Origin of the sequence: Mesorhizobium sp. M0909 (assembly GCF_040319515.1) — a bacterium.
In the GTDB taxonomy this organism is placed as follows: Bacteria; Pseudomonadota; Alphaproteobacteria; order Rhizobiales; family Rhizobiaceae; genus Mesorhizobium.
This window is the reverse complement of the sequence record NZ_JAMYOA010000018.1, coordinates 57,672-106,725: the sequence shown is the minus strand read 5'-3', so window position 1 is coordinate 106,725 and position 49,054 is coordinate 57,672. Positions and strand designations below refer to the sequence as shown.

The 49,054-nt window shown below is 60.3% G+C and carries 50 protein-coding genes and 11 pseudogenes; 30 read left to right on the top strand and 31 right to left on the bottom strand.

What is annotated here, in order from left to right:
* The 3 genes and pseudogenes from NKH83_RS24645 to NKH83_RS24635 all read right to left on the bottom strand — a co-directional run.
* A pseudogene (locus NKH83_RS24645) lies at nt 1-425 on the bottom strand (recombinase family protein); the annotation flags it as partial.
* 3 nt (nt 426-428) lie between these two features.
* Complete coding sequence (locus NKH83_RS24640) at nt 429-1,052, bottom strand: recombinase family protein (RefSeq protein ID WP_352807929.1); 624 nt, start codon at nt 1,050-1,052, stop codon at nt 429-431.
* 8 nt (nt 1,053-1,060) lie between these two features.
* The gene (locus NKH83_RS24635; protein WP_352807928.1) at nt 1,061-1,492 is read right to left on the bottom strand and encodes a hypothetical protein; all 432 of its coding nucleotides are present in this window, start codon (nt 1,490-1,492) and stop codon (nt 1,061-1,063) included.
* Between the two features lie 53 nt (nt 1,493-1,545).
* Here NKH83_RS24635 and NKH83_RS24630 point away from each other — a divergent pair, with 53 nt between their 5' ends.
* A complete protein-coding gene (locus tag NKH83_RS24630; protein WP_352807927.1) occupies nt 1,546-3,603 on the top strand; it encodes a recombinase family protein in 2,058 nt (685 codons plus the stop codon).
* A 20-nt stretch (nt 3,604-3,623) separates the two neighbouring features.
* Here the strand turns inward: NKH83_RS24630 and NKH83_RS24625 are convergent.
* Nucleotides 3,624-4,043: pseudogene (locus NKH83_RS24625) on the bottom strand (recombinase family protein); the annotation flags it as partial.
* The gene (locus NKH83_RS24620; RefSeq protein ID WP_031203903.1) at nt 4,021-4,203 is read right to left on the bottom strand and encodes a hypothetical protein; all 183 of its coding nucleotides are present in this window, start codon (nt 4,201-4,203) and stop codon (nt 4,021-4,023) included. The gene NKH83_RS24620 and the pseudogene NKH83_RS24625, both read right to left, overlap by 23 nt.
* 228 nt (nt 4,204-4,431) lie before the next feature.
* On the opposite strand from NKH83_RS24620, the gene tnpB reads away from it, so the two are divergent.
* Nucleotides 4,432-4,650 (top strand): IS66 family insertion sequence element accessory protein TnpB, encoded by a 219-nt coding sequence (tnpB, locus tag NKH83_RS24615; protein WP_084641913.1) that lies wholly within the window; start codon nt 4,432-4,434, stop codon nt 4,648-4,650.
* Between the two features lie 244 nt (nt 4,651-4,894).
* Nucleotides 4,895-5,104, top strand: a complete 210-nt coding sequence (locus NKH83_RS24610; protein ID WP_023680898.1) for a hypothetical protein — start codon at nt 4,895-4,897, stop codon at nt 5,102-5,104.
* Nucleotides 5,105-5,856: 752 nt separating this feature from the next.
* Here NKH83_RS24610 and NKH83_RS24605 read toward each other — a convergent pair.
* Together NKH83_RS24605 and NKH83_RS24600 are read right to left on the bottom strand one after the other, a co-directional pair.
* Nucleotides 5,857-6,731, bottom strand: a pseudogene (locus NKH83_RS24605) (MBL fold metallo-hydrolase).
* Nucleotides 6,718-8,225, bottom strand: a pseudogene (locus NKH83_RS24600) (aminotransferase class V-fold PLP-dependent enzyme). The pseudogenes NKH83_RS24605 and NKH83_RS24600 overlap by 14 nt, the downstream one beginning before the upstream one ends.
* Between NKH83_RS24600 and NKH83_RS24595 the strand changes: the two are divergent.
* Nucleotides 8,161-8,410 (top strand): annotated as a pseudogene (locus tag NKH83_RS24595) (Lrp/AsnC ligand binding domain-containing protein); the annotation flags it as partial. The pseudogenes NKH83_RS24600 and NKH83_RS24595 overlap by 65 nt on opposite strands.
* A 189-nt stretch (nt 8,411-8,599) precedes the next feature.
* Here NKH83_RS24595 and NKH83_RS24590 read toward each other — a convergent pair.
* From NKH83_RS24590 to NKH83_RS24555, 8 genes are all read right to left on the bottom strand, one after another.
* The gene (locus NKH83_RS24590; protein WP_352807926.1) at nt 8,600-9,292 is read right to left on the bottom strand and encodes an amino acid ABC transporter permease; all 693 of its coding nucleotides are present in this window, start codon (nt 9,290-9,292) and stop codon (nt 8,600-8,602) included.
* A gap of 18 nt (nt 9,293-9,310) precedes the next feature.
* Nucleotides 9,311-10,027 (bottom strand): amino acid ABC transporter permease, encoded by a 717-nt coding sequence (locus NKH83_RS24585; protein WP_352807925.1) that lies wholly within the window; start codon nt 10,025-10,027, stop codon nt 9,311-9,313.
* 68 nt (nt 10,028-10,095) lie between these two features.
* Nucleotides 10,096-10,923: a transporter substrate-binding domain-containing protein gene (locus NKH83_RS24580; protein WP_352807924.1), complete on the bottom strand. Its 828-nt coding sequence runs from the start codon at nt 10,921-10,923 to the stop codon at nt 10,096-10,098.
* Nucleotides 10,924-10,949: 26 nt separating this feature from the next.
* Entirely contained in the window at nt 10,950-11,690 is a 741-nt protein-coding gene (locus NKH83_RS24575) for an amino acid ABC transporter ATP-binding protein (protein ID WP_352807923.1), read from the bottom strand.
* A gap of 57 nt (nt 11,691-11,747) precedes the next feature.
* Nucleotides 11,748-12,311 carry a peroxidase-related enzyme gene (locus tag NKH83_RS24570; RefSeq protein WP_352807922.1) on the bottom strand — a complete coding sequence of 188 codons (564 nt, stop codon included), beginning with the start codon at nt 12,309-12,311 and terminating at the stop codon, nt 11,748-11,750.
* The gene (locus NKH83_RS24565) at nt 12,308-12,793 is read right to left on the bottom strand and encodes a CMD domain-containing protein (protein ID WP_352807921.1); all 486 of its coding nucleotides are present in this window, start codon (nt 12,791-12,793) and stop codon (nt 12,308-12,310) included. Before NKH83_RS24565 ends, NKH83_RS24570 begins: the two co-directional genes overlap by 4 nt.
* Nucleotides 12,787-14,256, bottom strand: a complete 1,470-nt coding sequence (locus tag NKH83_RS24560) for an NAD(P)-binding domain-containing protein (protein WP_352807920.1) — start codon at nt 14,254-14,256, stop codon at nt 12,787-12,789. The genes NKH83_RS24565 and NKH83_RS24560 overlap by 7 nt, the downstream gene beginning before the upstream one ends.
* Complete coding sequence (locus NKH83_RS24555; RefSeq protein ID WP_352718488.1) at nt 14,253-15,224, bottom strand: LysR family transcriptional regulator; 972 nt, start codon at nt 15,222-15,224, stop codon at nt 14,253-14,255. The genes NKH83_RS24560 and NKH83_RS24555 overlap by 4 nt, the downstream gene beginning before the upstream one ends.
* Before the next feature lie 317 nt (nt 15,225-15,541).
* On the opposite strand from NKH83_RS24555, the gene NKH83_RS24550 reads away from it, so the two are divergent.
* Entirely contained in the window at nt 15,542-16,612 is a 1,071-nt protein-coding gene (locus NKH83_RS24550; RefSeq protein ID WP_352807919.1) for an NAD/NADP octopine/nopaline dehydrogenase family protein, read from the top strand.
* Between the two features lie 352 nt (nt 16,613-16,964).
* Entirely contained in the window at nt 16,965-17,507 is a 543-nt protein-coding gene (locus tag NKH83_RS24545) for a hypothetical protein (protein ID WP_156937472.1), read from the top strand.
* On the opposite strand, the gene NKH83_RS24540 is transcribed toward NKH83_RS24545, so the two are convergent.
* The 3 genes from NKH83_RS24540 to NKH83_RS24530 form a co-directional block, all read right to left on the bottom strand.
* Nucleotides 17,454-18,755: an MFS transporter gene (locus tag NKH83_RS24540; RefSeq protein ID WP_502895616.1), complete on the bottom strand. Its 1,302-nt coding sequence runs from the start codon at nt 18,753-18,755 to the stop codon at nt 17,454-17,456. The genes NKH83_RS24545 and NKH83_RS24540 overlap by 54 nt on opposite strands.
* A gap of 81 nt (nt 18,756-18,836) precedes the next feature.
* Nucleotides 18,837-20,246, bottom strand: coding sequence for a chromate efflux transporter (gene chrA / locus NKH83_RS24535; RefSeq protein ID WP_352718481.1), 1,410 nt, complete (start codon nt 20,244-20,246; stop codon nt 18,837-18,839).
* A gap of 9 nt (nt 20,247-20,255) precedes the next feature.
* Entirely contained in the window at nt 20,256-21,233 is a 978-nt protein-coding gene (locus NKH83_RS24530) for a chromate resistance protein ChrB domain-containing protein (protein WP_023680166.1), read from the bottom strand.
* 125 nt (nt 21,234-21,358) lie between these two features.
* Here NKH83_RS24530 and NKH83_RS24525 point away from each other — a divergent pair, with 125 nt between their 5' ends.
* The 7 genes and pseudogenes from NKH83_RS24525 to NKH83_RS24495 all read left to right on the top strand — a co-directional run bounded on the left by NKH83_RS24525 (nt 21,359) and on the right by NKH83_RS24495 (nt 26,565).
* The gene (locus tag NKH83_RS24525) at nt 21,359-21,829 is read left to right on the top strand and encodes a chromate resistance protein ChrB domain-containing protein (RefSeq protein ID WP_023680167.1); all 471 of its coding nucleotides are present in this window, start codon (nt 21,359-21,361) and stop codon (nt 21,827-21,829) included.
* 64 nt (nt 21,830-21,893) lie between these two features.
* Nucleotides 21,894-22,769: a DUF1259 domain-containing protein gene (locus tag NKH83_RS24520; RefSeq protein ID WP_352807918.1), complete on the top strand. Its 876-nt coding sequence runs from the start codon at nt 21,894-21,896 to the stop codon at nt 22,767-22,769.
* 44 nt (nt 22,770-22,813) lie between these two features.
* Nucleotides 22,814-22,981 (top strand): annotated as a pseudogene (locus tag NKH83_RS24515) (hypothetical protein); the annotation flags it as partial.
* Nucleotides 22,982-23,012: 31 nt separating this feature from the next.
* Nucleotides 23,013-23,582, top strand: coding sequence for an ATP-binding cassette domain-containing protein (locus NKH83_RS24510; protein WP_352807917.1), 570 nt, complete (start codon nt 23,013-23,015; stop codon nt 23,580-23,582).
* Nucleotides 23,569-24,414: an ABC transporter permease gene (locus NKH83_RS24505; protein ID WP_352807916.1), complete on the top strand. Its 846-nt coding sequence runs from the start codon at nt 23,569-23,571 to the stop codon at nt 24,412-24,414. Before NKH83_RS24510 ends, NKH83_RS24505 begins: the two co-directional genes overlap by 14 nt.
* Nucleotides 24,360-25,634, top strand: a complete 1,275-nt coding sequence (locus tag NKH83_RS24500) for a hypothetical protein (RefSeq protein WP_352807915.1) — start codon at nt 24,360-24,362, stop codon at nt 25,632-25,634. Before NKH83_RS24505 ends, NKH83_RS24500 begins: the two co-directional genes overlap by 55 nt.
* Nucleotides 25,635-25,893: 259 nt before the next feature.
* Nucleotides 25,894-26,565: a sulfite exporter TauE/SafE family protein gene (locus NKH83_RS24495; protein WP_352807914.1), complete on the top strand. Its 672-nt coding sequence runs from the start codon at nt 25,894-25,896 to the stop codon at nt 26,563-26,565.
* A gap of 216 nt (nt 26,566-26,781) precedes the next feature.
* Here NKH83_RS24495 and NKH83_RS24490 read toward each other — a convergent pair whose 3' ends face one another.
* The 3 genes from NKH83_RS24490 to NKH83_RS24480 are packed head-to-tail and all read right to left on the bottom strand — an operon-like array spanning nt 26,782 to nt 28,868.
* Nucleotides 26,782-27,216, bottom strand: a complete 435-nt coding sequence (locus tag NKH83_RS24490; protein WP_023680173.1) for a YqaA family protein — start codon at nt 27,214-27,216, stop codon at nt 26,782-26,784.
* Between the two features lie 24 nt (nt 27,217-27,240).
* Nucleotides 27,241-28,578, bottom strand: a complete 1,338-nt coding sequence (locus NKH83_RS24485) for a cation diffusion facilitator family transporter (RefSeq protein WP_352718472.1) — start codon at nt 28,576-28,578, stop codon at nt 27,241-27,243.
* A gap of 8 nt (nt 28,579-28,586) precedes the next feature.
* Nucleotides 28,587-28,868, bottom strand: coding sequence for a metal-sensing transcriptional repressor (locus NKH83_RS24480; protein WP_023680176.1), 282 nt, complete (start codon nt 28,866-28,868; stop codon nt 28,587-28,589).
* 155 nt (nt 28,869-29,023) lie between these two features.
* Here NKH83_RS24480 and NKH83_RS24475 point away from each other — a divergent pair, with 155 nt between their 5' ends.
* From NKH83_RS24475 to NKH83_RS24465, 3 genes and pseudogenes are all read left to right on the top strand, one after another.
* Nucleotides 29,024-29,359: a hypothetical protein gene (locus tag NKH83_RS24475; protein WP_156937473.1), complete on the top strand. Its 336-nt coding sequence runs from the start codon at nt 29,024-29,026 to the stop codon at nt 29,357-29,359.
* Nucleotides 29,360-29,407: 48 nt separating this feature from the next.
* A pseudogene (locus NKH83_RS24470) lies at nt 29,408-30,144 on the top strand (HupE/UreJ family protein).
* A gap of 11 nt (nt 30,145-30,155) precedes the next feature.
* Nucleotides 30,156-30,944, top strand: a complete 789-nt coding sequence (locus tag NKH83_RS24465; RefSeq protein ID WP_023680179.1) for a hypothetical protein — start codon at nt 30,156-30,158, stop codon at nt 30,942-30,944.
* Nucleotides 30,945-31,107: 163 nt separating this feature from the next.
* On the opposite strand, the gene NKH83_RS24460 is transcribed toward NKH83_RS24465, so the two are convergent.
* Both NKH83_RS24460 and NKH83_RS24455 read right to left on the bottom strand, forming a co-directional pair.
* Nucleotides 31,108-31,821 (bottom strand): HoxN/HupN/NixA family nickel/cobalt transporter, encoded by a 714-nt coding sequence (locus NKH83_RS24460; RefSeq protein ID WP_352807936.1) that lies wholly within the window; start codon nt 31,819-31,821, stop codon nt 31,108-31,110.
* A gap of 21 nt (nt 31,822-31,842) precedes the next feature.
* Nucleotides 31,843-32,472, bottom strand: coding sequence for a DUF1007 family protein (locus NKH83_RS24455; RefSeq protein WP_352807935.1), 630 nt, complete (start codon nt 32,470-32,472; stop codon nt 31,843-31,845).
* A gap of 374 nt (nt 32,473-32,846) precedes the next feature.
* Between NKH83_RS24455 and NKH83_RS24450 the strand changes: the two genes are divergently transcribed.
* Nucleotides 32,847-33,026, top strand: a complete 180-nt coding sequence (locus NKH83_RS24450; RefSeq protein WP_352508362.1) for a hypothetical protein — start codon at nt 32,847-32,849, stop codon at nt 33,024-33,026.
* A gap of 631 nt (nt 33,027-33,657) precedes the next feature.
* Here the strand turns inward: NKH83_RS24450 and NKH83_RS24445 are convergent.
* The 3 genes and pseudogenes from NKH83_RS24445 to NKH83_RS24435 all read right to left on the bottom strand — a co-directional run bounded on the left by NKH83_RS24445 (nt 33,658) and on the right by NKH83_RS24435 (nt 35,664).
* Nucleotides 33,658-34,665: an AI-2E family transporter gene (locus tag NKH83_RS24445; protein ID WP_352807913.1), complete on the bottom strand. Its 1,008-nt coding sequence runs from the start codon at nt 34,663-34,665 to the stop codon at nt 33,658-33,660.
* A 100-nt stretch (nt 34,666-34,765) separates the two neighbouring features.
* Nucleotides 34,766-34,872 (bottom strand): annotated as a pseudogene (locus tag NKH83_RS24440) (transposase); the annotation flags it as partial.
* A 126-nt stretch (nt 34,873-34,998) separates the two neighbouring features.
* Nucleotides 34,999-35,664 (bottom strand): ABC transporter ATP-binding protein, encoded by a 666-nt coding sequence (locus NKH83_RS24435; RefSeq protein ID WP_352807934.1) that lies wholly within the window; start codon nt 35,662-35,664, stop codon nt 34,999-35,001.
* A gap of 312 nt (nt 35,665-35,976) precedes the next feature.
* Between NKH83_RS24435 and NKH83_RS24430 the strand changes: the two genes are divergently transcribed.
* The 5 genes and pseudogenes from NKH83_RS24430 to NKH83_RS24410 all read left to right on the top strand — a co-directional run bounded on the left by NKH83_RS24430 (nt 35,977) and on the right by NKH83_RS24410 (nt 40,272).
* The gene (locus NKH83_RS24430) at nt 35,977-37,341 is read left to right on the top strand and encodes a hemolysin family protein (protein ID WP_352807912.1); all 1,365 of its coding nucleotides are present in this window, start codon (nt 35,977-35,979) and stop codon (nt 37,339-37,341) included.
* A 551-nt stretch (nt 37,342-37,892) separates the two neighbouring features.
* Nucleotides 37,893-38,177: pseudogene (locus tag NKH83_RS24425) on the top strand (transposase); the annotation flags it as partial.
* 48 nt (nt 38,178-38,225) lie between these two features.
* Nucleotides 38,226-38,720, top strand: a complete 495-nt coding sequence (locus NKH83_RS24420; RefSeq protein ID WP_352807911.1) for a hypothetical protein — start codon at nt 38,226-38,228, stop codon at nt 38,718-38,720.
* 245 nt (nt 38,721-38,965) lie between these two features.
* The gene (locus NKH83_RS24415; RefSeq protein ID WP_352807910.1) at nt 38,966-39,250 is read left to right on the top strand and encodes a PilZ domain-containing protein; all 285 of its coding nucleotides are present in this window, start codon (nt 38,966-38,968) and stop codon (nt 39,248-39,250) included.
* A 794-nt stretch (nt 39,251-40,044) separates the two neighbouring features.
* Entirely contained in the window at nt 40,045-40,272 is a 228-nt protein-coding gene (locus NKH83_RS24410; protein WP_352807909.1) for a hypothetical protein, read from the top strand.
* A gap of 30 nt (nt 40,273-40,302) precedes the next feature.
* Here the strand turns inward: NKH83_RS24410 and NKH83_RS24405 are convergent, their stop codons facing one another.
* The 3 genes and pseudogenes from NKH83_RS24405 to NKH83_RS31700 form a co-directional block, all read right to left on the bottom strand.
* On the bottom strand, nt 40,303-40,479 hold the full coding sequence (locus tag NKH83_RS24405; RefSeq protein WP_352807908.1) for a hypothetical protein: 177 nt from the start codon (nt 40,477-40,479) through the stop codon (nt 40,303-40,305).
* A 99-nt stretch (nt 40,480-40,578) separates the two neighbouring features.
* Complete coding sequence (locus NKH83_RS31705; RefSeq protein WP_352456157.1) at nt 40,579-40,728, bottom strand: hypothetical protein; 150 nt, start codon at nt 40,726-40,728, stop codon at nt 40,579-40,581.
* 47 nt (nt 40,729-40,775) lie between these two features.
* Nucleotides 40,776-41,737, bottom strand: a pseudogene (locus tag NKH83_RS31700) (glycogen debranching N-terminal domain-containing protein); the annotation flags it as partial.
* A gap of 471 nt (nt 41,738-42,208) precedes the next feature.
* Between NKH83_RS31700 and NKH83_RS24385 the strand changes: the two are divergent.
* From NKH83_RS24385 to NKH83_RS24375, 3 genes are all read left to right on the top strand, one after another.
* The gene (locus NKH83_RS24385) at nt 42,209-42,439 is read left to right on the top strand and encodes a hypothetical protein (RefSeq protein ID WP_352807904.1); all 231 of its coding nucleotides are present in this window, start codon (nt 42,209-42,211) and stop codon (nt 42,437-42,439) included.
* A 246-nt stretch (nt 42,440-42,685) separates the two neighbouring features.
* A complete protein-coding gene (locus tag NKH83_RS24380) occupies nt 42,686-42,904 on the top strand; it encodes a hypothetical protein (RefSeq protein WP_352807903.1) in 219 nt (72 codons plus the stop codon).
* Between the two features lie 390 nt (nt 42,905-43,294).
* A complete protein-coding gene (locus NKH83_RS24375; RefSeq protein ID WP_352807933.1) occupies nt 43,295-43,525 on the top strand; it encodes a DUF982 domain-containing protein in 231 nt (76 codons plus the stop codon).
* 476 nt (nt 43,526-44,001) lie between these two features.
* Here NKH83_RS24375 and NKH83_RS24370 read toward each other — a convergent pair whose 3' ends face one another.
* On the bottom strand, nt 44,002-44,349 hold the full coding sequence (locus NKH83_RS24370; protein WP_352807902.1) for a hypothetical protein: 348 nt from the start codon (nt 44,347-44,349) through the stop codon (nt 44,002-44,004).
* A gap of 204 nt (nt 44,350-44,553) precedes the next feature.
* On the opposite strand from NKH83_RS24370, the gene NKH83_RS24365 reads away from it, so the two are divergent.
* The 5 genes from NKH83_RS24365 (at nt 44,554) to NKH83_RS24345 (ending at nt 46,127) form a co-directional block, all read left to right on the top strand.
* Nucleotides 44,554-44,730 carry a hypothetical protein gene (locus NKH83_RS24365; RefSeq protein ID WP_352779146.1) on the top strand — a complete coding sequence of 59 codons (177 nt, stop codon included), beginning with the start codon at nt 44,554-44,556 and terminating at the stop codon, nt 44,728-44,730.
* Nucleotides 44,731-44,827: 97 nt separating this feature from the next.
* Complete coding sequence (locus NKH83_RS24360; protein ID WP_352807901.1) at nt 44,828-45,103, top strand: hypothetical protein; 276 nt, start codon at nt 44,828-44,830, stop codon at nt 45,101-45,103.
* 28 nt (nt 45,104-45,131) lie between these two features.
* Nucleotides 45,132-45,356: a hypothetical protein gene (locus tag NKH83_RS24355; protein ID WP_352807900.1), complete on the top strand. Its 225-nt coding sequence runs from the start codon at nt 45,132-45,134 to the stop codon at nt 45,354-45,356.
* A 233-nt stretch (nt 45,357-45,589) separates the two neighbouring features.
* Entirely contained in the window at nt 45,590-45,850 is a 261-nt protein-coding gene (locus NKH83_RS24350) for a hypothetical protein (protein ID WP_352807899.1), read from the top strand.
* Between the two features lie 70 nt (nt 45,851-45,920).
* Nucleotides 45,921-46,127 (top strand): hypothetical protein, encoded by a 207-nt coding sequence (locus tag NKH83_RS24345; RefSeq protein WP_084641867.1) that lies wholly within the window; start codon nt 45,921-45,923, stop codon nt 46,125-46,127.
* A 576-nt stretch (nt 46,128-46,703) separates the two neighbouring features.
* On the opposite strand, the pseudogene NKH83_RS24340 reads toward NKH83_RS24345, so the two are convergent.
* Nucleotides 46,704-47,660, bottom strand: a pseudogene (locus NKH83_RS24340) (IS110 family RNA-guided transposase); the annotation flags it as partial.
* Nucleotides 47,661-49,054: the final 1,394 nt, after the last annotated feature.

The window sequence follows — 49,054 nt, the reverse complement described above, 5'->3', positions numbered from 1 at the left end:
TGGGCAAGCTGAAGCAAACGGGCGCGATCGACCTTTGGGCGTGTCGCCGACAGAGCCGACAGCTCCGCGATCCGGCGCTCCAGTGTGGCCACGCGGTCCAACGCATCGTTCCAGCGAGCCTCGAGTTCGCGTGCGACATGGCGCTTGGCGGGGTCGACCAGTTCGTAACGACGCCCGGCCAGCGAGGCATCGTATCGGGCTGCTTCCAGCTCCCGCTCGACGGCGGCAACGATGTCCTTTCGCGAACGCTCGGCCTGCTCCGAAGCAAAGATCGCGGCTTCCACGGCACGATCGGAGACGGCTTCTAGGATCTGCAGGGCGACGGCGCGATCAATCCGCAGACCGCCAATGCCGATGCACAGGCCAGCGCCGACATGGGCATCATCGCCGCGGCACTGGTAGCGATGGGCGTTGCCTTTCGCCATGCCCTAGAAGACGCGCATCATTCGTCCGCATCGCCCACAACGCATCAATCCCGTGAGCAGGGCGCGGCCTCCACGTGCAGATTTGCGCGCACAGTTCTTCTTCATATGCGCGTTCTCGAGCAGGAGCTTCTGATTCTCCTCGTATTCCTGCCAGCTGATGTAACCAGGATGATTGTCACGCAACAACACATGCCATTCGTCGCGAGACTTCCTGAAGCCGCTGGCCTTACGGGCGCGCCCCTCGACAATCCGTGTCCGCTGCGCCGTTCTGCCGAATGCGTAGGCGCCGCCATAAAGCGGATTGTGAAGAATCTGCATGACACTGTGGTAGGCGGGAGGCTTCCAGACGAGTTTGCAAACCTCGACATTGCGCCGGACCACGGGCATTTTAATGTCTGCCGATCGCAGCCATAAGAAGACCTGCCGCGCGCTGCCCAACTCGCGGAACTTCGCGAAGACCAGCCGGATGGTGTCGGCCACGTGCTCGTCAGGATCGATCTCGACCTTATCGGCCTCGCTCCAGCAGAAGCCTGGCGGAAGCATGAAGCGGAACTCCCCACGCTTGGCCTTGGAGTCACGGGCGGCGATGCCGCGCTGTCGCATCAGGCTCAGTTCGTATTCCGACATCGTTCCCTTCAGACCCGCAACACACTGCCCAGCAACAGCCGCTTGAAGTCGTTGTCCGGTATCCGCATCACGCGCATGCCGGCGAACGCCTCACGGTCTTGCGGCGTCTCCTTTACGCCGGTGACGCCCACTTCGTCGTCGAGCTGCCAGGCGGCGGCCGGCTCCTGCTGCCTGCATGGATGACCGAGACCAACGCGGCGACGCCGCCCATGATGGCCACGCCGCGGCTTTCCTTCGCCTGCCTGCGAGAGCTGCGCCAGCTCGTCGACGCGCAGGGCGTATCCTTGTCGCCATCGCTTGAAGCGATTCGCAACGATGGAGACGACGATGCAACAGCATGCCCAAAAGCGGCAACTCGATCTTCTCATGTTGGCGGCCGACGATGTCGTGCCCCGGTTGTTCGATCCAGTGAGGCGCGCGGAGATCGTGAGCCTGCTCAAAGCTCTCCTGAGCGATCGCCTCGCCCCGGTCAGAATACCGGAGGACACGGACGATGACTAAAATCACTGCCGATCACCTGGCGCGCAGCGCCTATGTCTATATTCGTCAGTCCACCCCGGACCAGCTTGCCAACAACCCCGAGAGCCGACGACGCCAGTACGCCCTGAAGACGCGCGCCCGCGCCCTCGGCTGGGAGAATGTGGTCGTCATTGACGATGATCTCGGCCGCTCGGGCGGCGGGACGGCGCGACCGGGTTTCGAACGCCTGCTGGCGGCGATCGGCAGCGGCGGCGCGGGCGCGGTCTTTGCCCTCGAGGCCTCGCGCCTGGCCCGCAACGGGCGCGACTGGCACACCCTCTTGGAGTTCTGTGCCCTGGTGGGCAGCCTGATCATCGATGAGGACGGGATCTACGATCCCCGGCTCGTCAACGATCGCTTGCTGCTCGGCATGAAAGGCACTTTCAGCGAACTTGAGCTGTCGACGCTGCGGCAGCGCTCGCAAGAGGCGTTGCGCCTGAAGGCAGCGCGCGGCGAACTGCACACGACGGTGGCGATCGGCTACCGGCGGGGCGCTGACGATCGCCTGGAACAAGACCCCGACCGGCGCATCCGCGAAGCGCTGTCGCTGGTGTTCCACAAATTTCGTGAGATCGGCAGCGTGCGCCAGCTCGTCCTGTGGCTGGGCCAGGAGGGGATCGACCTGCCGACCGCTGTCCATGGTCCTCAGGGGTGGACGGTGCGGTGGGGGGCGCCGCGCTACCACGCCGTCCATCGGCTGCTGACCAATCCGGTCTATGCTGGTGCCTATGTCTTTGGCCGCACCGCCACGCGCACGCGCGTCGAAGACGGCCGCAAAGTCGTCACCCACGGTGTCGCGCGCCGACGTGAGGACTGGGCGGTTCTGATCCGCGATCACCATGATGGCTATATCTCCTGGACCGAGTATGATCGCAACCAGACGATAATTGCCAACAATGCGAACATGAAGGGCACGATGGTCGCGGGCGCGGTGCGCAATGGCAGTGGACTTCTCGTCGGCTTGCTGCGCTGCGGCTGCTGTGGCCGCAAGCTCAAGGTGCTGCACCATTCACGCCGCGATGCGCGCTATGTCTGCGCTACCCATGTCGACCCGTCGACCGAGAAACGGTGTACCGTCTTCAGCAACATGCGCATCGATGCGGCGGTGTCGGCGGAAGTGCTGCGGGCAATTGCGCCGCTGGCACTCGAGGCGGCGTTGCAATTGATTTCCGATCGCAAGCAGGCCGGCAGCGAACGGCTGCGGCAAAGCGAGCTCGCCCTGGACCAGGCCCGCTATGAGGCGGCGCATGCGCGCCGGCAATACGACGCCGTTGATCCCGACAACCGCCTGGTCGCCGGCGAGCTCGAACGGCGATGGAATGACTGTCTGGCGGCGGTCGCCCGGCTCGAGGATCAGGTCCGGAGCTTGCGCAGCGAGCAGCCGAGCGCCCTAAACGAGGACGAACGCACGATGCTTATGGCGCTCGCAGACGACATGCCTGCGCTGTGGAACCATCCCGCCGCGTCCGTCGAGACGCGCAAGCGGATTTTGCGCACCGTGCTCAACGAGATCGTCGTGACGGCCGAGGCCGGTCGGCTGCACCTGGTGCTGCACTGGCAGGGTGGCGATCACACGCGGCTCGAAGTGGTGAAGAACCGGTCTGGCCAAAACCGCTACAAGACTGACGTGGCGACCGAGCAGCTGGTGCGCGAACTCGCCCGCCTTTTGCCGGATCACAGCATCGCCCCCGTCCTCAACCGGCTCGGCATACGCTCGGCCAGGGGACAGACCTGGACCCAGCTGCGCGTGCGCAATTTCCGCGGCGCGCATCGCATCCCGGTCTACCGCGAGGGCGAACGGGCCGAGCGCCACGAGCTTATCCTGCGCGAAGCCGCAAGCTGGCTCGGTGTCAACAGGATGACCGTCGTTCGCCTGATCCGGGATGGGCTGCTGCCGGCACGGCAGGTTTGCGCCGGCGCCCCCTATGTCATCTGCGAGGATGATCTTGCGCGGCCGGCCATCCGTCAGGCGATCGCGAAAGGTCGTCCAGTATCAGCCGATGCGCGACAACAAACCCTTTCTTTTCAATGAGATCACGAGGTACTGTATCATGTCACCGTCCCCTTCAGCCCAAGCAGCAGGCGGTCGTTGACGAGCCGCGGATCGTATGCGCCATCCGGATCGACGACCAGCGTGCCGGCCAGCGCGCACAAGTCAATCAGATGATGCCAGTCCCGTCCGTTACGCGCCAGTCGTGACGCCTCGATGCAATAGACCGCACCGACATCGCCGGAGCAGACCATGGCGACAAGCCGCTCAAAGCCGGGTCGCTGCATCAGGCCGGACCCCGAGCGGCCAAGATCGTCGTCGATCACCGTCACCGATGCAAAGCCGACCGCTTCTGCGGCTCCCGCCAGGTCATACTGCCGGCGCTGACTTTCCAGATTGCCCGTCACTTGCGACATGGTCGATTGACGAACGTAAACTACCGCCGAGCGGGCGAGGTGATCAGGCGTGATCTTCGGGTTCATCACCGCCTCCCTGATCCGCTTCGGCCGCCAGCGCTTCCAGCAGAAGGTCGGCCAATGTCTCGACCAGTCCCTTTGTGTTTTTGCCCACTGGCGGATGAGGAATTTGACGCTCCAGCTGCAGGATGAGCTGCGCGCGATTGTGATATCGGCTTCTTCGCACCGTCCCTCTCCTTCTTCCTTGAAGGGCGGGATTGTGCGCCTTGCTTGCGATTCGCGCCGAGCGCCGTCAGGACGATCGTCAACTCATTGAGACCCTCGATGCCGATTTCGGGTCGCCCGAGCGTCATGCCCGCGCAGTAGCCGGCGTCGAACATCCAATTCGGGAGTTCGCGGCAAAGGTCAGGACGCTCCTCCGTGTAGATGCACGTCAACGCCTTCCCACGACGAAATGGCGAAACCTGCAACGTGCTCCCAAACAACGGATGCCAGCGATAGGCAACCGTCGCAAAGCGGAAACCATATGCAGAATGTCGATAATTGCGGCAATCTGATCAAGATTATCTGGCATGATAGGCTCGGCATGTCGCTGTATGCAAAACGGCTCGAGAAGAGCCGGTTTCTTTGGCCGTCTCCGGCGGACGGCAAGGGCCAGCAATCTTCGAAGTGATGGAGTTTTTCGGCAACCGCGATCTTCTTTGGTGGCGGTGCCGAGGAGAAACAATTGATCGAACGGTTTCGCGAGATGCCGATCCGCGCGGTCGCTCCTGCCATGCCCTGGCTGTAACGCGGCTAACCCTGCCATCCATCCTGACATAAATGCGCCGGCAGCCGTGCTACGGTGAGAGCGCGGCCGGGCCGGTGTTACGGCACCGATCTGGCAGTCTGCCATGAAGTGAAGAGGAGAGTTCACCATGTCCAGGATCAATCGCCGCGCCTTGCTTCTCAACGCCGGCAGCGCCGTTATCGCCTCGACGGTTGCGGCAACAGCTCTCGCCACAGAGCCGCGACGCTGGGACCAGGAACCGTCCAGCGATCTGCGGGCGCTGATCAAAGCGCACAAGGCAATGTACACTGCGTTCGGCAAGGCGATCCACGAAATGGACTGCGGTCAGGGAAGGTGATCGCCGGGCCAAGGCACGATATCTTTTGAAGATCGAGGCGCGCGGTGAACTCGACTTGGCCGAGCATTTGCAGGCTCTTCTCCGCTCGACGATGTGGACTGGCATTCGCGTCGTGTAACTTAGACGTCCGCGCCTTAATGCGGCAAGACCGGTCGCATCTATGTTTGAGGGCATCGCGTTCAAACACCAAGAGCGCTAAGGGAGAACAAGCGGTGATTTTGGTGGGCGATCGCTATGATCGCTGCCCGGGTCGCCCGCAGTCAACTGTGCCGGCCATGGGAACGAGTTAGGAGCGCCAAATCCGGCTATTTAGTTGCGCGCGAGGAACATGAAAGCCGCGATCAGCCTTCGGTAGTTCCGGCCTGTCTGGAGCACCTATCAAATTGCTCTAGTCGACTGGAATCGCGCCAAATCACCAGTACATACATCGGCTACTTGAGGTTCGCCTCAAGCTTTTCGTCCCCAAAAGAATTACCTCCCAGGTGTGGCTCGATATCCGAAGGTTTATGATCCTATCCCACATCCGAGATATCCCCTCCGATCGATAATAGTGTTGCAGACGCGCCACCGCAATTGCTTGCCGCGATCACCTCCGAGAGCGCTCCGAGGATTGCTCATTCCGACGACGTACATCAATAGGGCGTAGCGAGGATCGACTCGCCTCCGCCAATCGGACCGAGCGTACACCCGATCAGTGATCCTGAAACCGATCGCGGGCAGGAACTGCTGGAGAGAGCCATCCAATTCGTCAACTAATCCCAGACCGATGCTGGCAGCGCGTCGAGCGGTATCCTCAGATAACGCCGGCCATTTTCCTCGACCTGAGGCAGTTCCCCTCCGCGGATATTGACCTGCAGGGCATGCAATATGAGTTTTGGCATTGGCAATGTCCTGTCTCGGGCCTCTCGAAGCCTGATGAACGTACTCCGACAATGACCGGCGACATGCGGGTTTTTCTCTTTCTGCTCCGCTACCGAACTCTCCCACAGAGCCTGGCGCCCTCCCGGCCTGTAGTCATGCCCGGTGAAGAGGCGCGTCCGGTCGGGTAGGCTCAAAACGTCCTGGATGGACTGCCACAGATCAGCTGCGCTGCCGCCTGGAAAATCTGCCCGGGCGGAGCCGCTATCGGGCATGAAAAGTGTGTCGTGAATGAACGCTGCATCGCCGATGACATAGCTATCGACGCCAAGGTGTGTCCTGGCGAGTGCATGACGCGCGCTTCCAGCTCGCCGATGTTGAAGGTCTCGCCGTCGCAAAACAGCCGATCCCATTGTGAGCCGTCACACGGGAGATCCGAGAAGTTATAGATCCGTTGCCAGATCCGCTGCACTTGCTTCACGCGCTCGCCGATCGCTGTCGGCACGCCGGTTTTCGCCTTGAGATAACCCGCGGCCGAAAAGTGATCGGCATGCGGATGGGTGTCCAGGATCCACTCGAGCTTCAAATTGCGGCTGTTGATGTAGTCGAGGATCGCGTCCGCATTTGTCGTTGCTGTCGAGCCAGACTTTTCGTCGAAATCGAGTACGGGGTCGATGATGGCGCATCTTCGTGAACTCGGGCATGCAACGACATGTTGGATGCTGCCCGTCCGTGCATCATAGAAGCCGGCGACTTCAGGCTGCTGCATGGGCGATGCCCTCGACTGCGGCTCGCGGGAAGAAGATCGCCCGGCCAGGATCGAGGTCGTAGTCATGCTCAAAGTCCGTTGCGTCGGACGCAATCTGCGCCAAGGCATCGAGTATGAACTGCACCTTCTCGTCCGGCAGCAGAACGCTGAAATTCAGCCGGGTGAATCCCGGCTTTTTCATTTCGTCGCCGGAGAGAATGGCTTGCCTGATTTCCTCGGACTGTTCGTCATCGATCGACAGCAGTCTGTGAACATACGGGCCGGCGCAGGCGCAGCCACCGCGCGCCTGGATCCCGAACCGGTCGCTTAGCATGCGCGTGATCAACTGCTGGTGGACGTAGCCGTCCTTTCCGTTTTTGATCCGGAAGGAAAAGATCGGAAGCCGCTGAGGATCCGATAGACCGAGGAGCTCCAGCCGCGGCAGGGCTTTCCATGCGCGAAAAGCACGACGCGCCAGCTCGCGATTGCGCGCTGTTATCGCGTCGAGTCCGATCGCATCTTTGACGATGAAGGCCAGCGCGGCTCGTATGTCGCCGATCACGTTCGGCGTGCCGGCTTCCTCGCGGGATTCCAGGCTGTCGCTGTAATCGTGTGTCTTCGGGGAGACAAACTTCACCGTCCCGCCACCTGGCCACGACGGCGTCTTCGTCGAAGATCCGTCGCGTCGAACGATCAAGATGCCGGAAGCGCCGGGGCCTCCGAGGAACTTGTGAGGCGAAACAACTATTGCGTCGATCTCGGCATCTGGGGCGGGCGACATGGAAATCGGCAGGTAAGGACCTGCGCTCGCATAGTCCCAGATCATCTTTGCGCCGGCGGCCTTCACGATGACGGTGATGGCCGCCACATCGCTGGTGATGCCCGTGACGTTCGAGGCCGCGGACATCGAGCATATCGTCAGATCTGACGACCCCCCGCCAACCGCGTCCTTGAGCTGAGACAAGTCCGGCCCGCCAGACGTATCCTCAGCGATTTCCACGATTTCTGCTCCGCTCTCGCGCCAGGGCAGAATGTTGGAGGATGCTCATAGGGACCGATAATGATCCGAGCGCGCTTGCCCGCTGCCACGGCTTCAGCGACCCCGAATAGCTTGACGAGGCGGTTGATCCCCGACGTAGCGCCGGAGCCGGTGAAGATCACGGCATGCCGTTCGGTGGCCCCGCAGAATTGACCGATCTGGGCGCGCGCTTCCCGACGCATGCGGGTCATGAAGCCTCCGCAATACGAGGCTTCCGTGTGGCTGTTGGCGTAGTACGGCAGGACCTCCTCAAGCACAAAGCGCTCGATCTGACGGAGTGCGCGGCCTGACGCGACATAGTCGGCGTACACCAAGTCCTTTTGCCCGTAGGGACCCACGATTTTCGCCGTCGATCCCACAAGCCCATCCCGGAGGTCGGCGGTCACGTCAGCCGTTTTCTTCAGCCCCTGGCGGAACCATTCCAAGGAGTGGAGTGAGGCGTTCCGTACCCATGTCGAACGGTTGCCGGAGGTGATCGATTTCTAATCGGATCGGAGGAGATTGGGACTACCTGATCAAGGTCGTGACACAAGGCATGTCCGGCTACGATGCATTCTACCAGAAACTGATCACGAACTTCGACCTGGCTACGGTGTCAGGCTTCTTTTCCATGGAAGCGATCATCAACAATCGTCCAGTGGATCTGACCAATCTGCGATAATGCGGCGCCTGCTGTTAGACACTTCGCCTTCATCGTCGCCAAGCCGTCGACCGTGGCACCACCAGGGTGAGGTGTCGATTACATGAGCCCGCAGGTCTGGCTGCGAGTTCGCCCCATCAGCTGTTTGCAGGCCTCAACTGAGCCTTGAGTTCCTCCGCCCTTGCTGCGCGGGTCCTGACGACGCTTCGGTCAGGTCCGCACCCTCAGCGCCTGCTCCAGCCTGTCGGCAATCTGGGTGACGATATAGGCAATCACCATGTAGATCACGACGGCAATCACGAAGGCTTCGAGGTAGTAGTAGTTCAGCGCGGCGGTCAACTGGGGCTGGGCGAAGATGTCGACAACCTCGATGGCGAATCCGAGAGAAAGCGCCTTCATGATGACCATCATCGAGGTTGTGAGGTCGGGAATTGCCGTGAGGGCCACCTGGGGAAATAGGATACGTCGGAACAGTTGGCCGCCCGTATAGCCCAGCGAATGGGCTGCGTCCGACTGACCGGTGTCGAACGCATTCAGGGCTCCCTTGATAATCTCCGATTGGAACGCGGCGACACAGCCGGTAATCGCAACTACAAGGATGACCCAATTGGGGGTTTCGTGGGCGTTGAAGTTGATCCCCAGCAATGAGACCAGGAACTGGAATGCGGGCGGCAGACCGAAATAGGCGAGGAAAATCACGATAACCATCGGAACGCCCTTGAAGACAATCTTGTAAGTCATGATGAGCTCTCGCAGCACCGGCACCCGTCTGTATTCGATAAGCGCGAATATGCTGCCGACGATCGTCGACAGGACGAAGATCATGAGCGCCATTCCAATTGTCATGGGTACGGCACTCAAAATTTCCTGCGTGTCCTGGAGCAAAATATCGGTATCGAACATGGTTTAATACCCTTTAGGTCAGACGCTGGCGACGGCCGCATTCTTGATCGGAGTTGTTGTCGTCGCCTCAGGCGCTTGCATCGGCGATCGAAGCTCGAAGAAGCGCACGATGAGCCATGCGACCAGGCACATCAGCGAATAGATGACCGCCAGGACGAGGTAGGTTTCGAACTGGAACTGGTTGTAGTCGCGCTCCATGATCAGATGCGCAGTCGCCATCACGTCGGCCGCCCCGATGTACATGACCAGCGCAACGTTATGGATCAGGTAGATGATGGCGTTTCCATAGCCCGGCAATGCGAAGTGCACCGCTTGCGGGCCGACTACGCGGGTGATCTTCTGTCGGAAGGTATATCCCAGACTGTCGGCCGCATCATGCTGGCCGCGATCGACGGCCAGGTATGCAGGTCGCATGACTTCCGACAGATACCCTCCATGATAGAGGCTCAGCCCCACCATCGCAGCGATCGTTGCAGAAATAAAATCCTCGGCGCCGAACAGGATCACCAACAGCGGAAGCCCATAAAACGCGACGAACAACTGCAGTACGACAGGAACACTCCGGGCATAGGACACGTAGAGGTCCACCAGGTGACTGATGACTGGCACCCTGCGGACCCGGAGGGTTGTCGCGATGAGAGCCAGGCAGAACCCGGAAATGAGGGCTGTAAACGTGATGGCGAGCGTCAGCGGCAGTGCCGAGAGCAACTCGGGAATCATAGCAGATACATCCACTTTGAAACGCTCCTTCTTGCAATTCAGCCTTGCCGCTGACTAGCGAATATGGGTCGTCGACGGCCGTGCTATTTCATGTACTGGACGATGCCCTCGCCGAACCACTTCTGCGACAGCTTTTCGATCGTGCCGTCGTCTTTCAATTCCTTGAGAACCTTGTTCACATCGTCGGCCAGAACCTTGTTCTCGTCAGATCGATGGATCAGCATGTAGGTGTTGTTGCTGAACACTGGTTCGGACGCCACGATATCGAGTTTCTTTTGCTCGATGACGGTCTGCTCACCGAGATTCGACGGCAGGACGAGAGCGTCGAACTTGCCGTTCTGAACTTCGTCCAGCCGGTTCGGGTAGGGGATACCGGCACTCGATGCCGTGACTTCGAGCTTGTATTGCGGGTTTTCTTTCTGCCAGTTCATGATGAACTTGTAGGTTCCGCCGCCGGCCGTGGTCGGAACGATCCTCTTGCCGACCAGATCTTTCATTTCCTTGATGCCGCTGCCCTTTTTGCTGTAGATCTTCATCAGGCTGGCGCCCATGGGATTTTCCGGAATGAGGAACTGCTTGGAGCGCTCGGGCGACTTGTAGTAGCCACCGACCGCGATGTCGTACTTGCCCGTGGCCAGGCCGGTTTCCTGGGCAATGTCGGAGACGCCTTCCATTTCGAACTTGTACTGCGGCAGCTTTGCGTTGATCGCCTTCAGAAGATCGGGCTCATAGCCTTGCGGCTCGACGCCGATCGCGCCCCATGCCAGCGGCTTGGATTCGGCAGACGTGGCGATCTTGATCGTCCGAACGGTCTGACCATGGCTGATCCCCGCTGTTGCAAGGGCAATTGCGATGCCGCCAGCGATGGCCAGGGCATAGCGGCGGGACAAGCTGGATGTGATTGCAGACATTTCTTAGGTTCCCTTCTTGTTGAGAGCTATTGAAAAGCGAGTTCCGACTGCAGGAATTGAGCAAGTCGTGGGCTGGACGGTGCATCGAAGATTTCAGCCGGGCTGCCGTCGGCGGCAACCACGCCACGATCCATGAAGACGATCCGGTTGGAGATGTTCTTTGCGAATTGCATCTCGTGGGTCACAAGCAGCGAGGTGATCCCTGACGAGGTGACATCCTTGATCACCTTTAGAACTTCACCGACGAGCTCGGGATCCAGCGATGACGTAGGCTCATCGAAGAGTATCACGTCGGGGCGAACCGCCAAGGCGCGCGCGATGCCGGTGCGCTGGAGCTGGCCGCCCGACAGTTGGGAGGGATAGCTGTCTCGCTTCGGGGTGAGGCCGACCCGCTCGAGCTCCCGCAAGGCGATCTCCCGCGCCTCATCCGCGGACTTGCGCTGCACGACGACCAGGGGATCCATCACGTTCTGCAGGACGGTCATGTTCTTGAAGACGTTGAATTGCTGAAAGACCATCGCCGTTCGCAAGCGGATCGCCTGGACAGCTGTTTTGTCGGCGCGCTGGTAATCCATCCGAATCTGATCGAACGCGATGGTTCCTGAGGACGGCTTGGCCAGGTAGTTGATGCATTTCAGCAACGTGGTCTTGCCAGTGCCGCTGGGGCCGATGATCGACACCACGTCACCCCGCTTTACCGAGAGATTGACGCCGTTCAGAACCTGCGTGCTTCCGTAAGACAGCTTTACATCTTTGAGTTCAAGCATTGCTGGTTGGCCCTTCGGAAAGTGTGAGACGGACTGCTTTGACCGCATGCGACATCATCACCCGCTCTCCGCATGGCCCAGAACGTGCATCAGCCGGTTTGCCCAGCCGAAGATCGATATGGCGTGGATCAGGTCGATGATCTCGCGGTCGTCCATGCCGACCGATCGAAGCGCGGCGATATCGTCTGCCGTCGCTTCCGACGGTGCCGCCGACAGGCGGCGGGCAAAGCTGTAGATTGCCGCATCGCGTGGGCCGAGCGCTTCAGGTTTGTCGAGATACAGCGCGGTGACCACTTTGTCGCTCTTGGTCAGCTCTGCATGCCTGCGGGCGTGAACGACGGCACAGAATTTGCAGCCATTGACTATCGAGGCACCCAATGCACCAAGTTCGCGGTCGGGACGGGCAAGCCCGCCCTCGACATACATGATCGCGTTGAACAAAACGGTACGCGCAAGATAGCTCTCTGGATCATGCGCAAGGGTGCGCACATATTCCGAAACTTTCTTGGCCGATGGCGTGACCTTCATCGCTTCAAGCTGTTCCGGCGTGGCCTCGGATAGCTCGACCGGCGCGATATATGGCTGCCAGTTCAGCGGCTTCAGACGAACCGCGGAGATCATTTCGACCTCATCAGGCGCAAGCCGGTCGCCACCCGTGTCTGGAAGTTGACAAAAGCAATCAGTTCGGAGAGCGCGACGATCTGAGGCTTGTTCAATCCGGCTTGGGCGAGCAGGGCAATGTCGCTCGCCTCCGCCTTTTTCGGTGTCAGCGTTATCAGGTCCACATGACGTGCGATGGTCGCCAATGGTTCCTCCAGATCCGTTTCGCCCCGAGCCATTGCCCGGAGTTTCTCTGTCGGATCGAGCTGAGCCAGTTGCACATCATATTCGGCCACCAGGACGGGATCGGCATTCAGGGCGGCCATGCGACGGGCAAGAGCAACCCTCAAATTGGGCGCCAGCCCTTGGTCGTTTGCTGGGTGCAGCACCGAGAGGCGACATTCTTCTGCCCCTCGCACGAATTCCGGCCGAAATCGCCGTGCGGCGAAAAGGGTATCATCCGGTGAAAGGCCGGCAGCCTTGTCCATCGCGTCGATCACCACGCGGCCTCCTTCTGCAGCAAGGGAGTTGAATCGACCCATTCGTCGCCCAGGAGTTCGGGCGTGTCGTAAGCGATCAGATTGGCGAAGTGGGTTTCGACATCTTCGGCAAACAGCGATGCGGCAATGCCGCGGACGAGACGGTCGGCCCCGGCGCTGACGGCCGGGATGTCGCCGGAGACCTTGCCATGGGTCAGCATCGCGGCGTCGTTGAAGCAGTGGATATGCGCCAGCATCGGGCAGGAGCCGGGGACGCGTTCGCGAAACTCGAAGGCCGGACCGAGATCCGGCGCGTCCGACATGCCTGCACGAGCCGGCCCCATATCCGGCCTATATCGGCCATCCGACCAGGTGCGGATATGTGGGGCGATCGCCGCAAATTCCGGGCGGCCGCTGAAGTCATTTGAGAAGCCGGTTGCCGCGATCAGGAAGTCGTAGCGCATCGGCCCCTGCGTTGTTTCCACCAGCAGGGTCCCTGTCTCCTCCCTCACCGCAACTATGCCGCAGTCGAGAAGGAACCGAGCATTCGAATGGCGAGACACGCGAAGTGTCGATGAACGCGGCGGCGGTGTCTGGGTCGAGGCGGTATAATCGAAGAATTTCCACTTCCAGGCATCGGGCAAGTGATGCATGCCGAGTACAACACCCGGGCTGCCAATGCCGGTCAGCTTGTTGATGCGCGGCATTTCCTTGCGACGGATCAACATGTCGACACAGCCGGCTCCCGCCTCGAGTGCCGTTGCGGCATTATCCATGGAAGAGGCGCCGGCGCCGATCACCGCCACACGCTTGCCTTTCAGCGCATCGAAATCGATTTTGTCGGCAGAATGGGCCCAATAGGCGCGATCGACGCCGCTGAGGAAATCGGGCACGGCAAAACCGCCCAACCCGGACCGACCGGTGGCCAGAACGAGGCGACGGGTGAGAACCCGGCCGGTTTCCGCGCCTTCGATATCGATCGCAATCAGATCTCCAACGGGCGCCAGTCCGGTCATGCGCACGCTGTTGCGCACCGGCAGGCCAAGAACCTTGCGGTACCAGACCAGGTAGTCCATCCACTGGCCCTTGGGGATTTTGTCCAGCGACCGCCAGGCCTCAACGCCCCATTGTGCCGTGAACCAGGCGCGGAACGTCAATTGCGGCAGGCCGAGCGACGGACCGTGCAGGGTTTTCGGCGACCGGAGCGTTTGCATGCGGGCAAACGTTACCCATGGTCCTTCGAGCCCGGCCGGAGCCGCATCATAGGCCACGACATTGGTTATCCCGGTCAGCACCAGCTTTGCCGTGGCAGCAAGTCCGCACATGCCGGCGCCGATCACCACGACATCACGGACAGGAACACCATCGTGCGAACGCGCGGGAACCCATGGCTTGGCGGGCAGTTCGAGAAAGTCGAGATCTTGCGCGAGCTGTGCTTCGAGCGCAGCAAGACCTGTCGGCGTTGGCGCGGCGGGGGTATGCTTCATATTCCCGTTCCGTGATTTGTGCCGGATGCAGGATCGCTCACCAATTGGCCAGCGAGGGTCGGATCTAGCTTCTTGAAGCCGACGATCGACCGTTCAGCCACCGCCTCGACCGCATCCATCAACGCCTGCGCGACTGGACGAAGGGGACGTTTTTCGGCAGCCACAACCCCCCAATAAAAGAGAACGGTCGCGTCAATCGGGCGGATGGCGACCCCAGGCAAGGCCACGCCATAGGCGGTGAGGGGATCAATGACAGCGGCAACGCCGGTCCGGCGCACGAGCTGCAACGCGCCATAGGCAGTATTCGTCCGGATCACTGGCCCGGTGTCGATGCCCCTGGCGGCCAATGCCTTGGAGACGTGCAGTTGGAAACGCAGCGGGTTGAGCAACGTAGCGACGCGACGGCCGGCAAAGGCCGAAAGCGGTATGACACCAAGTTCTGCCAGCGGATCATCCTCCCGCACGGCAGCAACATCGGGCGCCGAATAGAGCCGCAGGACATCCAGACCGGGCGTATCGAGCGGCAGGCTTGAAAAGCCGATCTCGGCACGACCGCTGCGTACTTCCTGGGCGACGGTGGAAGGAAGAAACTGTCCGAGATGTGTCTCGTGCGGAAGCTCGATACCCTTGAGCTCGGCCATGGCCGTCGGAATTAGGCCAGTGCCGATCGCAGAGGTTGTGACGATCTGCAGGATCCGACCCCGGCCGGCGGCGATCATCTTGGCCCGCGCGGCAAGCTCGGTGAAGGACATCAGCAGTCGCCGCGCCTCCTCTTCGAAAGCTACACCCTCTTCAGATAGCTGCACCCGGCGACCGACACGGTGCAGCAATTCGAAGCCGAGCTCCGCCTCGAGGTCCTGAATGGTGCGTGTCACCGAAGGCTGGGAACAGCCGAGCATCTCGGCAGCCTTGGTGATGCTGCCGTTGGCGGCAACGGCAAGAAAGGCCTGGAGATCTCGTGTTTCCATTTACGCCTGCATGCGCATTGTGTATGAGTAAGATCGTCTCATGCAGATTTGATATATGTCAAGGCGGAAATGAAATATGGCCGGAGGCGCGTGATTCGCCGTACGGTCGGAATAATTCGCAAGCCCACAGAGCGTCGTCGGCCGTCTCGGCCATGTGGCTCGAACGCGTTCCAGCTGAACCCCGTGGATGACGATTTCATGGGTAGCCAGGCTCTAGGAAGCGATGGGTTTGGATCGAGCTGTGCCTGCCTGTTGGCTGTGCATGCAATGGCGTTCGCCGCGCTGCGATCCATTAGGACTGGAACAGGAGAAATCCTATGCGCGTGAGTATTCTGGGGGCCGGCGCAATTGCTTACGGCCTTGCTGCCCACCTGGCGGAGGCGGGGCACGATCCAATGCTTTGGTCGCCGTCGGGAGAGCGCACCAAGGCGCTGGCCACCGGCGAATCGCTAACGGCCACGGGTGCTGTCGAGGTAACGGTCTCGGTGCGTATCGCCAAGGATTGTAAAGAGGCTATTGCCACTGCAGACGTTGTGATGATCGCGATGCCGGCTAATGGGCACAAGAAAGTGATGGATGCTGCCGCTCCTTATCTGAGGGAGGGAACGCCGGTAATCATCAGCTCGCACAGTTCCTTCGGAGCGCTGTATCTCTCCAGGCAGTTGGCGCAACGCAAGGTTAGTCTGCCGATCGTCGTCTGGGGCACAACGCTGGTGACAGGGCGTCAGTCCGGGCCGACAGAAGTCCATGTCGCCAGTGTTCGCCAGAAGCTCGATGTTGCGACCCTGCCTTTCGAGGCGATGGACCAAGGGTTCGAGCTTTGCACGACCTTGTTCGGCGATCGTTTCGTCAAGCGCGACGGCATGCTTGCTATCGCGCTCAGCAACCTCAATCCGCAGAACCATCTCGGGATCGCTCTTCTCAATCTCACACGCCGGGAGAAGGGAGAACAATGGAGCCAGGCCGGAAATGTCAGGCCGGCTGTCGGTCGCGTTATCGAGGCTCTGGATGCGGAACGATTGGCGATCGCCGCCCGTTTTGGAATTGCCGTGCGCACAGTTGAAGAGCATTTTTCATTGTCGTTTCACGTCCCCATGGCCACCGTTTCGGAAATGAACCAGGAGATGGATCGCCAAAGCCGCGGCGGCTTCGGCCCGTCAACCATCGAAAGCCGCTATATTCTCGAGGACGTTCCGTTCGGGCTGCTGCCGACCGTTTTGTTGGGGAAGATCAGCGGAAATTCAGCGATTCTCCATGAATCTGGAATTGCCATATTCTCGGCGGCTTACGGTCGCGATCTTAAGGGAGATAATGATATTCTTCCCGCGCTGGGCTTCGAGGGAATGGCAAAAGCGGACCTCGAAAACCTTTGCCGTAAGGGATTTTAACAAGTTTCCACAGTGGACTGGGACATAGGCCAAGTGCCCGAAAAACCACCGGGGCTGGTTGCCGGCGAGCACGACATGCAGGTTCCTCGGCGAGCGCCGGGAGATGTCTCCAGGAACTCAGCACGAGATCAAATGGTCCCGCCCGGCGGTGTGAGTGGGTCTGTAGCAGGGTCCGTCATCGAAACCCAGTGCGGCATGGTTCCGTCAGTTGCCAGATGCCTGAACATTGCATCAACTGCGCAGGCGCTTCGCGCCTCCATCAAGCCATGCAGGCGCCGACAGTCCGGAACAACGAGTGTCGTAGCCCGTTCAGGATAAGTGGTTCGTCCACAATCAGCTACGCGAGATAGACATGTTCCGATTTCTAGCGTTGGCAGGGACCATCTTGGGTCTGACGATCTCGCCGGCGCAGGCCGCCAGTGATGCGGATCAGGCTGTCGAACAATTTCACCGTACCTGTCTGGCCGAGGGTCCCAATTTCGAGCGCATGATAGAGACCGCGCACGAACGCAGGTGGACACTTATTGCCGAAGCAGGCTTCGCCGAACTCGCGCCAATCGCTAATCCAACCTCAGTGGAGGCATGGCTGGTGGCCGAAGCGGAGGAAGGATTGCCAGCAGGAACCATCATCGGCACCACCAAGGCAACGATGAGCGGCAAACCGGTGCAGACGTGTACGCTGGCATTTCCCGATATCGATCATGAGGCATTTCGGAAGAGTTTCTTCACCCGTACGGATGCCGAGAAGATTGCCGAAGATCGCGATACGGAGGAGTTCTCGCGTCTCTACATCCTTATTGCCGGCGGACGTAAGCAATTTGTCCGGCTGGTGGTCCTGCCTTCAACGCCACCAGGAAACCCGCGCGTCGTTGCCAGTTCGATCATCGCCGACTGACATGTCATTCCTCCCGCCCCCGTGCTCCTCTGGAGGGCGAACACTGCGAAATGTCGCGAGCAGCAGAAGGTCGTAGATAATTTTCAGCCCACCGGCGATGATCAGGGGCCAGCCGAAGCTGGAGACGGCAAGGAGAGCCCCTGCGAGGACTGGACTGGCGGCCGCCGCGAGGCTGCGCGGGACGGCGGTGATGCTCGCCGCGGCAGCCCGCTCTTCGGGCGTCACCACGGCCATGACGTACGATGTGCGGGTCGGCACGTCCATCTGCGACAGCGCGCTTCTAATCAGCAGAAGAACGATAGCCGGAGCGACGCTCGGCATGAACGGGATGAGCACCAGACAGAGGCTCGACGGAAGGTGCGTAAACACCATCGTGTTTATGAGTCCGATCTGCTGGGAAATTCGCACAGCGACCAAATAGGACGCAGCCGAAAGGACACCCGTCCAGAAAAAGATTGCGCCGGTCGCGGCGAGCGACAGGCCGAACCGTTGAAAGAGCCAGAGGGCCAACAACGACTGGACGACGAAGCCGCCTGCGAAAGCATCGAGGCTGAAGAGTGCGGCGAGCGTTAGAACGATGGAGCGAGACCTGCGCAATGGCTGTGCCGACACTCTGTTTGCGTCAGGCGCGTCACTCGGCAGCCGCCGATAGAGGAGCACCGCCGCCAACCCAAGCGAGGCATAAAGTAGAAAAGCTGCCTGGAGGGCCTGTTTCATTTCCAGACCGATGGCGTCGCGGAGAAAGTCGGGCGCTCCGGCGGCCAGCGCCCCGACGGCGCCGGCGAGGGAGCCGATGAGGCTGTACCGCGCAAAGAGCGCCGTGCGGCCGCGGTCGGTGACGTTCTGAGCAAGCTGCGCATGTTCGAGCGGTAGAAACACGCTGACGTCCCCTGAAGATGGGTTCAGCGTGCCGACGAATGCGATGAGAAGCAGCGGCCAGAAGTCGTGAACTGCAGCGAAGACGATCCCCGTGGCTATCATCAGGACAGCCGCTGCGGTCAGCAGGGCACGACGGGAGAAGCGATGCGCGACGATCCCAACGGCCAGGGTGAGGACGGCTGAACCGGCGAGCGTCGCCGTCGACAGGGTTCCGATCTCGAAGGCGTCGAAGCCGAGCGTGGCCAAATAGGCGGGAAGCAGGATGCTGACCAGACCGTCACCGAACGCCCGCAGTCCCCTTGATATCAGCAGGTTCGCAGCAGTCGGCTCAGCACCGGCGGGAAGGAGCCTGAAGCGCCGCTTCGGAATAGCTTTGCGCAAGCCGTGCACGAGCCGCTGTAACGTCAACGATGCCTCCTTACCCCTGGTAAGCGGCGCTGGCTGCACGGCTTAGATCGCTCCTGTCGCCATCCCGTAGAGCAGCCCGAGGATCGAACAGCCGGCGAGCACCGGGAGCATGCCGATCTTGAAGCGAAACACCGCTAGCAGCGCACCCAATGTCAGGACGAGCGACGCGATGTTGACGGAGCTGGGCACGGGCACATCGAATGTCATGCCGAACCCTTTGACCTCGCGCAGTGCTCCAAACAGGACGTGAAGCGCGAACCACACCGCCAGGTTCAGGATCACGCCCACCACGGCCGCCGTGATGGTCGCCAGCGCGGCGGACAAGGCCTTGTTGCTGCGCAGAGTTTCCACAAATGGCGCACCAACAAATATCCACAGGAAGCAAGGCGTGAAGGTGACCCAGGTGGTGAGCAGGCCGCCCAGCGTTCCGGCGAGCAGTGGATTAAGCGATCCCGGCGCCCGGAACGCGCCCATGAAGCCGACGAACTGGGTCACCATGATCAAGGGGCCAGGCGTCGTCTCCGCCATGCCGAGGCCGTCCAGCATCTCGCCAGGCTTCAGCCACCCATAGGTATCGACAGCCTGCTGCGCCACGTAAGCAAGGACGGCGTAGGCGCCTCCGAAGGTCACGACCGCCATCTTCGAGAAAAAGACCGCGATATCGGCGAAGACATTGCCGGACCCGAACAGCACGAAAAGGCCGAGGACAGGTGCCAGCCATAGCACCAGAAACACACCTCCGATCTTCAACGACCAGCTGACCGGCGGGCGAGCATGGGCAGGAATGCCTTCGCCGAGCGCCGATTCCGCGTCGGCGACCTGCTTGCCGCCGACCTTGCCATGGCCGTTGCCCGCCATGAACGCTGTCAGCCCGGCCCGCCCGCCGACGTACCCGATCACTCCGGCCGTCAGGACAATGAGCGGGAACGGGAGATGGAACAGGAAGAGCCCGATAAAGGCGGCGGCGGCGAGGCCTATCATGACCTTGTTCTTGAGCGCTCGCTTGCCGACCCGGATAACCGCCTCGAGCACGATGGCGAGGACGGCGGCCTTCAGACCGAAGAAAAGCGCCTGCACCGCGCCGACATTGCCTAAAATCGCATAGATCCAGCTCAGCGCCATGATGGCGAGGACGCCCGGCAGTACGAACAGCGTGCCGGCCACGAGCCCGCCTCGGGTTTTATGCAGGAGCCACCCGATGTAGACGGCGAGCTGCTGGGCCTCCGGTCCTGGCAGGAGCATGCAGTAGTTCAGCGCATGCAGGAACCGCGTCTCGCCGATCCAGCGCTTCTCCTCAACGAGGATGCGATGCATTACCGCGATCTGGCCGGCCGGGCCACCAAAACTCAATGCAGCGACTCGCGCCCAGACCCGCACTGCTTCGCGGAAGGGGATGGCATGCGAAGGTTCATCCCCCAGCGCATTCGGATGGACGGCATGGACGCTGGTCATTGGTTCCCCTCACCCGCGCTTCTGGCGGAAATACTGGTAGAGATTGTCGAAGACCGGGCCGCCCTGCCCGATCCGCTGCTCGTCGCCCTTATTCGTCATGGCGATGCCCGCGATTAGGCTGGCAATGCCCGTCGTCTCGTCGCGCCCGAACTTGCCGTCCTTGAGGTCAATATCATGGACGATCTCGGCGATGGCCTGCAGCGCCGGGTCGTCAAGCCCGGCCCGGGTGAGCAGCACCTCGAAGCTGCAGCGGTCGCCCTCATGGGTGATCTCACCGTCAAACATATCAAAGCGCAGCTCTCCCGGTTTTGCCGCATAGCTCTTGCCCGGGACGAAGCGGATGACGGCGTCTGGATCAATGAAGCGGCGGATTAGCCAGCTGCAGGCCATCCGGTCGACGTGCACGTCGCGGCGTGTCACCCAGATCCGGCCCTTGAGGTCAGTAATCGGCTCAGTCGCCTTTGACTCCTCGGTCATGGGCCGGTCCTCCACGAGATGCGTCTCGAGCTCGCCGAGCAAACCCTCGACCGCGAGGCGACCTGTGGCGCCGAAGAAGTCGATCGTGTCCACCTCGGCGAGCCGCTTGCGTATTCGGCCGAGCTGCGACCGTGTCTCCGCACGCTTTTCCGGCGTGGCGTTCGCGCCGATCTCGGTGGCGAGACCACGCGCTTCCTTGGCGATCTCCGCATAGTCGGCATCACGCGCCGCATCGAAGAGCGCTTGGACCTCGGCATCCGACAATCCGTCGACGAGACGCGCCTCGCATACCATCGCCTCGCCACCACCCGCGACGATCTCCTTCAGGAGCCACTCGAAATCCTCCTGCGTCTCGGCATTGGCCGGCAGTGCATAGACGGTGCTTTTTACCGCGACCGCGCCGATGCCTTGCAGCCGCCGCCAGATCTTCACCCGGAAATAGGCCGGCTTGCTCGGCAGCCGATGGATAAGGAGCAGCCAGCGCTGTTCCGTCGTTTCCCCCTCACTCATAAGTGAACCGTATCACGTGCACAAATAAATGCAACACTTGTATCATTTCATATTCGGGCGTAGCCTTGACCTCCTTATGGCAGTGGGCCGCCTGGGCTTGTTGCCAAAACAAGGGAGACAAGGCCGTGAAATGGGTTACCCGCGAACGTCCGGTCATCGACCGCATTGCCTGCCCCTGGCTGATCGCCCGCTTCATCGACAAGGAGTCCGAATTCCTGTTCGTGCCACCCGATCAGGTGATCCGTGTTGCCCAGGAAACGGGCGCCACACCGTACGACGTGCCGGGCGTCGAATTCACGCATGTCGGCGACGGCTGCAGTTTCGACACCTTCGTCTCGAAATACGGCCTCGAGCGCGATCCAGCCATCGTGACGATCGCTTCGATCGTTCGCGGCGCCGACACGGATCGGCACGATCTTACTCCACAGTCGGCGGGGCTGCTTGCGATCTCCATGGGGCTCAGGGACGTGACGCCCGATGACCAGGAAGTGCTCAAGCACGGCTTCGTCATCTACGACGCGCTCTATGCCTGGGCTTCGCGCCGCAAGGCGGAAACGCATAGTTGGCCACCTGCCATGAAACCGGCCGTGGCTTGAAAAGCTGGGCGATGGGGGCAGATCAAGGAGAACTCCCATGCGTGCAAAACTCGTGAGCGGCGCGATGCTGATCGCGGTCTCGGCGCTGCTGGAACCAGCATCGGCGGCATCCAATTGGCAGACAGTCGCGCAAACACTGGGCAAAGCCGGAACGGAAATGCCTGGCGGCGTCTACCGGGTCGGGTTGCCACGAACGGACCTGAAGGTTTCGCTCGACGGTGTGGCCCTTCAGCCCGGCTTTGCGCTCGGAGGCTGGGTCGCGTTCGAACCCATGGGAAACCAGACTATGGTCATGGGCGACATCGTTCTAACCCAGGACGAGCTGAACCCGGTCATGAAGAAGCTTGAAGAAGGTGGGATCGAGATAACTGCGGTGCACAACCACTTGTTGCGCGCCGAACCGATGACACTCTACATGCACGTCTTCGGCCAGGGTGACCCCGTCACGCTCGCCACAGCGCTTCATTCCGGTTTGGCGCTGACAAAGACGCCGATGGAGAATGCCGCGTCCGGTGCGTCACAATCGCAAGCATCCACGCAGCAGATCGAGTTCGACACAGCGGCCGTCGACCGGGCTATTGGTTACAAAGGAAAGGCCAATGGCGGCGTCTACCAGTTCAGTATCCCGCGCGCCGAACCGGTCAAGGAGAACGGGATGGACGTGCCGGCTGCCTTGGGCACGGCCATAGCGATCAACTTCCAATCGACCGACGGCGACAAAGCAGCGATCACGGGTGATTTTGTGCTGATCGCCAAGGAGGTCAATCCGGTTATCAAGGCCATACAAGACAACGGCATCGAGATCACGGCGTTGCATAGCCACATGCTCGATGAGCAGCCCCGGCTCTTCTTCATGCATTTCTGGGCGAACGACGATGCGCAGAAGCTGGCGAAAGGCCTGCGCGCAGCCCTCGACAAGGTCGCCGTCAAGAAGAGCTAAATATTGGGCCTCCGCGCGATCGCACGCAGGGAGGGAATCAGCCGATGTTGATGCGAAGCCGGATGTCTGACAAGGCGCAAATCGCTACACGGCAAGAGGGAGGATATGCCCTTCAGGTCGGTGCGTTGACCAAGCGCTATGGCGAGCAAACCGCGTTGGCGGATGTTGCCTTCAACGAGGGGGCCGGCGAAGTTCTCGGTCTTATCGGGCCGAACGGCGCCGGCAAGACTACGCTGTTGGCTGTTGGAAGCGATCGCCGGGCTTCTTCCGGCCGACTCGGGAAGGATTCTCCGGCACGGCGCCTCTCTGCCGCCTGCATCGCGCCGCAGGTCGATCTTCTTCCTTCCCGACGGCCTGCAGCCCTGGCGCGACCAGTACGTCGAACATGTTCTTGCGTTCTTCGCTGATGTCTACCGGACATCGCACCTCGACGTCGCGGAGACAGTCGGGGCCGTCGGACTTGCACCGGTGTTAATCAAGCGCGTGTCTGAATTGTCCAAGGGGTATGCCCGTCGACTGATGCTGGCGCTTGCCCTGATCACGCCGCATCCCGTGCTGCTGATGGACGAGCCCTTTGACGGCTTCGACTTACGACAGACCCGCGAGATCATGAGCGTGCTTCGCAAGGTCGCGGCGCAGGGGCGCAGCCTCGTCCTCGCGATACACCAACTGCTCGATGCCGAGCGCATGTGCGACCGTTTCGTCTTGCTCGCGGACGGCCGCGTGCGCGGCATCGGATCCCTGAGCGACCTGCGGGCGCGTGCGGGAATTTCGTCCGGTGGGTTGGAGGAGGTTTTCCTTGCGCTCACCTGAGGCAGCCGTACCGCTCGGCGCTCCCTTCGGCCCCTTGCTGGCCAAGGAGCTGCGGGAAATGGCGAGCGGCCGGCCGCTCTGGACAATGCTGCTGATGCTCTGCCCTCTCATCGGCTTCAGCTTCTTTCAGGCCGTGTCGCTCTACGGCGAAACGAGCGCTACTGCCCTCACCTCGCCTGGGCTCGCGAGCGCACTATCCCCGCTGGACGGCGTACTGGTTCCGACGTTCGGCGGCTTCTACGTCGCCGTTACGCTGCTGTTTCCCTTTGTTGCCATACGCGTGCTCGGCAACGAAAAGGAGTCCGGCGCCTTGCGGCTCCTGATCCAGCTGCCCTATCGACCGCCGACTTTGATTGGCGCCAAGCTGGTCGCCGTCTTCGCAGCTTGGCTCATTGCCAGTATCCCTGCGCCCTCTGCGCTCGCGATTTGGGAGTTCATGGGTGGACATCTGTTCGTCGCCGAGACCCTGAATGTTGTTCTCGGACATCTCCGCTACGGCCTGTTGGTCGGCGCCATCGCGTTATTCGCAGCTGCGCTTACCGAGAGCGCGGCAACCGCGGCGATTGTCACACTCGGCTTCACACTCGGTCGTGGGTCACCGACTTCGCGGCGGCCAGCCAACCCGACCTCCTTGGCTGGTCGTCGCGGCTGTCGCTCACGCAAACGCTGCACACCTTTGAGCTCGGATTGTTGTCGCTCAGTCTGGTCGTCGGGGTGCTTGCGGCGATTCTTGGATTTGCCGCACTCGCTGCCATGTGGCTCCCCATGGGTGCTACCGTGCGCATCAAGCTTGTCCGTTCGCTCATCTGCCTCGTGGCGACCTGTCTTGTGATGGTCGCGGCTACCCAGATCAGATGGTCCGCCGATGCGACCGAGGACCGACGGAACTCTTTCTCGCTTGCCGACCAACAGGCCCTGGCGCAACTCAGCGATCAGTTGACCGTCACCGTTCACCTGGCGCCCGAAGACCCCCGGTACGCCGATTTGCGAACAAGCGTCCTATCGAAGCTCGAGCGGGTCATTCCACGGATTGTCATCCGTTTTGCAGGCGACCAGCAGAGTGTTGTCGGCAGCGCAAGCGATGAGTCGTATGGCGAAGTCGAGTACAGCTATGGCGGCCGGTCGGCCGTCAGTCGATCGACCGGCACCGAGGAGGTACTGCCGCTCCTTTATGGGCTCGCAAATGTACCTCTGCCCGTGCCGGCGACCGGGGCCGGCGATTATCCCGGCTATCCGCTCGTCGCGGCTCCGTGGATCGCGCTTCCCTGGTTCCTCGGCGGCCTGCCGCTGCTCGTCTGGGTTGCTTGGTGGCGGAGCCGCCGCGCACCGGCCATCAAATACACTTCAAGCCAGAAGGAGATCAGCCGTGGACATCTTACATCGCCTCAAGACAATTGCCGCGGCAGGTGTCGGCTTGGTGGCCTTGCTGCTGCCGAGGAAGTTGGCACAGATTCGAAGGCGATGCCCGGCGTGGTAGGCATTTGGCGGATCGAAATGGAAGCCGACAACAACGTGTTGGCCGTCGACGGGCGCCAATGGAAGGAGGGACAAACTTCCGCTGGTCTCGCAGACAAGGCGCGGGCGCTCTATGAGGAGCGGTACGCCGAGTTTCTCGACCGCGTCCAGGCTTATGCATACTTCCCCTACGCAGTCTTTGAACGCACGCCAGATTTCCGCGATGGAGAGATCGCCGTCCGTTTCGAGGGCATCAGCGGCCGCATCGACCAGGGTGCTGGGATATTGTTCAACCTTAAGCCCAATGGCGACTATCTCACGATTCGCGCCAACCCTCTGGAGAACAACCTTGTGTTGTGGAAGTTCGAGAAAGGCAAACGCTCGTCGGTGACCTGGGTCAAGAACACCCCGACCCCAACCCATGAATGGCACGACCTGAAGGTGCGCATCGCCGGCACCAAGGTCGAAGGCTATGTCGACGGCAAGCTCTACCTCCAGGACACGCTGCCTGAGCCGGTGAGCGGGCGTGTTGGCTTGTGGTCGAAGGCCGACAGTCACGTGTATTTTGATGACTTCACCGTAACTCCGGCTGGTTAAGCGGTCCGCTTTCAACCAGTTTTCAAATGTATCGGCGGTACGGTGCGCCGGAGTCCGGTCTTCCGGGCGCCCGCGTTTGGCCCGGTAATGGGTGATTATTTCCTGGCTTTTGCGAATCGATGCGTTCGGAACGATCGAAGGCCCGCTTCGTTCTGATCGGATGGACTGGATTAGACTAGGCCTCCTGGCGTTGGCGGGGTTCTCACCTGGACACTGAACACCCTATCGGCCGGAGGCGGAGGTCTATTGCTGATAGGCCGTGACTTTCATCACAGGCAGCGCCGCGGTTGCGCCGGTCATCACCTTGACCGAACTTATCGGCAATCCCATCCGCGCCCTGGCCTTTTGGCACGACATAGATTGGAGCTTGGTCCGTTGGTACCTGCCGGGCGCCATCGCCGGTGCCGCTGCGGGCTCCTGGCTCTTCGCCAACAGTCGGGCGGAATGGCTCCAGATACTCATAGGAATCTATCTGATCGGTGCAGTCTGGGAATTTCGCGGCGGGGCGCGCGAGCGGAGCTACCGAGCCCGGCGCTGGTGGTTCCTCCCGGCCGGCCTGATCGTCGCGCTGTTGTCGGCGCTGATGGGCACGGTGGGACCCGTCCTGAATTCGCTCTATCTGAACTACGGTTCGGAGAAGGAGACGTTGGTCGCCACGAAATCGGTGAACTCGTTTGTGACCGATGTCGTCAAGATCGCGGTATTCACTGGACTTGGCGCGCTCGGTGGTCAGGCGGCCGTATACGGCGTAGCCGCGGGTTTGGGCGCCGCGCTTGCCAATCTGCTGGCCAAGCGCTGGCTCGAACGCCTGAGTGGACGACAATTCCGCGGCCTTGTGGTCGCGCTCATGGCTGTCAGTGGAGCGCTGATGATATGGAACCAGCACAGCTTCGTTGTGCAGGCCTGGCGCGCGGCCACAAGAATGTCTTGACAATGTCGATGTTGGCTAGAGCGCCGCGGCGTAGCTTGGTTGACCGGTCGCGCGATACGCAGAAGCTGGCGAAAGGCCTGCGCGCGGCCCTCAACAAGGTCGCTGTCAAAAAGAGCTGGGCTTCCCGTCCGCCTAAATTAAATCAGACGGGGCTCTTCGGCTGGTTCCTTTGAACCCGTCGACCTAACCAGCTCAGCTTGGAGAAGATTCGCGACGTCAGATGACGCTCAGTGTCACGGCCGCAAGAACAAGATAACGGCCGGCCTTGGCGGCAGTGACCAACAAAAGGAAAACCCGAAAAGGCTCGCGCAGGACGCCCGCGACGACGGTCAGCGGATCACCGACAACCGGCAGCCAACTCAGCAGGAGCGACCATTTCCCATAGCTGCGATACCAGTCTTGCGCGCGTTCCAGTTGCGCTTGGTTCATCGGAAACCACCGCCGATCCCGAAAGCGCTCGATGCCTCGCCCGAGCAGCCAGTTGATCACCGATCCAAGCACATTGCCGACGCTGGCCACCGCGATGAGCAGCCAGGGCGAATAATCCGCAAGCAAGAGGCCGACCAGCACTGCTTCTGATTGCATCGGCAAGATCGTCGCGGCGATCAAGGCCGCCAGGAACAGACCAGCATAGGCCGCGAGATCGGTCATTGAACCGGATATCCGCCAGTCGATCTAATGATGGTGACCTTCGGGTTCGACCATCTTGAACGGCAGCACCTGTTCGCGATCTTTCGCGGTCAGCACCAGACTTGCCTGGAACTCATGCGGTTCGGCAGGGGCGACGGTGCTCTCAAGCCGATGATGGTTGTCGGCGACGGGTTCGAGGCGAAGCGTCTCCGGCCCATTGGGTCGGTCGATGATCACCGTGGCTGTAAAATCATCGGTGTGCCGTTCTATGGTCAGCCGCATCCGCTCGCCGGCCGCCGTGTCGACGATTTCCAACGTCCCCGCAGCCAGATCGCAGGCGACTTTGAAGGGCTCCGGCGCATGATGGTGAGCATGAGAGGCTTCCGCGCCAGTGACGGCCAGCCCGGCTGGGCTCACCAGGCGGACATTGGCTTCCGCCAACGCCGGCAAGTGGGCGAACAGCTCCTCCTTGAGGGCTTCGGTTACGCCCAGCACGTCCTTGGCCGTCGCCATCTCCGGAACACTGATGGCCACGTCGGCATGCAGACGATGTCCGATCCAGCGTGCCTGCACGCTTTCAACGCGCCCGATGCCCGACACGTGTTCGGCGGCATGATGGATTTCATCGACGATGGCGGGCTCGACTCCGTCGAGCATGCGGGTCAACACGGCTTTCGACGACTGCCAGACGATGGCGAAGATCGCCACGGTGATCAGCAGCCCGACGATCGGATCGGCAAGCGGAAAGCCCAGCCAGACGCCGATAGCGCCCAGGACAACCGCCAGGCTGGTAAAGCCGTCGGTGCGGGCATGGTAGCCGTCCGCGATCAGCGCAGCGCTGTTGATCTCTCGCCCGACGCGGATACGAAATACGGCGACCGCTTCATTGCCGATGAAGCCGATGAGGCCGGCGATGGCGACCCAGCCAAGAAACGTGATGGGACGCGGATTGATCAGCCGGTCGATCGCCTCGTAGCCGGCGACGATGGCACTGAAGAGGATGATGAGAACGATGACGATCCCGGCCAGATCCTCGACCCGGCCCAGGCCGTAGGTGAACGTCTTGCTCGGTTTGCGGCGGGCCAGCACGAACGCGATCCACAGCGGAATGGCAGTGGCCGCGTCGCCGACATTGTGGATCGTGTCGGCCAGCAGCGCCACGCTGCCGGAGAGGAACACAACCACAAGCTGGAGCGCTGCCGTGATGGCCAGAACGACGAATGACCATTTGATCGCCCAGATGCCGCGCGTCGTCGTGGCGATCGTCGGATCTATGACACCGTGTGTGTGGCCATGGCCGCCATCACCGTGATCATGTCCGTTCCCCCCCATGCCATGCGTCATCGGGCCAAACCCAAACCAATCGCGAACTTTGTCCATCATGGCGCTTCTCACAGGTACTTGGTGATGTCCTTGAACTCGTCGATCGAGCGGCGCTGCTCGCGCGCCAACGGCCCGACGACGTCTTCAAGGCAATGGTTGAGATGATCCTGGATCAGGGTCTTCTTGGCCTGCGAAATGGCCTTCTCGACAGCATGAAGCTGCTGGGCGAGGTCGAGGCAGGACCGGCCCGCCTCGATCATTTCGATGACACCCTTGAGATGTCCATCAGCCCGTTTCAGGCGCTTGACGATATCGGGGTGGGTTTCGTGGGTGTGGGATTGGTCGCTCATATGTTAATACTATCCTCCCGGAGGGGATATGCAAGTCTCAAAGAGGCCTCGATTCTGAGGTAGCAAAAACCATTCGTTAGGATTTTAGAGAATAATCGCCGTTCATGCCGAATCGGATCCACCGCACGGTTTTTTGCCTGGTCATCGCTTTAGCGATGATGTTCGGCGTGCTGCGTCCTTTCGGCTATTCGACCTCACACGATCCGATCGCGATTGCAGCCGCCGCGGTTGAACGTCACGGCGGAGCCGCCGCGCAGATCGAAGATCTTGGCCACGCACACGATGATGGCGTTTCCGGCGAGCAGAACTCTGATCATTTTCACGGGCACAATGCGGCAGACCACTCGCACGAGGCGGCGAGTACGCCCGCCGACTTCGCACCGACCGTTCCACAGGTCGAGCGGGGCTGGCTGAATTATCCGCCGACTTTCGTCGATCCGGACACGACATTCCGGCTCGAGCGACCGCCGAGACCATTCCTCGCCGCATGATCGCGGCCGCTCGCGCGGCCACCCTCAACGACGAAGATTGGAAATCTCATGCAAGGACCCTTCCACCGGGGCCGGTCACGCTCGCGCCGCGCACGTTGGCGAACCGCCCTGCCCCTGCTTATCGCTCTGCTGACCCTGCCACTGCTCGCCGGAGCAGCCTTCGCCCATGCCGTCGCCGCCGGCGACAAGGGCTATATCCAGGAAATCTCGGGCATCAACGTGCTGCCCTTCATCTATCTCGGCGCCAAGCACATGGTGACGGGATACGACCACATCCTGTTCCTGTTCGGCGTGATCTTCTTCCTCTACCGGATGAAGCATATCGGCATCTATGTCAGCCTGTTCGCGCTCGGCCACTCCACGACCATGCTGCTCGGCGTCTACTTCAATGTCGGCATCAACAGCTACATCATCGACGCGATCATCGGCCTGTCTGTGGTCTACAAGGCGCTCGATAATATGGGCGCCTTCCAGAGCTGGCTCGGCTTCCAGCCGAACACCAAGGTCGCGACGCTTGTCTTCGGCTTCTTCCATGGTTTCGGCCTGTCGACGAAGATCATCGAATACAACATCTCGTCGGACGGCCTGGTGCCCAACCTTTTGGCCTTCAATGTCGGCGTCGAGATCGGGCAGCTCTTGGCTCTTGGCGCCATCCTGATCGTGATGGGCTACTGGCGCCGGACACGAAGTTTCTGGCGCCACGCCTATACCGCAAACGTCATCATGATGACGGCTGGTTTCTGCTGATCGGATATCAGCTCACCGGCCTGTTCGTCGCCGCATAAGGAACCGAATCATGTACAACACCGACCTTCCCAGCCGCGCCGATTTGCCGACGTCAGCGCAGCTGAAGCGCTCCACCTTCATTGCCGCGCTGACGGCTTTCGCATTGGTCATCACGGTCGTCATGCCGTCCGAGTATGCGATCGACCCGACCGGAGCAGGCAGATTGCTCGGCCTCACCAGAATGGGCGAAATCAAGACACAGCTGGCAGCCGAGGCGGCAGCCGACGAAATGGCCAGCGCGAAGGCACCAACCGAGCGGATGACGCAAATGGTCCCTCCGGCCGAGTTGATGGCGCGCATGGACCGAATCGAAAACCTCCTCGTCGCCCTGACCGCCGAACGGCCTGCTTTGCAGCCGTCGCCAACTGGGGAGGCCGTATCCCAAGACAATGTGACAGTTGGAGAGATCGCTCCTGCCGAGGCTCCGGCCATTGCTATAACGCCTGCCGCCGAAGCAACCTCGGAAGCCCCGATCCAGCCAGATGGAAGGCAAGACGAGCTATCCTTCACGTTGGCGCCAGGCCAGGGTGCCGAAGTCAAGCTCGTGATGCGGCAGGGCGCCAAGGCAAACTTTTCCTGGACAGCTGACGGCGGCGTGGTGAACTTCGAGACGCACGGCGATGGCGGCGGTCAGTCCGTCAGCTATGAAAAGGGTCGCAGCGTTCCAGCTGACGAAGGTGCCATTGAAGCCGCCTTCGATGGAAATCATGGTTGGTTCTGGCGCAACCGCGGTGGCAGCGACGTGACCCTGACGATCCAGACTGAAGGCGACTACATCGACATCAAGCGTATGATCTAGCGCATACAGGGTCGCCGGCGCCACTTCGAGCGTCGGGCGTCACCTATCCGTCTGTTCCACCGACGAGCGCAGATGCGCGTCGAAGCTTTGCGCCGCGACGAAGACACGGCTGACCTTCAGGTAAACGGGTCTTGATCCATCGCTCGATCTGGTTCACGGCATTTCAGCCCGACGAGATTTGCCAAACGGCTACGCCGGCAAGCGCCAAGCCGGCAGCGCCCTCAATGGCTCGGGAAATGGCATCGAACAGGCGTGGCCGGCTATCGAAAAAATGCACCAGACGTTCACGAAACAGGATCGACAGCACCGCAACGCAAGACAGCGTCAGCGCCACGCCGGCCATCATTGTGATTGCGAAAAGAATGCCGGCGACCGGAACGCCTCTGGATATCGCAAAGGTCATCACGAAAAGCGTCAGCGGGCATGGGATCAGGCCGGCCATGACGCCGACGGCCTCGCCCTCATGCTTGTGGTGATGGCCGTGGCTCAATGCGCGCCAGAGCATCCAAATGCCGATCAGGCCAAGCAGGCCCCGACTGACGTCTTCCAGCAGTGGGGCGCGGCCAACACTGCCCAGGGCAATCGATACCAACGGCAACGAGAGCGCCGCGATCAGCACGGCAATCGTTACATGCGTGAAGGAGAGTGTCAGCGACACCAGAAGCCCACGCCGGACGCTGGCGTCCGATCCTGCCAGATAGGTGGCCAGGACAGCCTTGCTATGGCCCGGCGTCAGCGCATGCGTCGCACCGAACAGAATGCCCATGGGCAGAAAGGCCGTGAACGCCAGCCAGCCGCCGCCAGCCGCAAGCAGTTTGATCTGCTCGGCCAACGCCAGGTAGATCGTGCGTTGGAACTCGACCAGCGTCTGGAACATGGCCATCGAACCGGCTCCGGGTCAGCCGCACGTCAATTCGAGGCGCGTCGCGAAAATCTTGCCGAGATCGGTCCCCGTCGGATCACTGAAGAACGCGTCTGTCAGGCTCTTCTGGTTCTGCGCGATGGCCGTGTCCGGATCTGGACGGACGACGGAACGTGAGCAGCCTTGCGGCAGACCGGCCACCGCAAGCTTGTCGTCGTCGGTAAAATCGATTGCCGTGTAGAAGGTCGGATCGTAGACACCGATACTGACTTTTCCACCAAGGGCCAACGGGTCCTTCGGCTGCGTTTCGAACTGGACGACGAGTTGATCGTTTTCATAGCTGACGCTGAACTTCGGCGGTGGCGCCATCGTCACGTCCTTGCCGTTCAAGGTCACCATCTGAAAGTAGTTGTACTCGGCCAACGACGCATGGACGGTGAGAGCGACTTCATCGAGTTCCTTCGCATCAAGGACAAGGTCGGAATTCTTGTCGAATTCCATCAGCACAGTGCTGGAAAAGAGGTCATCGAAACGCCAGAGATGCCGAAGCGACTTGACCGTCTTGTCTGGATCGACGGTCAGGTCCAGCTTCGCTTCGGCAAAGACATGCGGATGGGCGTTCGCTGCCGCGGTGGAAGCGAGCAACAGCGCCGCGCCGGATACCATGCCTGTCAGTTGCATTCTTCGCTCACATTTCGCTCGTCGATTCCGCATCAGGCAGGACACCTGCCATTGCAAGCAGGCCGAAATGGGACGGGCCAAAGCCCATACCAACCTTGATCGATCAGGGCTGTGTTGCTTCATCTAAGGAGGCAGCTACCCAAGGTCGCCCTTCAGCCAATGTTTGAGCATGATCACCGCGATACCAGCAAGGATTGCCAGCACTATCATCCAGATGATCTTTTGCCGATCGCTCAATTTCCTGCTCCTGATCGATTCAGAGCATTCCTATCGCGAGTTCCTTGCAAACGCAAAAAGCCCCGCGTCCCGTGCAGATAACACCAGCTGATCCGCCCTGGTCGTCGGCGATCGAGCTTGCAATGACCGTGTTCGATGTGATCCGGACCTCGGGAACGTCAAATGGACAAGTGCTTGCGATTGCAGACTGTCAATATGTAGAGTTTGGAAACTTGCATTCCGTTTCTGTCCTCGCCGATTGTTTCGGCATCCGTCCGGGCGAAGAAACGCTCCTCGAATGCCGCGCGGTCGACATCGAATAGCTTTATGGAGCAAGTTTGCACGGACTTGCCATTCAAGTGGCTTTTGTCACCGCGATCATGGTTTTGGCCGGGAGGTCGTCACCGGTCGCCTCCCAGCCCTGGAAGGCGCCTACGTCACCGACGGGGGCAAGTGCTGCGTCGCCGGACAACGGAGTCCATCCGCGTCTCCTGGCCGCAGGACGGTTCGTTCGAAGTCAGGTCCATGTGCAAGACAAATACCGTGAAAAGCTTCCAACGCCAGATCGACATTATCGGCACGCACCAGCGGCGATCTCAGGCATATAGCAGCGAGCGCCGGGATAAAGAGGGGCTTCGACATCAGCACACCGCAGGGTCAAAAAATGGACCCTCTGGCACGTTAGTCAAGAGTGCCATTTAGCGGGCCCAGCGGCTGCGACGAGATCGACCTCCATCCGACTGTCGGCGGCTGCGCCGTCGTCCCGTAGTATCATTCGCCAGTTATTCTCCGACGCGGTCCGCATTGAAGACCCGCGGTAGCCGTCGAACTTGTGTGTCCATCCCTCGGCCCTCGGGAGGCTTCTCCACCAGGTGGGCATCAAAGGAGCGATGAACGCTGGCCGGCTGGTGCTGGCCACCTTGCTTGCGTCGTCAAATCGCCACCTGCCCAACCCTAGATTAGCCCGCGCATCGTCAGTTCAGCCTTCAGATAGGCATAATAGATCGGCGCGGCGACAAGACCTGGCATACCAAACCAGGCTTCCATAAAAAGCATCGCCAGAAGTAGCTCCCAGGCACGCGCATTGATCCGCGAACCGATGATCTTGGCGTTTACAAAGTATTCGAGCTTGTGAATGAGGATGAGAAAGGCAAGCGAGCCGAGTGCTGCAAGGAAGGAGATGCTAAGGCTGACAACCACGATCACCGTGTTGGAGATCAGATTGCCGATGACCGGCAGAAGGCCGGCGACGAAAGTCAGCGCTATCATTGTCCTGATGAATGGCAGATCGATGCCGAAGGACGGCAGAACAGCCACGAGATAGACCGCCGTCAGAAACGTATTCAACGCCGAAATTCGGATTTGCGAGAACACGATGTTGCGAAAGGCCTTGCTCAGAATGTTGACACGATCTGCCAGCGCGACCGCCAGTGGGCCGGGCTCGCGCGATGGCGCCGCCGAGCTCACCGCGATCAAGCCGCCGATCACCATGCCGACGATAATGTGGACCACAAGGACGCCGACATCCCGCCCGACGAGTTGAAGCTGGCCGGCATGTTCGCGGAGCCACCGGGCCGCGAAGACTTCCAGTTCCTCGATGTTTGATGGAAAATAGGCCATCGCCCAGGTCGGGAGATGGACGCGCGCGGTATCGATGATCTCGGCCATCTTCTTGAGGAGCGTCACGACGTTCTCCGAACCGCCAGTCAATTGCGACATGCCGCTAAAGATAGCGGCGGCTATCAGGAGCGTGAAAATCAATGCCACCAAGGTCAGCGCAAGGCTTTTCGTCACGCTGTTGGAAACGCCGATTCGATGGAGCATCGGTGCGGCGAAATGAACGAGATTGAACACGAGAAGGCCCGAAAGCAGTGCCGGAAGCAGCCCGAGTTCGAGAACGGCGACGAGCGCAATGAGCGCGAGCAGACACGACGCGAGATAGAACCCTGAGAAAGTCAGCACTTTTCACCTGCAGAAGCAGCCAAGTCCTCTCCGGGTATATTTGCTTTGATACCCGGTGATGCGCAAGCGAACACGCGTTCAACACGTGTGTAAGGCTAACCGCCTCGGAGGTCCGATGCTTGCGCGCCAGGTCGCCCGCTTTTGCCCCGCCTCATGCTCACGCAGGACCGCGATGATCAGCTCTTCCGTAAACCGCTTTCTTTTCATCAGTCCGCCCTTCAATCGAGCCGGACTCTAATCTCAGGTGGAGGAAATTGCCCGTGGCAGGTCAGCCGCTCGAGAATGTTCATGCCGGTTGGCAAGAATGATCCTCTTGGTGGTGAACGCCGAAGTTCATTCCGCCGCGAAGACCATCAGATCCTCGAACCGGAACTCGACATGGTATTGGCCGGACGGAAGGGCGTCCCGGGAATAGCTCCGGATGGTCAGGTCATTGCTTTCGAAAATGACTTCATGCCGATCGCCGAGGAAAAGGCTCTCGACGCAGGTCATGGCGATACGTCCAGGGCCGTCCTCCCCGGACCACGTCACCCGCTCAAGCCGGACGAGTGCGGTGACTTCGGGGCCGACGGTCAGCTCCTGCTGGCGCTGCCCACAAGGGGATGCCGTTGGCGACAATTTCCGCACGGTTGCCGTTGATGGCGGTACCACGCCGTCAAGGCGATTGCTGGCACCCATGAACTCTGCTGCAAACAGGCTCTTCGGCTTGTTGTAGATTTGCTTGGGTGTTCCGTCCTGTTCGATCTGGCCGCCGTTGAGCAGCAGGATGCGGTCGGCGAGCGCCATCGCTTCCCCCTGATCATGGGTGACGCACAGCGCCGATAGCCCGAGATTGGTGATGAGGCGGCGCAGCCAGATCCGCGCTTCTTCGCGTAACTTGGCGTCCAGATTTGACAGCGGCTCATCGAGCAGAATCACGTTCGGCTCATAGACCAGCGCGCGGGCCAGCGCCACGCGCTGCTGCTGTCCGCCGGAGAGCTGCGGATAGCGTTCGCCCAGGCTTCTGCCCTGTTACCGTCAGCAGTTCAAGCCCAATCATTTGAGCTTTATCGACGGGCTGCGTGATGGCGTCTGCCTTCATGTGATCTGCGCATCCACGCCAAGAATGGGGCGCGTCGGTACATGACCCGCGCTGCAAGCTCACTTTGCCGCATTCAACGTATTCGACCGCACCGTGATCAGTCGCTAGTAGATGCACTACCATCGCCATCAGGGGATTATGCTTCTGGCGATCGTGATGCTGATAGTGATTGCGCAATGCCATCATTTGCGCTTCAGAGAAGTATCCAATTGCGTCATTAAGAGGATATCATGCCGACAGGCGATGGCAGTTTGAGCGACATTCTTGGAATCTTGTCGGTTCTCCTACTCGTGGCCGCAAACGGCTTCTTTGTCGCCGCCGAGTTTTCCCTGGTCGCCGTGCGCCGAAGCCGAGTTGCCGAACTCGCTGCGGCTGGGCGGCTGAACGCGGCAGCGCTCCAGCGGGCCGTCGACAATCTCGATGCCAATCTGGCGGCGACCCAGCTCGGCATCACCATTTCATCGCTGGCACTCGGCTGGATCGGCGAACCTGCTCTCGCGCATCTCGTCGAGCCTCTCTTGATCGGGCTGCTCGGGTCGTTGGCGAGTGCGGGCTCACACACTGTCGCCGTCGCGATCGCTTTCATCATGATCACCGCGCTTCACATCGTGCTTGGCGAGCTCGCACCAAAGAGTCTGGCGCTCCAGCGCAGCGAAGACACTGCGCTCTGGGTCGTGCGTCCGCTCGGTCTGTTCCTCTTTCTGCTCAGGCCGGCGATTCTAATGCTGAATGGTCTCGGCAACCTCGTTCTGCGACTCTGCGGCCTGCGCCCGGGAACCGGTGAGGATTCATTGCACTCGCCAGACGAGCTGAAGCTTCTGATCTCGGCCAGTCAGGAAGGCGGGCTGTTGCAGCAGGCGCAGCGGGAGATGGTCGAGCGGGTCTTCAATATCGGCGAGCGCCGCATCAGTGACATCATGACGCCTCGGCCGGATATCGACTGGATCGACGTGAATGATAACCGAACCGAGATTCTTCGTACGATCCGCGATTGCCGCCATGAGCAGCTCCTTGTTGGCAAGGGCGGTATCGATGAACTGCTCGGCATGGTTCTGAAGAAGGACATGCTCGACCAGGTTCTTGACGGGCAGGTTCTCGATCCGATGGCGATCATCCGTGAGCCGCTCGTCGTTCATGAGTCAACGCCGATTTTCAAAGTGCTGGAGCAGTTCAGGAAGGCGCCCGTCCGCATAGCAATGGTCCTCGACGAGTACGGAAGTCTGGAAGGAATTGTTACCCAGACCGATTTGCTCGAAGCCATCGCCGGCGACCTGCCCAACACCGAAGGCGAAGAGCCGGATGTCGTCGAGCGTGAAGACGGCTCCCTTCTCGTGGATGGTATGATGTCGGCCCAGGACGCGTTCGATCGCCTTGGTTTTCGAGCACGGCCAACTGAAGGCGACTTCCATACGATCGCAGGATTTGCCCTGTTTCGACTAGGGCATCTGCCTGAGGTCGGGGAACATTTTGAGTATGGCGGCTGGCAATTCAAGATCGTGGACATGGATGGCCGGCGGATCGACAAACTGCTCGCACGAAGGAACTCTCCCACGGGGCGGCAAGAAACATCGGAGGTAGATGGGCTCAGAACATAGGCCAATGAATAGGCCACCATGGCTCGTCGAGGTCGCCAGTGCCCGCGAACCAACTGTATCCAACGTGACTGACAGTGATGCACAATCATCCGGTCGACAAAAGGCGAAAGCACCCGCACCACCGCCATGGCGTTGCCGGTCGTCTCGACAACGACCTCGTCCGTCCTGTTCAAGCTGCGGCCAAATCCCTCCAGCCCGGAGCGGGTCATGTCGACCCGTCCGTGATGGCGCAGCCGGCCATCTTCCCAGAAAATCACTCCGCAAAAGGTGCGGTGGGATGTCCATTCCAATTACACGTCTCATTGGCCCCCTCTCTCCTTGAACAATCGGGAGCCGGCGGGCGACGCGACACCTACGGATCCGCGCTCTTCGCAACCGGGCAGGTCGCAGGGGCAGCCAGCTACTAACGCGAGCTTGCAGCTCATCGAATACATCGGCCTGTCCGCGCTTGGCGTGCTCCCGGTGCCCCTATCCCGGATGGTCACGCCATACGCTGAAAATCTCGCATCTCCAGCGGGGGATCAGATGGCACCCTCATGATCATACCGGTTACCAACCCGATCGAGCGCCTCAGCGTTGAGATCAAGCGGCGCACCGAGGTCATCGGCATCTTCCCAAACGATGACGCCATCGTCCGTCTGGTTGGCGCGATCCTGCTCGAGCAGAACGATGAATGAGCCGTGCAGCGGGCGAGATCCATTACGCTGGAAACCATCAGCCAAATGAGCGATGATCCGCTCATCAGCCTGCTGTGGCGCGCTGATCATTCCCGGCCCATGCCGGAAGCTGCGGCGACCAAGCCGTCAACTACACCACTCGCTGGGACACGATCCTGATGCGCTCACGCTTCAAGCCAAGACCGCAATCCAGATAGCGAGCCAATCATGAAATCCGAGACAGCAGCCACCGAAAGCGTTGAGCCGGCGCCTAAGGCTGTTCCATCGGGTTGGCGAGTGTTGATGACACGCGAACGTTGGACCGAAGTCGCTCGCATTATATTTACCGGCCTGATGGCCTTTCTGTACTGGCAACAGCTGATTCCCATTCAAGGTTTGTGGGGGGCGGTTGCCATCGGCTTGTATCCGCTCGTCAGAACCGGCGCCTTTGACCTCGTAAAAGAGCGCAAGATCGGTACCGAGATATTCGTCACCATCGCTACGGTGGTAGCGCTGATCGGAGGCGAGACCGTCGCCGGCGCGGTCCTCATGGTGATCATTCTGATCGCGAAGTTCATCGCCGATCTGAATATGGATCGTGCGCGAGCCTCAATCAAAGACCTGATCGGCTCGGTGCCCCAAGTCGCGCTTGTGCGGGACGCAGGTGGCGAACGCATCGTCCCGATCGAGAATTTGCGCGCGGGCGACGTTGTCTTAGATTAGAAAAACCTGCAGCGAAGCTCTTCCTTGCCGCAAGGTGCTTCACGCGGGCTTTGATCCCCGGCTTGACCCATTGGGGTCGCCGACGGCTTTGGCAAGCCCTTTGCGGCATGCTCCTGAAACGTACTTCCACAACCGATCCCGCATGTCACGGCGCCTCTGACGATAACGCTATGTTCATCAGCCAAGCTCAATTATCTGGCAGACCAAAAGCTACACGAAGCGACAGACGCCGGGAATTAGGCGAAATGGCTGAAGACGAACAGAGGCGCCAACGCAGGCAGCGCGTCTTCAAGGGCGCAACAATCCTGACCGGCATGACCCATTCCGAGGTCACGTGCACGGTGCGTAACATGCATGCCGGCGGCGCCGAACTGAAGGCCTCGATCGACGCTCGCGTCCCCGACGAATTCCTGCTCTATGTGCCGACCGACGGCATCGCCTACAAGGCGGTGGTTCGTTGGCGTCGCGAAGACCGCATCGGCGTCATGTTCACCGGCACCGAGCCAAAGCCGCAGTGGCACTACGGCTAAATCCCCTGAACCACACCTCGTAGCCGTATGCTGGGCGGTGATTGACCCCGTTCTTTGGACGCCTTGTTCCTCCTCCAGAATTTCTTCGACTTAGGTGGCCGACAACCATTCTGGCGCCGACTGACTGCTCGCTTCCATTATCGGTTTGCCGACCATCGTTGGAGATTTCAGAATAGCTACTGCTCTCGCCCTCTCCACCGTCCTGATGGTTTAAACAGTGCTCGTGCATTTCGAGACGGTCCGAGTCGTCGCGAGGATGCGGCGCTGGTGGGGTCGCTCTGCTCGTGTGAAACTGCTCGCATTCATCACGCCTGCGTTTGTCGCGCACCTGCTCGGTATTGGGCAGGGGAATAAAGGGCGCTGTTCCCCCACAAGCAGAAAACCGGCCTTCCCTTTGCTTCGGCCTGGGGCCTGCAGCACCGACGCGGCACCCGGTAGCGGGTGCCGCCTTCATCTTTTCATGCCGTCGCGAATCGTCACGTGATCGGTCCGAAAGGTGATGGTTTTGGTCCGTCGAGACGACAGCGACATTCGCCTGACTGGGAATGACAGGGTCAGAGTGCCTGTCATATCAGGGAACCTCGTGCAATTTGTCGACCAGCCCACAAAATTCCAAAAAAACGGACCGTTCGCTTTGAGGTTGAGTTGCGCCTTAGTGCTTCCCTTGTGATCTTCCTCAGCGTCCGCTGTTTTGACAGGGCGCGTATTGGTCATTCGGCCCATCGCGCTTTTCTGCGGCCCGCCGTTTCGCCCGACATCAGGGAACGATATCTTCCCCCATGTATTAGAAACCCATGGACACTATGGAACCCCACGGCCACGGGATGGCGGCCGATCTTTTGACATCGGAAGTTGCCAATGCCAGGCAGCGCATCCACCGGACCGAGCTCGCGCTTCAACGCACTGAAGAAATGCTGGCCGAAAATCTTGCGCTGTGCAGCAGGATACGAACTGCGGTCGATGCCGCAGACCGCTTGGTGAAGATCGATCCCCCCAGCTTTGAAGGACGTCGCGCGGGTTGAACTGGGCCGGCGTTTCATTCGTCGCGACCTTCAGGCCACCCGGCGCCACCGCTCGCGCTCAAGCACGGCGGCAACCAGGTCGACAGACGGCGAGCGCGGCTCATCTTGCGCGGCTTGGTGCTCGGCCGAATCTATCATCGGGCATGCTGCCTCGGCCACATGCGCGAGCGACTGGTCGATCCAAGCGACGGCGGAACGAAATGCCATCGCGCGCGGCGTTAGCGCCAACAGAAGGAAGACGCGGGGCCTGAGGCCCCACACCCCCACTCCGTTCCGCTTCGCGGACGGATATGCTCGCTCCCTCGCTCATGCGGCACTATCCGGTGTTGAGCCATATTGCTTTTGAGAGCGAAGGATGCGGCTGATCGCCGTCGCATAGCGGCTGATCTCGGCGTCGATCTGGCTTGGGGTAAAGCCTCGGCGTTCGAGCTTCTTCCGCTCCGGTGCAACATGCAGCGACCAGTAGCGCTGTCCGGCTTGGTAGGTGCGAGCGTTCAGCGCGGTTGGTATGCTGCGAAGACGTAACCTTGCACCTCGACTAAGGCGATCGGTCCCTTGGGAACAGTGCCGTCGGTATGGAAAGATCGCATCGGCACTGTCCTTCCAGCCCTGATTGAAGAGGCCCGTATCCGCTGCCCTGCTGTAGGTAACGAACCCCTCCCCGTTGCGGGCTCCGACTTCTTCATCCAAGCCGTGGCAGCACCCAGTGATTCCCAAATGCGATCGACAAAGTCCTCATCTCCGGTCCTGTCGGCCGAACGGCAACTCGCGAAGCACGGCCATCCCGCCCTTGCGCGTTTCGTGCATGATCTTGCCTGGGTCCGCGTCTCCGAAGACGGAAGTCTCGGTCGATTGGTAGCGGGCGAGAAACGCCAGCACGCCACGGGCAAGCTCGGGATTGAGCCAGAGCATCTGCAAGGCGGAAATGACTCCGTCGCGCCCAAAGGCGGTTGAGAACCATGGAATGCCGGCATACGGGTATGGTCCCGTCTCGAGGTCGGTTGTCAGGAGCGCGATGTCGGCACGTGTGCGGGCCAGCCAGTCATTGAACACGCGTCCGGAACTGAAAACGGTGGCGCCTTGCCGGCGCTTTGAGCGAATCGCACATCGCGCTCGCGCAGCGGCGGCACGAAACCGGTCACTGGACGGAATCTCTTCGCCGTGACCGACCATCCAGATGGAGAATCCTGCGGTCACGGCTCGGCACGACAATGCGGAACTCGGCGTAACTGGAATGCACCTGATCCGGCTCCGCAATGACCGACTGGCGCGCCACATTATCAAGCCCTTCGTACCGAAATGTGACGCTTGCCTCACCAATCAGCGCGTCATGGGCACGACCGCAATGGCTACGCGTGGTGCCGCGCACCGCGAACATGTCTCGGAAATCGGCATCGAAGTCGACACGGACCGGCAACGCAATCTCGCGCGCGAAGTAGTTGGTGAAGGTAATGCGCTCGAGCAACGGGGGGTCTTCGCGCGAGCCAGTTATCCGATCTCCCGCTCAGAAATTTCTACCAAATATTCCGACCTCCTGATGGAACCCATTCGTTGCGGGCGAGTTGCGGCTCATTGGGACGGACTTCCCGAACATGACAACCAGCAACAAAGCAGACCATCAGTCTGTCTCCGAAGCGTTTCGGAAACTGATCCGTTCCGAAGGCTATCGACAAACGTTCTTAAATCTGGGGGTCGAACCAGAACTGCCGCCAACCCTACAGTCATTACTTGCGGCTATTGATCGGGCCAAACAGGCCCCGACGGAAGAAGGTTCCTAGCCGGCTGGGTGAGCGTCAAAGCGGAAGAGTACAGAGGCTCGCTGCGTGCTTGTTCTCTAATCCCCTCTTGGAAATTTCCTACAAACATTCCCTTGATTTTTCCCGACAGAGGGTCATGAATGTTCCGCGTGGGTTCTCGCTGAGGTGGGAGGCCTGGTATGAACGTTTGGACGAACTGCCGACCCATCAAAGTGACTGCCAATGAGCTTGTTGAAGAGCTGATTTTACGAGCCCGGCGCGGCCAAATCATCATCTCCGTCAAAGAGACTATCGCAGCGGTGCGCCGAGACGGCCCGCATCTGGTGGAAAGTGAGTGCGAGTTGGTGGAGCTTATTGTCGATATTGCTCCAGCCTTTGGCATGTTCGTCGCGTTCGACGTTCGCGAATAGCCCGATGGCTCTCCACTGGTTCAATCCTCCAATCTACGGCAGGACCGAAAGCACCAGGGGACGAAAGGCGAATCGAGGCGCGCTCTAGGGGCTTCGCGCGAGCCGATTATCCGATCAGAAACTCTAGCCAAATATTCCTGACTGTCGCGGCCCAGCGCCGTACCAATTTGTACAATTCGTACATGGCCTTGATGCCGCTCAGGTTGGGAGTAGAGTACCCTTCGGCGTGTCCCTGGGGAGGGCTGGATGAGCGTCGCGCAAAGGGTCGGTCCGTTTCTAGAACAAGCAATTACTGTACTCCTCAACAGGGCGGACCGTCGCGACACGGTCTCGATCAAAGCGGCACTACGCGAAGCTCGGGAGACTGCGCCTTATTTGGTGGCCTCCGACGAAGAACTAACCGAGGCGATCCTCGAGGCAGCAACTGCCATGGGCCTCTGCGTGCCTTTCGACGGTCGCGAATAGCTGTCAGCCAGCTTCGCTTGTCGTGATCTGGCAATGGCGACCGTGTGCTGCCATTCATTCTCGACATTCCCGCCTTGGCGTGACAGCCCTCACATTAACGCTCTCGCCGAGGACGAATAAGCATCGGATGCCGCAGATTTCCGAATGGTCCTTTGAGGCGATCGCCGCAACGAGTAGACCGACAACAAGCGAAATGACTAGGGCGACACCCACCGGAAGATGATGCATACCGGCTTCGTACCGACCGCTCGGATAAACGTCGATGAACGTTTGGAAACACCCGTCACGGACTCAGACCATCCCTAACAAATGGTTAGCCGTCCTCATCGCTGAGCCGGTTGGTAGAGAGGAAACCCGCTAGCCGCCCTAAGGCCCCTTCATGGCTCGCCACTGGTTCAACCCCCGGTCCCCGTCAAGACCGAGCGTCCCGGGTTCATTCGCAACGTCAACAACGCCGAGACAGCCGGCGAGGAGCTGATGAAGTGGACCAAGCGTGGCCCTTGCTGGGATCTCGCGGTGCGCGTTTCCATGGCCGTGATTTTCGATGAGATGGAACCCGAGGAGGCCCGCAAGGCATTCCTGGCTGCTGCAAAAGAGGAGGGCACATTACTCCCCCAATGAGAACTAGCTAAATTGGATGCGGTATAAGCTTCTAGGTGTCTATTACCAACACCGCCTTCGCGAAAGGAGCCCGCCGCCGGTGAGGGAGAGGCGACGGACCCCCCCTACAGCGGCTGCACATCCACGAAGAATCCCGCTGCCATCTCTAAACCCGCGAGGGCCTACATCGTTCCCTTTGCTGCGGCTAAAGCGGGGTTGGTCAGCGGGCTCTTGCCGCTCTAAGTTCCCCCTTATGGGTCCTCTCTGGTTCTCTCCCCCGGTCTACGTGAAGACGAAACGTCCGCAGAGGCGCTGCTGTTGGCGCGACAAGCTCGACCGCAGGTGCGGACGGCATAAGAATTTTGGAGAGGCCCGTGGTGACTGGGGATTGCGCCGGTATTGGCGACGCGCGAAGACTGGGTCGATATCTGGGCGAGCCCCTGCGACGCAACTTCATACCGGAGAATGGAGGCCGCGCTGGGAGGTTGTTGCTTCGGCTACCAACTCAAAGTGATTGTCCGGGAGAGTTCGGCGATGTCGCCATAGATCATCGAACCTGTGACGAGAAAACATTTATCACCGAGGACTTCGAAGAGTGAGCTTGCCGCGGTACAAACCGGCAGGTTCTTCGAATTGGCGTGCGTGCCGAGGGTCGCGGTTTCGACCTTACGGTGGGTCGCGGTTTCGACCTTACGGTCCTTGGCTTCGGCACAGCCGACACTGATCGCGAGGATTGCGATAGCAATGAGAGTCGTCTTGCTCATATTTTGCCCCTGGAGCCAGCTCTTGTTGGGTAAGTCGCGCGATGCATCAAGTAGCACCGGCCCACGATCGGCTTCATCCATCGATTGGAGGAAGCGGGCTCATCCATAATTAGCAATATCTTGAGTAAGGCGCCGAGCGCACCAGACTCATGGAACGGCGCGCGGAATTTCCATTCGTGACGAGGTGGCGATCCCGGCCGCCTTCGCAAACGGGTCACTCAGCACTGCGTAAACGTCTCGATTCCGAGCTATAGCTTTCCGCATTCGATCATCGATCATACCAAGGTGAAGAAGGGGCAGCAGATCGAGCTTACCGGAGAGATCGCGCGCGTAGACGAGGAAGGCGGCAGGGTGACCGTCGATCTGGGACCGCTGGTGACGATCGACATCGACAAGGTCAGGCTGGTCGAGAAGTACAGGACGCCAAAGCGCAAGAAGCCGCTGCGCGACATGGTGGATTAGCTCGCGGACCGCGCTTATCCACGCGACATCGGTACCACTCAAACGAATGGCAATTTTCTGTCTGAATGCGTTTAGGATCCATGCTCGGAGACCACGCATGGGTATCGCGCGGGAGACAGGTGACTCCCCGTTTCAAGGCGTCGAGATGCTACGAGCACTGAAAAGTCAGTTCCTTAGACCTAAAGATCGGGCGATCTGCCAGCGGGTTGTCGACCAGGTCACCGCCGACGCCAAATGGTACAGCACCCCGATAGACGGTCAGATTCTGGCCTCGACCACGCTGAATCTCTTTCAATCAGGGGTCGTAAACGAAACGAATTTGCTGGCACATGTTCGCGCGCGGCGCCACGACTTCACTAAACTGACAGGCTAGTTCTTCACCCTCGCGACATAGGCGCGAAATGTGGTTCTTCGTAGTCCGCCGGCCTATTGGTAAGCAGATTGAGCGCCCGCTTTATGTCCCGATGCAGATGGTCGATCGCTTCCCAATGCTCGCCAAATGGCTTGAGCGACAACTGCGCGTCGCGGAGTTCTACCGTCAGAAGCCACGCCTGTCGTTCAATTTTGGCGAGGTGATATTCGGAAACGGCTTCGTGTCGGCGAGGGTGCGGCATCCCGCAAAATAGGAATATATTCCGCATGCCGTCAAGGCAAATAGGCTTCGTCCTGCCCTCAGCGCATGCTCGCCGCGGGCATTTGGGGGAAGCAAGAAAAACAAGTTGTGTCCGTTAGTAGCCATCAGCGTTTTGTCGGGCTGCGCTACTCGCCCAGCCGACATCGAGCCCGTGCTGGTTTCGTCCAGCGTATACGCGGGCAGGTCCTGCAGCCAGTTGGAAGCGTTTCCGACCTGGCGCCGACAATGGCCGTACAACAAAGGACGGCCTGCCATGACGTGGATGGCGTGTTTTGGCTTGGCTTGCCGGTTGGCAGCATGATGGACAACACAGACATCAAGGCAGGTGAAGCCAAGCTCGGCGAGCTGAAGGGCAACATGGACGCGATCAACGCAGCCCGACGAAAGGGCGGCTGTGTTGCCGGCACTCTGCAAGCCGCTCCAACGTTACGATTGTCGGCTTGCTTCCCGCCCTCGCGACTGAGGAGTGGTCGTTTCATCGATTGACTCGCGTAATGCACCGGCAGTTAATCTCCCCGCAAGGGCAAAAGAGGGGCTATGAAACTGGGAGAAAACGATGACTGTCCAAAAAGAAGACTATCGAACCAACAGAGCCGACTACGCCATAGCTGCCATGCATAGCCGAGCGACCGCTGAGGGCGATCGTGATGATTTGGTGGCGAGGAAAAAGTCCCTGTGGGTAACAGATCGGCGATCTGCAAAATTGGCTGCAAACCCCTCCGAAAGCTCGCCAGAACCCAAGGCAAAACCGCGCGGTAAGTGAATCGGACGCCAGCCACTTTCTTACCGCCGCGTACTTCGTTCGCATGGTTCGATTATATTAGATTTATCTAAAATACTAACCAGCCAGTCGAGCATTCCCGAACGCTCGCTGGTCAGGCCCAGCGGCCCCCCTAACCCAAGCTGCTGGGCTGCCACTCAGAGCAAAGCGTAGCATAACGGTGATCGTCTCCACCTTGCCGGCCTTGCTTAGCATCACCTGAAAATCAGCTTCGAATCCCCGAATGTGCGGGGTCCCAGTGGCCATCACTAGACATTTCGAGATTTGCCGGCTCGCTTCATCGGCCGGTGACGGAGTACATCATCTTGGCAAATCAACACAGCCGGCATCCTCGTCCCCTCATTCGGTCGAAAGCTAGGTGGAACAATCAGGGTGCGCAACTTGTCATCACTGATATTGCCGCTTCACCCCAGCTTTGAGCGTGCGCCCTTCCGCCTGTGCGTGGTTCACCGTTTTTTACGTTATTAGCGCACGTTTATAAGCGGACATGTTGGTGTAGCTTGTACGTGCCCAAAGCCTCGGCGCAACGACCCAGCGCCGGGGCTTTTTTGCGGTATCCTTGCTCAGCATGTGCCAGATGATCATTGCAAGCTTGCGCGCAGTGGCGACGGCCGCGATGTGCTTCCCGCGGCGCGAGGCGATCCGCTTGTGGAAGGCGCGAAGAGGTCCTGGCGATCGCACCGCCGCCCATGCCGCCTCGACCAGCATCCCCCGCGCATGGCCGCGGCCCTGCTTCGTGATGCGCCCGTGATAGGCTGGCCCCTCACCGGACTGCCGCACGCTCGGATTGAGGCCAAGATAGGCAACGAGCTTCTGTGGATCGCTGAAGCGCCGTATGTCGCCGATTGCCGCGGCAACGCTCGCAGCCACGGTGACGTCGAGGCCGGGCAACGTCATCAGGCGGCGGATTGTCGGATCCTGAAGGTCATGTACGGCGATATCCGCCTCGACCACCGTCAACGCCTCGTTGATCTGGTTAATCAAGCCGAGGTGGCGCTCGATGGCGGCGCGCTCATCCGCAGGCAATATTTGCCTCCCGACGAGGTTCCCATGCGGACACGGCGGGATCAGGTGGGCGTGGAGGATTGACTGGATGAGGTTCTTCAGCCGCGAACGCTGGCGAACCAGCTGTGTCCGCCTGGTGACCTGTCTTCGGAGGGCAGGGGTCCCCGGATCCGGAACCCAGACCTCCGGCAGAAAGCCCGAGGCGTAGAGCTTCGCAAGGACAGTGGCGTCGATCGTGTCAGTCTTCACCTTCGCGTGCGCGATCATGTGCACCTGCTTGGGATTGGCGATCACGATCCGATCGACGTAGGGCGACAGCACTTCAGCGACGGCAGCAGCATTGCCCGTGGCCTCGATCACCACATGATCATCGTGGGTGAGTTCCTTCCTGGCGAACTCCTCGAGCTTATTGCGCAGCATTTGAACGCGGCCGAGCTTGACGATCTCGCCATCAAGCAACGACACGACCTCGGCGGCTACGCGGTGTATGTCCATGCCGATAATACGCACGGTTCCCTCCATCGTTGGTCACGAACAGGGAGCGAGCGGGCAACACGACAAATACGGATCCGCGCTCGCAGCGCATCCGGGCGAGTCGTAGGGGCGGCCAGATAATGTGCTCGAACTCGCAGTTCATCTGCATACGACGGCCTGCCCGCACTTGCGTGCTCCCGGTGCCCCGTGGCCCGGATGCGCCAAGCTTAACGAACCTGACGTACCGAACAACCGATGGCACCAAGAACATCATGCCGGATAAGGCTTCATCGAGAGCTTCAACGGCAAGGAAGGCGCGTCAACACTCTACGCTACGATTGCTGGCCGCCCGTCGTCACGGCGCATATGCGACGTTCCGTTAGCCGCCGATCGCGTTCCTATCCACGACAATCGCGTGGTGGTACATTCGGTTGATTTGGCGAATGTTTTTTGTCGTCAACTCACCGGGAAACCGGGGAGGTGGTCATGAGAATTATTACCGCTCTAGCATGCGTCGCCCTCCTTGCAGGTTGCACAACGGCAGGCCCCCCAGGGCCCCAAGGGCCTGTCGGTCCACAAGGTCTTCCCGGCAAGCAGGGACCTAGAGGTGCAATGGGGGCTGAGGGTCCGGCGGGGAACGACGGCGTCGGCGGTTGGGAAATCACCCAGTATGCAAGCGCGAGTGATACAAGCCCAGACAAATCCGCACAGGCTTGGTGTCCCAAGCCAAAAGTCGTCATAGGTGGCGGTGCCAGCGCGTCAAATTCAAATGCTCTAATTTCTAGGAGCTTGCCGGTTATTTCCCCAGCTCCAGGGTGGGTAGCACAAGCGCATGTAGCCGCTACGTCCCCAACAGCTTGGACGCTGACAGCATACGCCATTTGCGCGCTTGTCAAATAGTCGGCGCTTGGCCGGGCCGGTCAACTTTGCGTTGTCGCGTCTTGGAGACACAAACGGCGTTCTAGTCTTCATCCCAAAAATCCTGCAGCGAGGCGTGCCGAAGGTCTTCCTCGCCCCGGAGGTGCTTCACGCGGACCTTGATGCCCGCTTGCGAAGGCCATAGTTGAGACGGTTGAAAGGCTGAGCCGTTGCCCCCCGCGTTGACCAGTTGCCGACCGGCTAGTGCAGCTTCTGGACTCTCGCCCGGAATGGCGGCATTCTCTCTTCCGGGAGAGCGGGCGTGGGCAAAGGCCACCGTTATCAAGGCGCCAATCAGGCTGACCGCTGGCGAAGGCGCGCCGGCAGAAGAATGCCGTCACGGCGGCTGCCGCGACCCCTCTTGGGGCTGATCTTCCTCGGCGCCGGCACGCTTGCCGCCGCAGTCACCCAGTTCGCGATCCAGAGCACCGCCGGCCAACAGAGCACGATAACAAACTGGACAGAACCATTGCCTGGCCACATGGAAGGCCGCGCCTCGGTGATCGATGGCG

Coding starts and splice junctions, on each gene's coding strand:
- NKH83_RS24640 (WP_352807929.1), bottom strand. CDS start 1,052: ATGTCGGAATACGAACTGAGCCTGATGCGACAGCGCGGCATCGCCGCC.
- NKH83_RS24630 (WP_352807927.1), top strand. CDS start 1,546: ATGACTAAAATCACTGCCGATCACCTGGCGCGCAGCGCCTATGTCTAT.
- tnpB (WP_084641913.1), top strand. CDS start 4,432: ATGGCGAAACCTGCAACGTGCTCCCAAACAACGGATGCCAGCGATAGG.
- NKH83_RS24610 (WP_023680898.1), top strand. CDS start 4,895: ATGTCCAGGATCAATCGCCGCGCCTTGCTTCTCAACGCCGGCAGCGCC.
- NKH83_RS24590 (WP_352807926.1), bottom strand. CDS start 9,292: ATGTTCGATACCGATATTTTGCTCCAGGACACGCAGGAAATTTTGAGT.
- NKH83_RS24580 (WP_352807924.1), bottom strand. CDS start 10,923: ATGTCTGCAATCACATCCAGCTTGTCCCGCCGCTATGCCCTGGCCATC.
- NKH83_RS24575 (WP_352807923.1), bottom strand. CDS start 11,690: ATGCTTGAACTCAAAGATGTAAAGCTGTCTTACGGAAGCACGCAGGTT.
- NKH83_RS24570 (WP_352807922.1), bottom strand. CDS start 12,311: ATGATCTCCGCGGTTCGTCTGAAGCCGCTGAACTGGCAGCCATATATC.
- NKH83_RS24560 (WP_352807920.1), bottom strand. CDS start 14,256: ATGAAGCATACCCCCGCCGCGCCAACGCCGACAGGTCTTGCTGCGCTC.
- NKH83_RS24555 (WP_352718488.1), bottom strand. CDS start 15,224: ATGGAAACACGAGATCTCCAGGCCTTTCTTGCCGTTGCCGCCAACGGC.
- NKH83_RS24550 (WP_352807919.1), top strand. CDS start 15,542: ATGCGCGTGAGTATTCTGGGGGCCGGCGCAATTGCTTACGGCCTTGCT.
- NKH83_RS24545 (WP_156937472.1), top strand. CDS start 16,965: ATGTTCCGATTTCTAGCGTTGGCAGGGACCATCTTGGGTCTGACGATC.
- chrA (WP_352718481.1), bottom strand. CDS start 20,246: ATGACCAGCGTCCATGCCGTCCATCCGAATGCGCTGGGGGATGAACCT.
- NKH83_RS24530 (WP_023680166.1), bottom strand. CDS start 21,233: ATGAGTGAGGGGGAAACGACGGAACAGCGCTGGCTGCTCCTTATCCAT.
- NKH83_RS24520 (WP_352807918.1), top strand. CDS start 21,894: ATGCTGATCGCGGTCTCGGCGCTGCTGGAACCAGCATCGGCGGCATCC.
- NKH83_RS24490 (WP_023680173.1), bottom strand. CDS start 27,216: ATGACCGATCTCGCGGCCTATGCTGGTCTGTTCCTGGCGGCCTTGATC.
- NKH83_RS24485 (WP_352718472.1), bottom strand. CDS start 28,578: ATGATGGACAAAGTTCGCGATTGGTTTGGGTTTGGCCCGATGACGCAT.
- NKH83_RS24480 (WP_023680176.1), bottom strand. CDS start 28,868: ATGAGCGACCAATCCCACACCCACGAAACCCACCCCGATATCGTCAAG.
- NKH83_RS24475 (WP_156937473.1), top strand. CDS start 29,024: ATGATGTTCGGCGTGCTGCGTCCTTTCGGCTATTCGACCTCACACGAT.
- NKH83_RS24465 (WP_023680179.1), top strand. CDS start 30,156: ATGTACAACACCGACCTTCCCAGCCGCGCCGATTTGCCGACGTCAGCG.
- NKH83_RS24460 (WP_352807936.1), bottom strand. CDS start 31,821: ATGTTCCAGACGCTGGTCGAGTTCCAACGCACGATCTACCTGGCGTTG.
- NKH83_RS24455 (WP_352807935.1), bottom strand. CDS start 32,472: ATGGTATCCGGCGCGGCGCTGTTGCTCGCTTCCACCGCGGCAGCGAAC.
- NKH83_RS24450 (WP_352508362.1), top strand. CDS start 32,847: ATGACCGTGTTCGATGTGATCCGGACCTCGGGAACGTCAAATGGACAA.
- NKH83_RS24430 (WP_352807912.1), top strand. CDS start 35,977: ATGCCGACAGGCGATGGCAGTTTGAGCGACATTCTTGGAATCTTGTCG.
- NKH83_RS24420 (WP_352807911.1), top strand. CDS start 38,226: ATGAAATCCGAGACAGCAGCCACCGAAAGCGTTGAGCCGGCGCCTAAG.
- NKH83_RS24415 (WP_352807910.1), top strand. CDS start 38,966: ATGGCTGAAGACGAACAGAGGCGCCAACGCAGGCAGCGCGTCTTCAAG.
- NKH83_RS24410 (WP_352807909.1), top strand. CDS start 40,045: ATGGACACTATGGAACCCCACGGCCACGGGATGGCGGCCGATCTTTTG.
- NKH83_RS24405 (WP_352807908.1), bottom strand. CDS start 40,479: ATGGCATTTCGTTCCGCCGTCGCTTGGATCGACCAGTCGCTCGCGCAT.
- NKH83_RS24385 (WP_352807904.1), top strand. CDS start 42,209: ATGAACGTTTGGACGAACTGCCGACCCATCAAAGTGACTGCCAATGAG.
- NKH83_RS24380 (WP_352807903.1), top strand. CDS start 42,686: ATGAGCGTCGCGCAAAGGGTCGGTCCGTTTCTAGAACAAGCAATTACT.
- NKH83_RS24370 (WP_352807902.1), bottom strand. CDS start 44,349: ATGGATGAAGCCGATCGTGGGCCGGTGCTACTTGATGCATCGCGCGAC.
- NKH83_RS24360 (WP_352807901.1), top strand. CDS start 44,828: ATGGGTATCGCGCGGGAGACAGGTGACTCCCCGTTTCAAGGCGTCGAG.
- NKH83_RS24355 (WP_352807900.1), top strand. CDS start 45,132: ATGTGGTTCTTCGTAGTCCGCCGGCCTATTGGTAAGCAGATTGAGCGC.
- NKH83_RS24350 (WP_352807899.1), top strand. CDS start 45,590: ATGGCCGTACAACAAAGGACGGCCTGCCATGACGTGGATGGCGTGTTT.
- NKH83_RS24345 (WP_084641867.1), top strand. CDS start 45,921: ATGACTGTCCAAAAAGAAGACTATCGAACCAACAGAGCCGACTACGCC.